This window comes from Paenarthrobacter sp. TYUT067, assembly GCF_023656375.1.
Classification (GTDB): Bacteria; Actinomycetota; Actinomycetes; order Actinomycetales; family Micrococcaceae; genus Arthrobacter.
The window spans coordinates 55,338-113,008 of the sequence record NZ_JAMOIT010000013.1 but is presented as its reverse complement, the minus strand read 5'-3'; the positions used below and the strand labels follow the sequence as shown (position 1 = coordinate 113,008).

The following is a 57,671-nucleotide window of genomic DNA, read 5'->3' as shown; positions in this document are numbered from 1 at the left end:
ACCATCAGTGGTCGGATCCTTTCGCCCCTACGTGGTGCCAGTTATTGCCATTGATGAGTTATTCCCAGCAGTTGGCATCATTTAGTGATATTGATTGCAAGCAATCAAGGACGCCGTTGTGTCGTTTGGCAACGCCGGCCCCGCGCAATAGATGGTCTCTCAGGCTGAAATTCGGCCAGAAGCCACTTTCAGGAGGAGGAGCATCACCATGAACACAGGGTCGGCGGCCAGCATCCACGGAAGTACAAGTGGGGTTGATTTGTCGGAAGAACCAGCAAACTTCGCGGGGTCGTACCGACTGAAACTCCGTGTTCTGGGAGCTTCAGTCTCAGTGGTGCTGCAGGCGGGAGTAACTCCGGATCTCCACACGGAACTGCGGCGAGCATGGGAGCGCTGCCTCGATCTGTCTGACGAGCCGTGTTCCGGAAATAGCTCCGTGGCAGAGCCGGTTCACGCAGCCGGACACCCCTTTCGGGCCACAGTCTCATCGCGTGTTGGAACTACCGTGGTCACCGGCCGCACATTCAGGGAATTCGCTGCGGATCTGACAAGCGCCATAACCTTGGCGGGCATCACCGCGGGCCGGGGAGAATTGGTGATGCTGCATGCCGCAGCATTGGCGGATACGGGAACCGGCCGGACAGTTGCCCTTGTAGGGCGTTCGGGCATGGGAAAGACCACCGCAACCAGACGTCTGGGGGCTACCCTGGGCTACGTCACTGATGAAACCGTTGCCGTTGATGGCGCAGGAATGATCGTTCCATATGCGAAGCCACTATCGCTGATAGTCGAAGAACTCCCCGCACCCAAGCACCAGATCGGCCCTGACGACCTCGGACTGCTGGTGGCACCTGCCTCGCCGATGCTGGCGTTGGTTGTCCTACTGGACCGAAAGCCCAATGCGTCCACACCTAAGGTCACTCCGCTTTCTCACGCGGAGGCGATCATCGAGCTCGCACCCCACACCTCGTCCCTGGGTGAAGTCCGCCAGCCAGTGAGTCGCCTCTGTGGGATCCTCGACGCGACCGGTGGCGCGGTCCGTGTGACTTACCGCGAGGCCGGAGACTTGGCGGTGGTTTTGCCCGCCCTCCTTGAACAGCCAGCCATACGTAAAACGTGGAGGTCAGTCCTGCATAGGGGCACAGAACCGTCGTCGGAAGAACATTCGCACCTCCATGGCGCCCACTCCAGGGTCCTCAAGAGGGCTGAACTCCTCGACGCCGTTGAGATTCCCTCACCAAACGGCCAGGACCCTGAACTGATCGTGATGACCGGCCAGGGCGTAGTTCGACTTTCAGGCATTGGGCCCGCCATCTGGCACGCACTGGCTACCCCTTGCGATCTAGTCGGAATCTCCGAGCGCATCGCTCCTCATATTGGACTTCCAGGTGGATATGAATCCCATTTGCTGGAGAGTGTTGAGAAGCTTCGGTCTCACGGAATTCTGCTGGATGCATGATCAGTGAGGCCTTTGAAACTTGCATAGTACATCCCAAGCAGCAAAAAATTTGGGATAAGAGCACAATGATAAGTTCCGTTTGCACCGAAATTTCCACGACAGATTTACTTCAGTCAGCTAGCGCGCTGACTGGCTTGAAGGAGCAAACGATGACCTTGGATAAAGGTAAAGCAAAAAGTTCGACTATTGACCGGCGTAAAGTGGTTATCGGGACGGCGTGGAGCATTCCTGCAATTGCTATAGCTGCGGCAACTCCGGCAGTGGCTGCGTCACTCCCTCCGGTGGTTGTGACGCCCGGAACCGGAACCGTCATCAGCAACTGGAAGGGCGACCACCACTACGGGAGCTTCGAAGAGGATCTGGATCAACGAGCCTACGATTTCCCCGTCACGGTAAAGGACGCCAACGGCAACCCTGTTGTAGGCGCTACGGTCACCGTCACCGTATCCGGCCAAAATGGCGACGGCGACGTCCTGGGTATCTACGCGTACCCGGCGCCGGATAACGGCGGACCAGAGTCGGATCAGAGCCGCAGTGTCACCGTCGTCACGGGTGCAGATGGTGTTGCTCTCTTTGCTGTGAGTACTCAAAACCTGGCATCCAGCGAGAGGCCTTCCACCGCAACCATGACTGTGACCGTGACCTACAACGGCACCACCACTGTGTCCGTCATCAGCGTTGTCTTGACCGAATCTGACTAGTAGCCGAAACGTTGGCTGCCCTGCCTTTGATGGGGAGGGCTCTTGCAGTTCCGCTCGTCCCGGGTGGTGGGTGTGTCCGCCCAGCCCGGGAAGGCGCACCTACGGGTTCGACGCTATTCGTCGGGCCCGTAGGTTGCGTTTCAGGGTCTTTTAGAGAGTCTTCACTTACGTACCTGGACTCTTCCTAGTTGCCCACTGCAACCCCGCGCTACTCCCGTTGTATCGCGGCCAGGATCACTTCGCTGTTGGCGTTGCTGCGGGCAAGGCTCGCTGCTGTCTGGTTTGGCACTTTCAGTGGCTCATGCCCGATGCCCCAATCTCAGTGGTGGAGCATGGAATCCCTCAGTGGCATAGGCCGCCTAAGGCCTGTTCACCATCGCCCGGAGGCATGCCACTGAGCGTCAGTGTGGCTGTATCCAATCTCCTGGAGTGCATTCGCCAGCTCCCCGCGTGTGGCGCATTTGAGGCCTGCAGCAGCAAGTTTCCGGCGGCCGCGGAAGAGATGGCCCCGGACGGTGGTGGTACGGAGTCCGAGCGCTGAGGCCAGCGACGAAGCTGTCAGGGCCCGGCGTTGCGCGAAGAGTTCCAAGACTTGGATTTCACGATCGGTGAGCCTGGTGCCGACTCCCGGCTTTGCCGGAAGCGTGGGGGCAGAACCAACCACCACCTCTTCAATCCGCCGTGGAATTTCCGCAGGTGTTGAGTCATCATCCAGGATGGCAACGGCACCCTCTGCGCCTAGCGCAGAGCGTTGAGCTGAGCTCACCCTTCCCAACACAATGCAGCGTCGGCCGGTCGCAGCAATAGTGCGGACCTTCAGCGGAAGAGGGACTTCGTCATCAAAAAAGGCGTCCAGCGCTATCCAGTGGGCAGCTCTGGGATGATCCCGTGAGAAGGAAGCCCAGGAACTGTAGACCTTCCCCAGCGTTGTGGCTTTTGCACTGCTTTCCCACTCAGACATGACTGCGCTGTTGAGAACTGGATTCCTGTGGATGAAGTCGACGTCAAAGGTGTATGCAACAGCTCCCATTTTGCCCCCTGATCGATGGCTAGGCCCGCGCTTTCAACGCGCCAGCTATGTGTAGATGTCGATCTGACACATGAGTAAGTTAGCCCGCTCTTTTCGCCCTATCAGTGGCCTTTCCTGTGTTGGCTAAGTGTTGTGGGGCGAGGCTCGGCGAGCGTTGTGACCTGCGCGGCACCGGGCCTACACCCCTAGTACTTTGGGAGTAGTCAGAGCACCTCAGGTCACCAGCGCTTCCATAATCAGACAGGCGGAGCAACTCCGCTTTCAGTCGGGAGTGAGTAGATGACCGAACAAGAGAGGCCACGATGCCAACCTTCCTTGCCTGTTCCGGTCATTCATGCGGGATCTCTTGCCTCACTCCTTCCGGAACCATCAGCTAGCCACATGGGATTTTTTGGTGTTGACATTGATGAATAAACCCACCCAAAGTGTGAGCAGTTCACGCCAGGTAAATGACAAGCTGGACATGCTTGAGCATGACGGCCGGGTAAGAGTCCTGCTGGTTGATTTCCTGTGCATTACGTGGGCTGTCGCGATTGCCGAGCTCCTCCGCTTCGGCCTGGAGCGACCCTCATTGGGCATAGGGTCCGTTCAGACGCCGTACCCGCTGGTTAGCGTGGTCCTCGACGTCCTGTGGTTGATTACCTTGGGGGCCCTAGGAACCCGTGGGCACCGAATCCAAGGCTTCGGCACTGAGGAGTACAGGCGGGTGACCACGGCTTCCCTGTGGCTGTTCGGAGGCATAGCCATCTTCTCGTACGTGTTCCAGCTCGACACTGCCAGAGGCTATGTGGCGGTGGCCCTGCCATTGGGCACCATCAGCCTGCTCATCGGCCGGTGGGCACTGCGGAAAGACTTGATCCTCCGGCGGAAGTCCGGCCAGCATCTGCGCCGGGTTCTTGTTGTTGGAGGGGCCCCGAGTGCTGCCCACCTTATTCAGCAACTCCGGGCCCATCCGGCTGCCGGCTACCAGCCTGTGGCCGCATACTTAACCACTCCAGATGCTTTCGACCCTTGGCCGGAAGGGCTCGACCTGCCTGTCATGGGCAAGGGCAAGGACCTGGAAGGAATATTGGCAGCGGTGGAAGCCTCCGCGGCGGACTCCGTGGCCATATCCGGCGCAGACGTTGACCCGCCCATATTGCGGCAACTTGGCTGGGCGCTAACCGCTCGCGACATCGGCATGTTCATGGCTCCTGCGCTGACCGATGTGGCAGGTCCGCGAATTCACATGCAGCCTTTGGCCGGGTTGCCCCTGATCCATGTCACCACGCCTAAGTTGGAGGGCCTGAAAGCTGTAGCCAAACGCGGGCTGGATGTCTCTGCGTCGTTGGTCATACTCACTATCCTTGCCGTCCCCATGTGCGTCGTTGCCCTTTTGGTCAAACTCGACAGCTCTGGCCCGGCAATGTTTCGGCAGACGCGTATCGGTCGGTCCGGTGAAGTCTTCAGTATGCTGAAGTTTCGATCCATGGTGACCGACGCCGAGCAACAACTGTCCCGGCTCGCCGATCTCAACGAGGGCAACGGAGTCCTTTTCAAGTTGAAAGACGATCCTCGCGTCACAAGGGTCGGCCGATTCATCCGTCGGTATTCCATTGACGAGTTGCCCCAACTCTTCAATGTCCTCATGGGCGACATGAGTTTGGTGGGTCCGCGTCCGCCGCTTCCGGTGGAAGTAGAAACCTACGACGACTTTGCCCACCGCCGGCTCTTGGTCAAACCCGGCCTTACGGGTCCATGGCAGGTTAGCGGGCGCAGCGATCTGTCCTGGGATGACTCGATTCGCCTTGACCTCTACTACGTAGAGAACTGGTCCATGTTTCAAGACATGATCTATCTCCTGCGAACCGTGAGAGCCGTCTTTGCCAAAGACGGCGCCTACTAGAAGGTTCCTCGTCGGGGGCTCGCTGCTGCGGGAGAGCATCCAGGACCGATCCCCGAGTCCGGCTCAAAAGCGATCCATTGTGTCTGTAGTGGGGATGTCACGTGGCACCTAGCGCAGTGCGTCGCTCAACGGTTTGCCATTGGCAAGAATCCAGGTGCTGGAAATCGCACCCTGGGGTGTTGTGGCTGGCATAGTCGCCTTCGGGAAGATACCGAAATCCGATGCATAGTAAACCCGTCTGGCGCTCTTCGTCACAGCGATTGCAGCTGCCTCTGGCACCGTCTCGGCGAAAGCTGCCCCGGCCGCCAGGGCAAACCCTCCGGTGGCGATCAATGCTCGCCGGCGAAAGCTGAGGGCATTCGTTCATGCCGGAGAAATCGCAAGTTTGGTCCTCACGGTTCAACCGACCCCTCGAGGCAGTACATCTAGCCCGGAGGGGCCGAACGCCGGCCTCTGGAGCCATCCTGAGATGCACGCCATCGGCTGAGGGGATCCGACGCGGTTTGTCCCTCCTGGCTTCCAGGCAAAGAATTCACCGGGTGAGCCTCAAGAGCCCTACCGGGAGCAGACGGTGGATTGTTTTCGGGCGTCAGTGGATTGTGGCCCTGCAAGTCTTCGGCGCTTCCGTATGCTCCGTAGTAGCCATAATTGAGATCTCCGGGACCCTTGGTGGATACGCAGTTAAGAATGACGCCCAGGACGCGCCCGCGCACACGAGTAAGGTTGCCGAGGGCGCGGTACAGGGTGTCACGGGTTGTCTTACGTGCCCTTGCTACCACAAGCGTGCCGTCTGCGACTCGGGAAAGTACAGCGGCGTCAGTGACGGGGAGCAGCGGCGGCGCATCGATGAGGACCATAGCTCTCAGCGACAGTTCCCTGAGCAGATGTTCCATGGCCCGTGAGCCAAGGAGTTCGGAGGGATTCGGGGGGATGCGACCAGCTGTGAGGATCCGGAGGTGGGAATTCGGACCCCATTCCTGAAGTACGTCATCGATGGCCGCCCGGCCCGAGAGGATGTCCGTCACACCAACGTCCGGCAAGACACCAAAAACCTGATGAACTGTGGGACGGCGAAGATCCGCGTCCACAACAATGACGTCCCTGCCGGCAGCGGCTATGGTCGCCGCCAGGTTGCTGGTGACTGTGCTCTTGCCTTCGGAGGGCAAGGAACTGGTAATCAGCAGGATTCGGGGAGGGTTGTCTACATCAATGAAGTCCAGATTTGTGCGTAGTTCCCTCAAGGCTTCAGCCATGGCATGGCCGCCGGGAACCCGATGAGTTCCCGCAGTATTTTCAAGTACGCTCGACTTTTCGCTGAGCCGTTTGTCCAGAGGCAAAGTACCCACGACGGCCAGGCCAAATAGTCGCTCAATCTCGCTGGCTCCGCGAATCCTCCGGTCCAGGTGGTTTCGTGCCAGCGCGTAGCCAAGACCAATGAGCAATCCCGCGGCCAGTCCAATGCCCAGCGTTGCCGTCAAGAGCGGTGAAACGGGGGCCGATGGAAGGCTCGCCTTCGCCAAAGGGACGATCTTGGTGACGGGTTCTGTCCCGGGGCTGGCATTTCCTTTGTCCAAGTCGTAGACCTGCGCGGCCAAGGCGGTCACCCACGCATCAGCTACGTTCTGGGCTGTCTGGGGGTCGGATGACCGTGCAGTGATCCGGATTTCCACCGAATCGAGGGGGACACTCACGCTGATCGATCTAGTGATGTCCGGGGCCGATTCCTTCAAGCCCAATGACTTGATGACGCTTTCAGCTACCAGGATGGACTCGCCCACCGACTGATAGCCCTTGGCTTTGGACTTGGCGAGGCTGTCTCCCGCCAGGGACATGCCAAGGTTTTCGGCCCCCGCTGCCACCACTATTCCGCTTGACTCCGCTGAGTAGATCTTGGGCTGAAGCGCATACCACCCCAGGGATCCTCCCACCATCAACACTGTGATGAGCAGGATCCCGAGCCAGTGTGAGCGGACTACGGAAAGGAGGTCATTGCCCGACATCCCTTGAGGTTTATCGTCCTGCAGCAATTGTGTGGTCCTCTCCATGCATGCCGGGTGCGTACTATTTCAAGACTTGTAGTGTCAGTCTCGGTACTGCTGTGGAGCACTGAGTACCTGATAGGCCGCGCGCCTCAGTACCGTGATCCGCCGTCGTTACCGGGGGTGTCGCAACTCGCGGCGAGGCCATGGAAAGCCAGCCCGGCCAGAAAGTTCCTGACTTGCTGGGCCACGGAAGGTTCATCTGCTCCCGAGTAGGCGCTTGCCAGCTCCATGAGAATGTCGGTTTCAGTACGTGTTCCGTCAATGAGTTCCCAAATCGCGGCCGCCGACCCCTGAAGGACGAGGGGGAAACCGAGTTCCACATTCAGCACCACCACGCGCTCTTCACCCAAGGCCGGAACTTCAGCCACGGCTTCTGCCCTGTGCCAGAACTGATTTACGTCATGGCATCCGTGGTGCTGCTGGGATTGTTCTCCGTATTCACCCCCCAATTTGTCCGTAGTTGGTGAGGGCCCCCCGCGGCCTTTGAGCATTTGCTGTACGGGCGAAGGCGCCTGACCTGCGGTAGGGCTGGCCAGGCTCTGATAAACGTCCTCAAGCTGACTGGTGACCGCGTACATGGAGAATCGTTCCCTGGCCAGTCCGACGGCGGCTGCGGCCGCCGATGCTCTTAGCCCCGGCTCTTCGACAAAGCGGCGCATGGCTGCGGAGAGTGCCTCGACGCTTGAGTCCGAGACGATCCCCGCCCCTGACTCAGCAATGAACGGGGCGAGCCCGCAGCTGTCTGTCACGATGACGGGGACACCCACGGACATGGCTTCAAGGACGCTCATGGGAAACGGCTCGTTGACGGAGGGCAGCACATACACGGATGCTTTCCGCATACGGTCAAGCGTGCTGCCGGGCTGCAGCGGCCCTTCTATCCGGATCCAGTCTGAGGTCCCGGTATCCAGAATTTGTTGCCGCACTTTGGACTCTTCGCCTTCGTCCGGCCCCACGAAAGCCACTTCTATTTGCTTGTCAATGGTCTTGGCCAGCATGGCGGCCGCATCGACCAGCACCGTGGGCCGTTTTCGACTATGCAGCCGGGCCAGGTAGAGAAATTGAAAGGAATTATTCGCCGTATTCACTACGACCCACCGTTCATAGCGACGTCGGCCTGAGGCACTCCGTTGACGAGCCGTTCGAGGGTTTGGTGACCGTCACCTAGAAGTTCTCCCAAGGATTTCTGTTCCTCGGGCGTCAGCCAAAAGCACCGTTGGCTGGCGCGCAGCACACGAAGGGTAAGCAGCCGGTCCAGGATCTTCGCCAGCTTCTTGTCGGATTCGTCGATCATGCCGTGTGTTTGGACCACGAAGGGTGTTCGCCGGATCAGGCAGAGGAGGGCAGCCGGAAGCATCACCAAGTCACGTGCCAGGTGAAGATGGACAACATCTGCACCTTTGAGTGCCCACCATAGGGACGGCAGCATTGTCGGTGCGCAGAGCCCGGCGAACCCGGTGCGGGGGACAATCTGGAGGGCCTTGAAAAGTCGGGTCCTTACGCCTGGACCAAAGTACGAAGGGTCCACATGCCCGCGTGCACCAGCGAATACCTGCACCTGATGTCCCCGTTTGGAAAGCTCTGCCGACTGGTTTTGAGCCACCCGAACGGGCCCGCCGTATGCTCCGTCCGGACTGACCAGCGTTACTACCTGCACAATTTTCATGGGGTGTGACTCCTGCCCCTACCGGACACCAACAACGTTCGCTTGATCGCCGCGAAGTACCGGTCAACCATGACGCTCTCCCGATGTCGGTCCGCATGGGATATGGCGTCTCGCCGCCGCGCGGCAACGTCCTCCGGATTGCTGAGCAGTGCCCTCAGGTGACCGCTTAACGACGTCGGGTCCAAGGGCGTGAAGCCTATGGCTTGCTGACCGGCGGCATCAGGCAGTCCGCCATGATCCGCATAAACCACCACGCACCCGGCGGCGGCCGCCTCCAGAGCCACGGTTCCGAAAGGCTCGGGCATCCGACTCGGTATAACGACGATGGAATTCTGGTTCAGAATCCGGTTGGCCTCCTCCGGACCCTTGGAGCCAAGGAACTTTACTGCCTTGCCCAAACCGCTCTCTTCGGCGAGGGTCTCCAGTCGTTCACGTTCGGTACCATCACCCACGATTGTCAGTGTGAAGCCGTCGTTCTCGCCTACCAGATCAGCTGCTGCCTGGATGAGGAGGTCCACGCCTTTGTCTTGGCTGAGCCGGCCTAAATACACAATGCCCAACGGAGCGCGCACTTCGCCGTCGAGGACGTTGAAGAACTCATCCCGGTAGCTGTTAGGGATCACTTCAACATCACCTTTGATGTGATCCGCCAAAACCTTACTGTTTGCCACAAGGACATCGGCCCGCTCAATAATTTTGTACTTAGCTGAATACTTCAGCCGCTGAAGGCGGGACAGTTCCTGCCCCGGCATGGTCACCCACATCCTGAGGGTGACCATCCAGGGCTTGCGGATGAGTACCAGAGGCCACCACAGCGATATTGCCGGGTTGTTATGGAATACGACGTCGGCCCTGTTCACCAGCGCTAACAGTCGCCATGGTTTTGGCTTCCGGATGACTTCGTAAGGGAATGTCTTCGTCGGGTGCGCTTCTGGTGTGTTGGTGATGACTGTTACGTCGGCACCATGACGCATGAATCCACGGGCCAGAATGTCGGAAGTAATTTCAACTCCGCCGACACTCGGGTGGAACACGTGGGCCACCACTGCGATTTTCAGTGCTCGTTCGGTCTTGAGCTTAGTGACCACGAACACCACTTCCAATCTGTTGAAAGAATTGCGCTGTCCCGTCGCGAAAAGGCCCCCATCCGGAGGCTCTGGCTATCTCCAGGGCTTTGGCACTCCGCGCTTCAACCAGCCCGGGATCGTCCAGAAAACGGTGAAGTTCAGTAGCAATCTGTTCAGGTGCGAAGCGATCCACTATGGCGCCCGCTCCTAGGGCCACGAGGTCGTCAACACCGCTGCCGGCCGTGACCACCGCGGGCAGACCCTGACTGAGTCCTTCCAAAGCGGCAAGCGAACGACCCTCAACAAGACTCGGTAGCAACAGCACGTGGTGCTTGCGCATTTCCAGGAGAATTTCGCTCCTTGGCATCGTCCCGCGGTAATCCACCGTGCGGAGCATGTCTTCAAGGGCTGGAAAAGTCTCGCCGGGAAGTTGGCCAATGGCCGTGACGTGGACGGCGGAAGAGAGGGCCTTGGCCGCTGACACAACGTCAGCGATCCCTTTCATGCCTACGATGCGGCCCACAAACAAGACCTTTAGCGGACCGCGCCCGTCCCACCTCAAGGGCTTTTGCCCGGGATGGACATCAGGACAGCCATAGGGAATCTCAGTGATGTGGCTGTCAATGCCGGCCGCGCGAAGGCTCTCAGTGACCTGTGCCGACGGTGAGATCAGCCGGGTTGCCAACGCTAGCTCAAGGTCTTCCATGGCATGGACCTTGCTTCTGGATAAGTCCTGACGCGCCGTAACGGCCCATCCCGGTGCGCGGCTTTGAAGCTGACCTGCCCAGCTTCTGGTGGTAGCCCAGTGAACGTGAGGAACTTCCAGAATCGTTTCCATGCCGCGTTCCCTGGCCGCCCCGAACACTCTTGAAGCGAAGGTCGAGTATCCGTAGACGGCCCCAGGCTGATTCAGCCGGCTGAGGGCCTTGATCGCCTTGTTCTCCACCTGCCGTGCGACCCAGTGCGCGGAGAGCGGACCTGATCCTGAGCCAAGCCGTCTCAACGCCGCGGGCTGTGCGCGCAGGAGAAGGTTGCGAACAAGTTCACTGGCCGGTGTGACGTGCAGCTGCTGGCTTCCGATCATGGGAAAAAGCCGGCGTTCAACCAATGACTTTGCGGGCCGGAGCCATGACAAGGCCTCCGACTCTGTCCAGCCGATGGAGGTGATGAAGGCAGATAGTTGACGGTGCTCGCTGAGCGCGGTCAGGGTTTGACGGACATTCTCGTTACCGAAGGGGTGCACAAGGACCGTTTCCACATCGGTGGCGGAAGCGTGCTGCGTGGACTCACTCATGGCGCGTTGACGATGTCGGCGGCGATGGTGGCTATGTCATGGGGCCTGAAGACAGCAGCAATTTGCAGGTCGTTGCGGCCGCCTTCTACGTTCTCGCTGTGCAAGGCCTCTCTTTGCGAACGAGGATACATGGTGAGGTGTTGCCCCGCGGCGGCCACCACCCGCCGTCGATATCCATTGCGGATGGCCAGGGCGTTGAGCCAGATATCGTCGGCACGTGGAGCCACTTCCCGGAAAGCAGTCCCAGCCTCACGTATGGCTGACTGAAGCCTGGGAGGCAAGAGCGCGCCGGCCCCGCCCGTCAGGAAATTGGCGTGGCTGGTTGACCCGGTGGGTGCCGGGGCCCATGAGTTGTAGTCCTCCAGGGCGCATCGCGCCGCATCAGTCCTCATGCGGTGCGCACGATAGGCAGGAATTTCATGGGCATGCCCGGCGGCTCCAAGGAGGCCCTCAAGCCAACGCCGTGGGTACATTAGGTCATCGTCGGCTAAGACGAGGTCCATGCGGTCAGTGGTGAAATCACGACAATAGGGAAAGTACTTCTTGTGAGGTCCGAGGTCCTCGCAGGGAAGAATTTCCAACCCGCGGCGCTGAAGACTCCTGAGCATGGGGTACGTGGCTACCTCGAAATCCGGCTTGTCGACCCACAGAATCATCCGTGCCGGACGTACTGAACCCGCTGCGATGGACTCCAGGGCATGGGCAACGATCCCCAACCGGCGGCCATAGGAGGTCATGCTCACCACAACGTCCGCTGAACCCGTTATCTTGTGCCGGCTGAAACGGTTGCGAAGCCTGAGCATACTGATGAGCCCGGCCTTGTACGCAAGCCGGGGAACTCTCGGCAGGAGACTGTCCAAGGCAAGCTGTGGCCCTGGATTATGAGGAGACGGCATGTACGTTCTTCTTTCCTGTCAGGTGTTTGATCGTGGTGCGGACCAGTTGGAAATCCATCCGCCTGAGTCCGTAGAAGCCCCGCATTGCCATGCCGAAATGCGTCCGTAGCCAGACGATGTTCATGGTGCCGGCGACGACACTGCCGGCCAAAGTGGCCAACGCAGCTCCCATCGCACCGAGGGCGGGTACTGCCGCCAAGAGAGTGGCGGTGTTGAGCAGCGCCCCAATGACCATTCCGAAGCTGCGCAGCCCGGGCCGGCCACGAGCGCTCAGACCGGCGCCCGCGACGGAACCGGTGGTGCCCAAGGACACTGCCGCAAGAATTACCCAACACACCGGTACGGCGTCATTGAAAGCCGTACCGAAAAACGTGGGGATGGCCCAAGGAAGGACCAGGCCGATTGCGACGGCCGCCAACCCAGTGGCTGCCGCCGTCAAGCGTGAAGTCTGTTGCAGACGCTCTCCGTCGTCGCGCTGGTGGGAGTCCTCCGCGTCGGAGGAAAAGACGACGTTTCGCACCGCTCCGGAGAGCAGGGCGGGGATCTCACCCAAACTGACCGCCACCGAGTAAAGTCCGAGCTGTGCAGCGTTCCCGAACGGAACCATCAGAAGCTGGTCGAGGCGCAAAAGAACCACACCTGCCAGGGAGCCCACCCACAGACGACTTCCATAGTTGAACAGCCGCACCCTTGCAGCGGTGGCATTTCTCCACCCGCGCCGATACATGATGAGGAACGGCAGAGTCACCAGGCCCTTCAATAGGGGGAAGCCCAGCATCACTATCGTCGCTGCCTGCGGGGTCAAAAGATGTGCTGCTGCCAGGGCGGACAGCGCAACAAGCCGGAGGACCGACAGGGCCAGATCAATCCTTGCCGATAGCCTCCATGCGTGGTTCCCGGCCAGGACACTGTTCGGTATTGAGGCCCAGAAGGTGGGAACGGTCAGGATCGCCGTAAGGAAGATGAGCTGCTCAATCTCCAGGTTTCCATCGGAGAGGAGAGATGCGCTTAGCGCCACAAGGGCCGCTGCTGCCAGCCCTAAGAGTGTGAGAATCCAAAAGGCCCGTCTAACTGCCCTTCGGGCGCCCCGCGCCTGCTTGGCAACAAAGAAAGTGAGCGCCTCTGGAATGCCAAGTGCGCCGATTGCCACCGCGAACAGCATGGGAGCCATTCCGGCAGCTAGCTCTCCCCGGCCGGCAACACCGAGGGATTGGGCCAGAATTGGAGCCGTAGCCAGTGACATCAGTGGGGTAATTGCCGAGCCGGCTACCGCATGGAATATCCGGCTTCCATGGCTATCCGTTTGGGTAGCATCCACACTCGACAGAGGGCGTATTCGAATCCTCATCAAGCGGGTACCCGCGTTACTGGAAAACCCGATGATCCACCCGTTGGCCGCAACTCATGAGATGAAGCCCGATGGATGCCGTCCACTGCCGGCAAGGTGCGGGTGGAACGGTAGCTCGCCATGGCGAGCACGAACCAGAAAAGGTGAATGTCGATCGAGTTGCCACCGATTGAGATGTAGCCGTTGATGGCCACGATGATCAAGGCTGCCGCCGCGGCGCCCGGCCAACTCCCACGGTCCTTGATGTCGATCTGAGCAAAAAGTAGGCAAATCATGAAAATGAAGAACGCTACTGCAGCAAGAGTTCCGAACATGAGAGCCATGATGAAGTAGCCGTTCTCAAGGCTGGAGCCCAGGGTGCCCACGCCCTTGAGGTCCCTAGCTCCCGGGTAACCGCCAGCAAAAAAGTCCGCCGTATGGTCCCAAAACCAGTCGAACGCGGCCACTCTTAGGGCGGCCGAGCCGTTGTCGTCCTCGAACTTTCGCAGGAGCTTCTCGCCGGCCACCCCCTGGACGCTGACCAGAAGGGCTATGAGGACCACAGCGGCGAAGAGAATGCTTCGGATGACTTTTCGTCCTCCGATGATCACCAGGAAGACGAATCCGGCCACCGTAAGAATGAGGCCCATGCGACCGTAGGCTAGCGGCACAGTCACGAGGAGGACCGCCGCCAACGCAAAGCGCAGCAGCATTGACTTGATCAAGGCAAGGAGCGGCATAGTGGCAGCAAAAAGGACACCAACCTGGATGCCGTGGCCAAAGGTTCCAATAGCGGCGCCAAGCTCGGAGGTCGTCCCGCTCAGCCAGATCCTGGAGAAGTCGCTTTCCCACACCACGGGCCTGCCTGTGGCCACTTGGGCCTGCGAGAGCACGGCCTCCGCCAGTGCCAGTAGCGCAAACGTCAGAAGAAAGGCCTTGCCTGCCCTTGGCAATGAGCGGATCGAATATCGCATAAACACGAAGACGTAATACGGTGCCACCACGATGCCAAGGACGAACATCGCTGTATCCAGCAATCCCGCGCTTCCGGGGTTTCCGACGTCGGTCATCATGACCGCCGCCATGCCACCGATGGTTGCTTGGGGCAAAACCCCTGCAGAACGGATCACCCGCCCAAAGACGCTTGGGGTGAATGCCAACTGGACGAGGATAAAGCAGAGGAAGAGGTACGTCGAAGGGTGCAACCCGGGCATGACTTCGTTTTGAACCACCCCCGGAACCAGGATTCTCGCCACGATCACGGCAACCAGCACGATGTGCATGCGACGCACAAAAACGACGCTGAAAACCAGACCGAAACCCAACCAGACGATCAGCGCAGTCAATGCGGCGCTCCGTCTGCCTTGGCTTTCACGGCGGGCCATGCAGTGCCCGTCGGTGCCAGCAGGCGTGTCCCGGGCTGTAGGTTCTTCACTACCAATGCGCCGGCTCCCACCAGGCACGAAGCGCCGATTTCCACGCCGCGCAGCACTGTTGCGCGGGCTCCTATCCAGCTGCCGTCACCAACCACAATCGGAGCGTTATCGAACTCAAAAGTTGGGGAGTCGTACGAATGGCTGCCGGTGCAAATGAAGACATTTTGCGAGATGCAGCAATCGGAACCAATGGTGACAGGCTCAAGATTGAGGATCCAGGCATCGACTCCGATCCACACGTTGTCACCGATTTTCAGCTTCCACGGCCAATGGATTTTGACTCCATGGCGGACTTTTACACCTTGCCCGACGGAGGCACCAAAAGCCCTGAGGATTCGAACCCGCAATGATGACGGGCACCACCAGGTGCTGAAGACAAGATTTTGAACGGCGAACCAGGCCGCTTGCCAGAGTAGTCCGCGGCCTTTGTGGTAGCCGGCCCCGGTGAACCCGGCCAGATCCATGCGGCTCATCCTTGGTGGAGTTCCAAGGCATAGGCGTGGCCTGCGGTTGATACTGAACATGCCAGCGGCCTCGTCGTGGTGTCCATTTGTCCTCGGCATTCTGTCATTCGGATACCCCTTGATTCTTGCCAGAACGCACACCCCCTAGAGCCGGATGGCCTCACTTTCTCAGTAGTGCGGCGTGCCGCTTATCCACGGTGCAGGGGCAACCAGTCACAGGATGCTGCGCTGTCACCATCCGGTTCCGCTCTCTTGCTTTCCGGGTCCTCCGTGGTGGTGTGTGGCTATTCCGTGTTGGCGCAAAGTCCATCTGCGTATCGGGCAAGGACAGGTCAAAGCGGAGCGAAAACCAGCGTCTTCTTCCTCTACACGCAGATGCTTTCCACTGCCACACCTAATACGGGGAGGACCTCCACGGAGGGTTCGGGTTCTCTAGCGTTCTGCTATCCCCGCGGCGGGCCCCGCCACTGAGAATGGGCTCCCATTGGGGTCTAAGGGGCGCAAACCCCCTTCCACAATCGAGGGGTACCCGATTGAAAGAATGCTGAGGACAAATGGACACCACGACGAGGGCGCCGGCATGTTCACCATCGCTTATTAGCCACGTCCATGCCGTGCAACACCAACCGGTGACTCAAAGCCCGGTTATTCACACTGGCCTGGATATCCCGGCTGAGCCCCAACCCAAGGCCTACGGAAAGGGACGACGCATCGCTTTGATTGCGGGCATCGTCATGGGGCATCTTGTGACCATCTTCGGGCCGTTGCTGCTTGGCCGATGGCCCGTGGCACCCCTGTGACGCGCACATTTTCTCGGCAATGGACATCCGTTCCGGCAATGACTTTCTGCCCGAGCGGGGAGGGCTCATGAAAGCGCTGATTGTGGGTCTGAACTATGCCCCGGAACCCAGCGGAAACGCTCCGTACACCACCAAACTCTCCCAAGGGCTGGCGAGGCGCGGGGTGTCCGTCAAAGTGCTGACAGGCTACCCCCACTACCCCGAATGGAAGATCGCCGACGGCTATACCGGCCTCTCCATGGAAGAGAATTTGGCCGGCGTGCCTGTTAAGCGACTACGGTCCAGCGTCCCTAGACGACCCAACGGACTGAGCCGCCTCCTCATGGAGATTACGTTCGGAGTCCGCACCGTGCTTGAGCGTTGGGACCGCCCGGATGTGGTCCTCGTAGTCAGCCCTGCCCTTTTCTCCGCGGCTTTCGCTATTGTTCGGGCACGCATTTTTCGTGTCCCGGTTGGCATCTGGGTCCAGGACCTCTACAGCAAGGGCATGGAAGAAACGGGCGATTCGCGTTCCCCGCTGGCTTCCATCATGAAGCGCCTCGAAGCCGCGATCTTCAGCTCCGCGGACGGAGTCAGTGTGATTCACGAACGTTTCCGCGATCACGTCGTCAATGACCTGAGGGTGCCCGCCCACCGTGTCCGCGTCATTCGAAACTGGACGCACGTACAACACCACCATTCTTTTGACAGAACGGCCGCCCGCAAACGATTTGGCTGGGCGGCAACGGATTTCGTAGCACTCCACGCGGGCAATATGGGGGTCAAGCAGGGGTTGGAGAACGTCATTGATACCGCGCGCCTGGCTGGACGTAGCGGAAGCGATGTTCGTTTCGTCTTGCTGGGCAACGGTAACCAGCGGCGAACCCTCGAATCCAAAGGTGTGGGCATCGACAGGCTGCAGTTCCTGGAGCCGCTTCCGGACCGCGACTACTCCGAGGCGCTCCGATCCGCCGACGTCCTGCTGGTCAACGAGCGCCCGGGTGTCAAAGAGATGTCAGTGCCGAGCAAGCTGACGAGTTACTTCGTGACCGGTCTTCCGATTATTGCCGCCACTGAAGCAGGCAGCGCAACAGCCCACGAGTTATTGGCCGCAGGGGCCGGGATCCGGGCTGAGTGCGGATCACCCGGAGACCTGGTGGCAGCCATCGAGCGTCTCCGCAAGGACCCTGAAACCGCCAAAGACTTCGGTGCTGCAGGCCGGCAGTACAGCGACAGGGTTCTTACCGAAGAGGTGGCAGTGGAGAGCTACGTCGAGTGGTTGAGCGATCTGGCGTCGCGAAAGCGACTGCGCTGACACGGGATTTACCTCATTTATCTGTACGAAGAGAAGGAAAGACCTTGGCCAAGAAAGCGCTAATAACAGGAATTACGGGGCAGGACGGCTCTTATCTCGCCGAACTCCTGCTCTCTAAAGGCTATGAGGTGCACGGATTGATCCGCCGCTCTTCAACCTTTAATACGTCCCGGATCGACCACCTTTACGTGGATCCGCATAACAGCAAAGCACGCCTCTTCCTCCATTACGGTGACCTTTCCGATGGCGCCCGGCTGGTGACTTTACTGGCTGATATCCGTCCTGACGAGGTCTATAACCTGGGCGCCCAGTCCCATGTGCGGGTTTCTTTCGACGAACCGGAGCACACCGGCAACACCACTGGAATTGGTACAACCCGGCTTCTGGAGGCCGTGCGCATGGCCGGAATCGAAACCCGCTTCTACCAGGCATCCTCGTCCGAGATGTTCGGCGCTACCCCGCCGCCGCAGGACGAGGCCACTCCTTTTTATCCGCGTTCTCCTTATGGCGCGGCCAAGGTTTACAGCTACTGGATGACGAAGAACTACCGGGAAGCTTATGGGATGTTTGCCGTCAACGGCATCCTGTTCAACCATGAATCACCACGCCGTGGAGAGACATTCGTTACGCGCAAAATTACGCGTGCCGTGGCAGCCATCAAGGCAGGTAAACAGTCCGAGTTGTACATGGGCAACCTTCAAGCTGTTCGCGACTGGGGGTACGCCGCGGAGTACGTCGAGGGCATGTGGCGCATGCTTCAGGTAGACGAGCCCGATGACTATGTGCTGGCCACCAATGAGGGCTATACGGTCAAGGACTTTCTTGAGACCGCGTTTGAACATGCTGGTTTGAAATGGGAAGACTACGTTCGCTTTGATGAGCGTTACCTTCGTCCTACAGAGGTTGAAGCACTCATTGGCGACTACTCCAAAGCCAAGGAAAAGTTGGATTGGGAACCGACTGTCAGGACGCCGGAGCTGGCCCGCCTCATGGTGGACGCCGACATTGAAGCTTTGCAGCACGGAGGAAACCCGTGGATCGATGCCGTGGATCTGCAGTCCTGGAAGGCACTCGCCCGATGACGGCCTTTACCCCCGGACGGCTTGATCGATCCTCCCCTTTCTATGTTGCAGGGCATGGAGGCTTGGTGGGATCCGCCCTGTGGCGGAAACTTTCGGCTGAAGGCTTCACGAAGAGGATCGGGCGGACGTCCAAGGAACTGGACCTCAAGGACCGCACTGCTGTATTCGCGTTCTTTGAGAAGGAGAGGCCACGATACGTGGCCTTAGCGGCAGCCAAAGTTGGCGGCATCCTTGCGAACAAGACGTACCCGGTGGAATTCCTCACTGAGAACATTCGGATTCAAGTAAATGTCATGGATGCAGCCCTGGAATATGGGGTGGAACGGCTGCTGTTCTTGGGGTCATCCTGCATCTACCCCAAGCTGGCACCCCAGCCCCTCAAGGAAGAGTACCTACTAACAGGGCCGTTGGAGGAAACCAACGAAGCCTACGCCATAGCCAAAATCTCCGGAATAATGCACGTCCAAGCTGTACGTCGGCAGTACGGTCTACCGTGGATTTCGGCCATGCCCACCAACCTGTACGGTCCTGGAGACAACTTTTCGCCACATGGTTCCCATGTCTTACCGGCCCTTATTCGTCGGATGGACGAGGCCCGGGCTCGGGGCGATGAGTCGGTGACAAACTGGGGAACGGGCGAACCGCGCCGCGAATTTCTTCACGTCGACGATTTGGCTGCTGCCTGCCTGCACCTGCTGGAAAACTACGACGGTCCGGAACACGTCAACGTCGGTGTCGGGGCGGACCTGACCATTAAGGAGCTCGCCGGCTTGGTTGCCGCCGTCGTCGGTTATGAGGGCGCCCTTGAATGGGACGCGACGAAACCCGACGGCACGCCCCGCAAGCTGATGGACGTGGAGAAGCTGGAGGCGCTCGGATGGACCGCGGGCATTTCCTTGAAGGATGGGCTCGAGTCCACCTACGCCTGGTTCAACGAGAACCGAAACGGCCTCAGGGACTAGCTTGTGAAGCCGCTTCACGTTCTGCTCGCGGCTATGAGCCCGCCAACCTCGGCAGCACCAGCACCGGTGGAAGTTCTCAGGATCACTGAGTCGATCCTGCTCTCTGCCGCAGTGGTTTCCCATGTCGCGGCGGAATGCAACATCCGGGTGCTGCTCATCAAGGGTCCAGCAGCAACCATGGTGGGGGCACGTCCCGTAAGACCATCCCTGGACTTGGACATTCTGCTCCATCGCTCGGACCTGAAGGCTCTGCTAAAGGCACTTGAGCAACAGGGGTGGGCGGCCAGAATCCCTGAAGTCTCCGAGGCGTTCCCTGATCACTCGACGACGCTCATCAACCCAGGGTGGCCCTCCGACATCGACGTCCACTGGAGGTTCCCCGGGTTTTACGAGGATGAGTCTGAGGTTTTCGAACACCTTTGGGCTGCCAGGCAAAGCATCGAGCTGGGTGGTCGTCCCGCTTGGACGCTTTCGCGCAACGATGCCCTCCTGGTAACCCTCCTGCACGCCTTGCGAAGTCCGGCAAAGGGGGTCCTCCACGACGACGTCGCATTCTGCCTCCAGGAGATAAGGCAGTCCCCGCAGGAGCACTATGACAGGGCACTGGAACTCGGGGCAATAGGACCTCTGGGACCGTTGTTTGCGGAGTTGCCGGAAACGCGGGCCTTTGACCTTGGTGAGCCGCCCTTTGATTGGGTACTTCGGACGACGGCGCAAAGGTCTGCCACTCTCCGTCTCTTCCACCTCATGGAGATTCCGTGGTCCAGGAAGCCGGCAGCGCTGTGGCAGGCCTTGGTTCCCTCCCGGGAGTCCATTAGCTGGCATGACCTGGACCTTCGCGACATGAACCATTGGCAGCAAACCTCGTTCAGGTTTCGCCGACTATGGCGGAGTTTGACCGAGGGCGTCCAGACCCTGCGGGAAGTCCGCGAAATCCGCGCCCGCATCCAGAAATAGGCGGGCCCCACCGCGCGGCCGCCCCCACAGTTTTTGATCATCGTTGTCACTCTGAAAAGCGAGAACTCATGCGAATCACCGTCATAGGCACCGGATATCTGGGTGCCACTCATGCCGCCTGTATGGCCGAACTTGGCTTTGAGGTGCTTGGTCTCGATATTGACCCCGCAAGGGTCGGGTCGCTTTCAGAGGGACTGTTGCCGTTCCATGAACCCGGCCTGCCCGAACTTCTTCGGAAGCATGTGAAGAGCGGACGCCTTCGCTTCACCACTTCTTATCAGGAAGTAGGAGCGTGGGGCGATGTTCACTTCATTGGCGTGGGAACTCCCCAGCGCCCCGGAGAAGGTGCTGCCGACATGTCATTCGTGGATGCGGCAACCATCTCCCTCGCCCGAAACATCACCAGGGACGCCCTCATTGTGGGAAAGTCGACAGTTCCGGTGGGAACCACGAGGCGGCTGAAGGCCCTTGTTCGTGACAACAAACGCCACGGCGTCACATTGAACGTTGCGTGGAATCCGGAATTCCTCAGGGAAGGCTTCGCAGTAGTAGATACTTTGACCCCGGACAGGCTGGTTATTGGTGTGGAATCGCCTGAGGACGAGTCAGTGTTGCGGCAGGTTTATGCGACCGCCCTCGGGGAAGGCGTGCCCTTGATCAGCACCGACTTTGAGACTGCAGAGCTGGTCAAGGTAGCTGCAAATGCTTTCCTCGCTACAAAAATATCCTTCATCAATGCCTTCTCTGAGGTAACAGAGGTCATTGGGGGAGATATTCGAACGCTTGCGGATGCCATTGGCCTCGACGCGCGTATCGGGCGGCGTTTCCTCAACGCCGGCATTGGGTTCGGTGGCGGATGCTTGCCTAAGGACATACGCGCACTTCAGGCACGCGCAGCTGAACTCGGCTTGGATCGAAGCATGCGATTCCTCGACGAGATGGACGGCATCAATTTGAGGCGTCGAGAGCGCGCTGTTGAGTTGGCCCGCGTGATGCTCGGTTCGATTCCCCACAGCAGGATCGCCATCCTTGGTGTTGCGTTCAAGCCCAACAGCGACGACGTCCGGGACTCACCGGCCCTGGACATCGCCAATAGGCTCTTCGACGAGGGTGCGGAGGTATCGATCTATGACCCGGCAGGCAACCTCAACGCCTCCCGGCGATCGCCTCAGCATAATTACGTACCCTCCACAGAAGATGCCGTCAGGAACGCAGATCTTATCCTTCTTCTTACCGAGTGGGACGAGTTCAAAGCCCTGACGCCGGAGGTTCTTTCCGCGCAAACGGGGACACGGAAGATCATTGACGGACGGAACATACTCAAGGTCCGGGAATGGGAAGATTCCGGCTGGTCGCTTGGTTCGCTCGGTCGCCGCTACGAGGCGAACATGGCGACAGAAGACCAACCAAAGCCGCAACTCCACATGAGTTCCGGCCCCTCCGCCTAGAGGCGGCTCTCAATCGATTGCCTCGACGGTGCCGCCGGCCGCACGGTAGCGCGGTACCGTCGGGCTACTGCTGCGCGGCTGGCCTGCGGGGGGATTCCGAGTTTTCGTCGAACCGAGGCCAGTTGGTTACGGAGAGTCGAGTCGGCAATTCCCAGTCGCTTCGCTACTTCAATCCGCGGCAGTTCCTCATCAGTGAGGAAGTAAGCATCGGCCGCCACTTCCTCAGCAGTCGTTAGGGGGACGTGATTTCGGCCAGTGGTGGGATCAAACGGCAAATGTGTTCCGTCGGCGGCGATGCTCCTGACCGCGGCAAGCAGGACGGGCAGCGTGGCTGTTTCCGGTACGTAGCCCCGTACGCCGAGATCCATCAGGCGTAGGACGCGCGAGCTGTGGAGCAGACCGCCGTAGACAAGCACCCTGTAGCTGTCATGGACCAGGTCCACCACATCGGCTTCAAGCTCCGGTAACGTCCCATCAACCACGGCCACGCGACCAGAAGAGACGGCGGGCAACGAGTTAGTGGCCCAATGGATCAGCGCCGTGAACTGCCGGTGCGTACTGACAACAAGTATCTGGGGCAACTCCGTGACTCCTGTCTTGTGGGTCAAGTGAAATAGTGGGGCGCTGAGGAAGACTCCGGGCCGAAGCCTCAGGCTTGGGAGGCCTCACTGGAGCCCGATGTCAAGGGCTTGGGTGCATTCCGAATGAGATCTGCCAGTTGTTTTCGAGTGGTGGTATCGGTCTTCCGCAGAGCGTTGGAAATGTGGCTCTCCACAGTCCGGATGCTGATGCCGAATTGCTCCGCGATGTCCTGATTGCTCTGCTGCCCGGCGACGAGGGCAACTTCGATCTCCCTCATGGTCAGGGAAGAGCCGGGAGGCTCGGACCTGAAATCAAACAAGGTCCCCACCACACCGAAACGGGCAACGAAATCCTTTGCTGCCCTTCTGATCTGGCTGGCAATAGCAGGCTCCCCGCTGAGTTGGCACCTCTGCTCTGCTCCGCGAAGAAGCATGGACACTTGAAACGTGTCTCCGTCCAAGACGTAGGTGTCCAGTAAATGGCGTAGTCGTGGTAGATCCATCGCTATGGCGGCATCCGCAATGGTTAGGAGCTGGTGGTGTGCTGTCATGGAGCGGTCCTCCAGAATTTTTTGGAGGAGACCCCGGACTCGCGGGCCCGGGAGCAGTCCCAGCGCGAAAAGCCCCGTGTGCATGGCTTCGTAGACATAACCACGGGCAAGTGACTTTTCGATGATGCGGCTGGCTCGCTCGTCGAAGGCTTTGGCGCTCGCGGGGCGGCTTGCGGCGAGGTCGTGCAAACCCGTGCCGAAACCAGGTAGCGCACCAATATCCACTGCGTTGGATCCCGCCGACATCCCCAAGGAAGTCGCTGGCACCGCGTCCCGAAGTGAGGAGAGGCGCAGCATGGCCACGTGCAACGGCTCCACGATAAACCCAGGCTTGCCCAAGGAAAAGGCGCGCCCCATGAGATATTCGGCTTCGTCAAACAGACCGTGATGAAGAAGGGAAAGCGCTGCGATGTAACTCTGGCTGACGAAGGCTAACTGATCGACATTCTGCAAAGCCCTTTCCCGACACTCGAGAGCCATGACGAGGGCCGATTCTTCGCGGCCGCTGGAGAGCATTGCCATACCGCGGATAAATGACTCGAAAGGCTGGCAGCCATGTGCTCCCTCGGCGGAGTCCATAGCGCTCTGCGCCCTCTGTGGGTTGAGCTCATAGAGCTCCAGCATTCCCTTGATTATGGGGAGAATGTCGCTTTGTGGTCCGCGCCCGGGGGGATCACCTATAACCTCGTCCCGATCGCCGGGGATGCCGCTCTGTGATGCGTGAAGGAGTGCGATGACCCCTTCGGCTTCATGCCGCAGGCCCGGTTCTTTGGAAGACAGAGCCTGCATTGTCCCGATTGCGCCGGGCAGGTTCCTCTCGTGTGAGAACTGCCACCAAGCCAAAGACATACTGAACAAAAAGAGCTCTGGTAATTCACCGCCGTCGGAGTCGGTTTGGAGCAAAACTTCCTGGATTCGATGCGGGTTGGCAGGCGCTCCCCAATAGAATTTGAGGATCGCGACAGCATTGGCCAGGCTGCGATCACGTTGCCAGTTTTGGTAGCACAACTCTTCAAAGGCGTCGCGCCGCTGCTGGAAGTATCGCGTGGCGGCCGCGTGGTTGCTGCCCATTTCTCCGCGCACCTTGGAAATCGAAGCCGACAACAGGTCATCTGTGGCTGCCGGAGTGGGGAGATCGCCTGGCCCTGCAATGACGTGATCAGTGACTGCGCTCTGGAGAATTCTCCGCGAGCTTAGCGTGTGGGCACGAAGGTAGTCATCCACTATCGGCGGAAAGACAGCAGCAAGTAGGGTTTCTTCCGGACCTTGAATCACAGAGATCAACCCGTTGTATTCGAGGTTATCGAGGATGTCCTCACCCACAGTTGCCACCAATCGGTCAACAGGGCTGGGACCCAGAAGCGACAACTTGTTCAGAGCCCGGACTTCCTCCGGCCGCAGACCCTGGAGCAAGGCTTCCACGGTTCCGTTGAGATGTTCGTTCATCAGTTTGGGGCTGTTCATGCACCACTGACCGTCCTTAAGAATGATGCGCCCGCTGAGGGCCGAGGTCTGGAGGATGCGAACCGCCAACCGCAAATTGCCGCCGGATTTGGTCAGAACAGTCGCAACTACATTCACTTCCGCCGGATGCCCAAGGGTTTCGGTGATGAGTTTGCTGATTTGGTCGTATTCCAGAGGTGCCAGGGCGACGGTGGCTTCGGGAATGCTCCCCAAATAGCCGGAGGTTCTGGGCTGAAAGGGTCGATCATTCATGGTGGTAATCAGCGGGACATTGCTCCTTCTTCGCAGCACGTCCACTACTGCCAACGACTCGCGGTCCAGGTTCTCGAGATCGTCGATCGCTATCAGGTGCGCCCCGGACCTGGCCATCTGGACCGAGAGAAGGTCCACGATGCCGAGAATTCCGATTGTCCTGGAACGAAGATCCAAGCCCAGGGAAAGTACGCCGGCAAAAGGCACGGCAGCAAGCGCTGGAGCAGCGAACATGGTGTACACAGTGGCGCCGTCTTCCTCCAGTTTCGCAACGACTCTCTTAAGGAGACTGGTTCGGCCACTGCCGGGTGCCCCGACGATTCTCACACCCAGACCTTTGGCAACGTAGTCCAGGACACATTTCATCTTCCGTGTATGCAACTGCTGACCCCTTATGGAGGCGGCTGTTCGACCACGTGACGCCGCCAAAAAGCCGTGCCTCTACTTGACAACTTCCAAGTGGGCCAAGGACTTGATTCGTGTCGAGGAACGGTTGGGGCCTTAGTACATTTGCACGGCAGTCATAGGCACGACGAAGGCGCCCCGGTACTTAGGCCGTGGCATTGGGGGAGAAGGAATGCCTGCCCTAGCTTCCAGCGCGGTTCTGCAGATGGTCCGGCAGCCGGTTTCCCGGGGCCCGGCCACGGATTTCCAGCAGTTCGCGGGCATGTGCATGCAACTTCTTGTCCTCGTCAGACACTGGTTCCCAGGCGGGGACGGGAACGGCCGTCCCCGTTTCGTCGCGCGCCACCATCACCGTGAGGCAATAGGTGGTGAGGTTCATGACCTTGGTTTTAGGGTCACCCGAGCGGACGTGAACCGCGATGTGCATACCCTTGGCGCCGGTGTAGACCAAGCGCGCCTCCACTTCTACGACGTGTCCGATCAGCAAGGGCCGGTAGAAGCGGACACCGCCGGAGAACACCGCCACGGTGTCCATGCCGCAGTAGCGGGAGGCGCACACGTAGGCGGCTTCGTCGATCCACTTCATCACGATGCCACCGTGGACCTTGCCGCCCCAGTTCACATCAGTGGGGGACGCCATGAACCGTAGGACGACGCGCTCGGCGGTCCCGGCGTCGGTATATTCCTGGGCGTTCATCGCGTTGACGATCTGTTCACGGACCTCAATGCGGGCCAGGGCGTGATCGCGCTGCTCGATCTCCGCAGCCGTTGACGGTTCATATTGCGGAACGGGAATCGGCTTGCCGTCCGGACCGACGGCAACGAAGATGACCATGCACTGGCTGTGCATGGTCTCCGGGCCGCCTTTGGGATCCCGTGAGCTGACAACGGTGTGAATGTGCATGGAGGAGCGCCCGGTGTAAACGATGGTGGAGGTTACTTCCACCATGTCGCCGCTGTTGACCGGATCCGTGAAGTGGATGTTGCCGACGTAGGCGGTGACACAATACGACTTGGACCAGCCAACTGCTGCTGCGTATGCGGCTTTGTCCACCCACTCAAGGACGGTCCCGGCGTCGACGGACCCGCTGTGTCCTACGTCCATGGGGGCCGCGAGGAAGCGGAGGGTCACTGAGTTGGCAGCATCATCGCTCATGGTGGCAGTTTACTGTCGCCAGGTTTCTGTTACGTGACGAAGTCCAAAGGCGGCGGTGTGCCTACCCGCGCTGGATGCCGAGGGTGGCGATGAGATCCTCATGGAGTTCGAACCAGACCCGGTGGAAGGAGTCGCGGTCGGTGGCCGTGAGCCACGCTGTGTCCTGGACAGCGAGCTTGAGTGCGCGCAACAGACGCTGGGAGTAGCCCTCAAAGCGAGGAAGCACGCCGGATAACTGCGCTTCGAGTGGACGCCACGACGCCAAGGCGCCTATCAGGACATCCATGGCCTCTTCACCGGGCGACGTTTGCAGTTGGACGGCGCTGCAGGCCTCCACGACGCCGGTGTTGATGTCCGCGAAATCGGCGTGGACAGCCATCACCGCGTCCCGTGCGCGCGCACGGTCCAGTTCCTCCGCCAGCAACCGCTCGTTTTCGCTTCTCCCGAGATTGGACAACGACCAACCGCTGACCCCAGCGAAAGTACTGTGCGAAACGAAGCCGTTCACCCCGGCGTCGATGAGCTGGAACTCCACCACCGCGGGGTCTTGCGAGAAGCGGGCCGCCACCGACTGTGTGTCAGCGAAACCAAGGAGGCGGACAGCGTGCAAGGTGAGGTGCGTCATTTTCCGTCCATCAGGCTGACTGTCCCCTGGGCTCCGTCGATGGCCAACGGTTCTCCATCGGCAAGCAGGTCCAGCGCATCCCGGACGCCCAGTACGGCAGGTATCCCAAACTCCCGGGCGACGATCGCAGCGTGTGACAACATTCCGCCGGTTTCCGTGACCACCGCTGATGCCATTCCGAAGAGAGGCGTCCAGGCGGGGTCGGTGGTGCGGCACACCAGAACATCGCCGGACTGGAAGCGGCCGAACTCGTCGGGACCGTGGATGAGCCGGGCAGCGCCGAGGGCTCTACCAGTGCTGGCGCCGACTCCGGTAAGAATGGTCATCATTTGGCTATTTCTACCACTGAAAAGCATTTATCGACGATAAGCACTGCCCCGGCACTATGCGGCGCCGGGGCAGTGCTTACCTCAAGAGACGGACTCACTTACCTCCCGTATATGCAATATTCGGCATGGAAGGAGCGTCCATGCCCACACCGATATAGAAGCCCGGGTGGGGCGGCTGGTTGTAGGCGATATTCTCGCGGGCAACCGAGAGCCGGTACACAGGATCGTGCATCAGGGTGCGGAGCCGGACGTCGGTACCGGACGTGGTGGTGTAGATCCGGAGCTCCGTGCTGTCCGCGGAACGCCAGGCAATTTCTTCCCGCCAGTCACCCAGCAGATCGGCCTGGATGGCAGGGTTGCCCTTGGTGCTGTTGTTGGTCAGCGCGCCGGTGGCCGTCAGCAGGCGATCGCTGTTTTGGGTGTTCCAGTTCCACTTGCTGATGCTCGGGGTGCCGCTGTTGCTTGCGACGTCCCAGTCGTGGTCCACGATTTCCCGGAGCAGATCGCCGTCCCACCACGCCAGGAAGTTTGCTGCCGGGATGTTGGTGGAGAGCAGCTCACCCTTGGCTGAGCGCAGTTCGCCTACCGGGGAGTTCCACGCAGCGTCGCCCCCAACGGCCCACCCTTCAGCGCCCAGGTAGCGCGGGTCGATATCTCCGGAGGCTCCACGGCCGGTATCCCTGGCCGCCGGAATGCTCCAGAGCACTTCACCTGTGGCGGAGTCGCGGAAGGTGGCTCCAAGGTTCCCGCTGGATGCCATGTCTTCGTGGACTGCAAAGGTTTCCAGGCCCGGACGGGATGGATCCAGGTCGCTGGTGTGGATGGCATCTCCATGGCCCAGGCCCGTGGTGTAGAGCGGCTGGCCATTGTCATCGATGGTCATGGAGCCGAAGATGAACTCGTCCTTGCCATCGGCATCCACATCAGCCACGGACAGGTTGTGGTTGCCCATACTCCGGTACTGATCGCCGGAAACGTTGGAGTCGAACACCCAGCGCTTCACGATTTTGCCGCCCACCAGGTCGTAGGTGGCCAGGACTGCGCGGGTGTAGTAACCGCGGCTGAACATCATGGACGGGTGCTCGCCGTCGAGGTAGGCGACGGCGCCCAGGAAGCGGTCCACGCGGTTGCCGTACGTGTCACCCCAGGCGCCCACGTCACCGCGCGGCGGGTCATACGCCACGGTGTCCATGATGGTGCCCGTCTGCCCATGGAAGACCGTCAGGAATTCCGGACCGGTAAGGACGTAACCGCTGCTGTTCCGGTGATCTGCGTTGGCATTGCCGATCACGGTACCAGCAGCGTCCCGGGTCCCGTCGGCGGTCTTCATGGCCACTTCAGCCTTGCCGTCGCCGTCGAAGTCGTAGGCCAGGAGTTGGGTGTAGTGCGCGCCGGCACGGATGTTCTGGCCGAGGTTGATGCGCCAGAGCTTGGTGCCATCCATGGTGTAGGCGTCCACGTAAACGGTGCCCGTGTACCCGGCCTGCGAGTTGTCCTTGGAGTTGGACGGAGACCACATTTGGATGATCTCGTACCGGCCGTCGCCGTCGAGGTCGGCAACCGTGGCGTCACCGGCCGAGTAGCTGTAAGGCTGCCCGTCCTTGGTGTAATCGTCGGCTGGCTTATCCAGTTTGATGGCCAGGTAGTCCTGCGCCAAGGGGCTGAACTCCTTGGTCTCCTTCTCGCCGCTGTTTCCACCGCCGGCTACTTTGATCACGTACTTCGAGGCCGCGGTTCCGGTGGTGTCCAGGTAACTGGTGCTGTTGGTGACGGGTGAGGACGTGATCTTCTTGCCGTCACGGAAAACGTCGAAGCCGATCTTGTCTTCATCGAGGCCGAGCATGCGCCAGCCGATCCGGATGCCCTCCGCCGTGGGTATCGCGACAGGTGCCCGGTCCAGCTTCTCCATCTGGCGGTCCAGAACCACCACGTCGTCGGTGCCGACGGTTTCAGACGGAGCCGATTCCCCGCCGGCGTTCAGGGCCGTCACCCGGTAGTAGTACTTGATGGTGGTCAGGACGGTGGTGTCGGTGAACTTCTTGTCGTCGGCTTTACCTACGTAGGTGAATGCCCCGTCAGCTGCCGTCGAGCGATAGACGAGGTACGCCGTCGAGCCCTTAACCTCGCCCCACTGAAGCGAAACGCTGGTCTTTTCCACCTTCTTGGTTTTCAGCTTCCCCGGTGCGGCGGGCGCTGCAGTTCCGGGGTCGATCAGCGGTACGTCCAAAGTGTTGGACGGGACGGACTCCAGGCCTGTGCGGTCTACGGCAGTGACGTAGTACTTATAGGGCAGGCCTGCCGTGGCGGTGGCGTCCGAATATGCCGGTTCGGCAATGTTCTCCGCAATCAGCTGTGCGGATGTCTCGAAGGGTGCCTGGCGGAAGACGCGGTAGCTGGCGGCGTCGCCAACAGCATCCCAGGAAAGTCCGACGACGGGCGGCTGGGCGGCTGCGTCAACGGACGTGGTTTTGAGGTTAGTGGGGCCAACCAGCAGCGGGGTTACTTCGAGCCCGTTGAGGCGCTGGCCGGAACCACTGATGCTCAGGTTGAGTTGACCGTCGGTTACCAGGACCTCGTTGATGACCTTGGTGGCGGACGCGGCTTTGCCGGAGGTGACGGTGCCGAAGCCCTTGCCTTCCACGGCGATGTCAGTCCGCGTGGAGCCGATCCAGTCGCTGTGGTACGTCTTCAGGGCGTACGTGCCGTTGGGGACGTCCAGCTGAAATTCGAAGCTGGCGCCGCTGAGGACGAAGTCCCGGAGCAGGTTGGTGGTGGTTGCGCCGCGGTCGCGATCGCTGAGGACCGTGATGTCCTTGAAGCCATAACCGCGCTCGGCAGAGTACGCCATGGTGCGGTTGACCTCGGTGTAACCGGCCTCCACCGGCGCGCCGACTGGTCCGAAGTCGAACTTGTACGTGGCCTGCTTGGTGGTCAAGGCCAACGCATCGCTGTACTCGGACAGGCCTTTGCCGTTCATTGCTGCCACGCGGACGGTGTAGGCGGTGCCTTCGGCGAGGCCGTTCAGGTTGGTGGTGGGAATGGTGGAGGTGGTGGCCAGCTTGTAGGCGCTGTCCGGTTCAGTGGACAGTTTGCGGTAGATCTTGTAAATGTCCGCTCCCTCTACCTGCTGCCATTTGAGCAGGGCGCCGGCGTTGGAGACGCTGCCGGCAACCAGGCCTTGCGGCTTGGCAGGAACGTTCGACGGCGGCGTGACCTCCTGGACGCGCGACGCCAGCGGAACGTTGAGCTGCTTCATGCCGCCGGCGAGCAGGCGGGCAATCTGGATGGCGCCGTATTCCTGGAAGTGGGTGTCGTCAGCGGTGCCGCTCGGACGCCCGGGGTACACGCCGGCGTCGACATGGAGGAAGACCGACTTGGCTTCTTCCGATCCGATTTGGTCGTAGTAGCCGCGGCTGAGGGCGGACAGATCCACCAGTGCCACGTTCTCTTCTGCCGCGAGTTCCTTCATCTTGTCCACGTACTCCGGGAAGCTGATACGGAACTTGCCGGTGGCGGCGTCGAAGTCCCGGCGCCCCACTGGGGTCACCAGGATGGGGGTGGCGCCACGTTGGCGGGCACCGTTGACGTAAGTGCGCAGGTATTCCTTGTAGTCTGCCGGGGACGCGTAGCGGTCGTCGACGCCGATGGTTGCGTCATTGTGGCCGAACTGGACCATGAGGTAATCGCCGGGGTTGATGACGCGGAGGATCTCGTCAAGGCGGCCCTGGCTGATGAAGTTCTTGGAGCTACGGCCGCCGATCGCGTGGTTGTATACGGGGACTTTGTCGTCCAGGTAGCGGTCGATCATTTGGCCCCACCCCGCCTGGGGTGCGTAGCCGGGGTCGTACGTCTGCACGGTGGAGTCGCCGGCCAAATAAACACCCGGGTCCGTTGTTGCCGTGCGGGGAGCGCGGGCTGCGATGACCAGCGAGTTGATCTTGGCGGCGGTTCCGGTGATGTCCAGATTGAGTTGACCGTCCACCAAGGAGATGGGGAATTCCATTTCCAGGAACTGGCCGGCCGGCTTGTCGGTGGCCTGCACTTTGGCCATCTTCTCGGCAGTGATAGCGATGTTGGTGGCTTCCGTTGCGTCGCCGGCGATGAGCTTCACGGTGTAGTCGCCATTGGGAAGGTCCACTTGAAAGGAGCTGCCCTGAGCTTGGACGAAGTCGCTGCGCAGGGAGTCCGTGGTGCCCCTGTCAGTCCCGGAGGTGACGGCGGTGTCCGTGAAACCGAACTTCGCGGTGGGGCTATAGGCGCTGCCTGCGTTCACTTGCGTGTATCCGTCGGCCACGGCGCCGGGGCCAAAGTCGAACTTGAACCCGCTTCCGGCTGGGGGGAGCGGCGTTTGGGCATGCGCTGCAGGGAGCCCTGTAAAGGCGAGGGCAGCCGAGGCGACGGCGGCAGTCAGGGCGGTTGCGCCTGTTCTGACCGCGCGTTGAGGGGGGTGTTTCACCGAACATCTCCTTTGATGACGCGTGGGGGTGAGTACCGGCCACACTGTCGGACTTTGTATCGTTTCATCAACCCGGGAGGCGCATCCATGGTGGTGTGGCGGAGGGAGGCCGCCGGCTGAGGGATGAGAGTGGAGCAGCTGGAAAACGCTTGCCCGGTGGGACATGTTTACCAGTGTTTGAAATCACGAGTCAAGGAATTGACGGGAGTATTTGTTGTTTTGTGTTCATTGTCGTGAAGTGTGACAGCGTCACCCCAGCATCGATTTGCTCTATAAATGAGAATCAATATCATTAACTCATGCCTCATCACCCCACCTTCATGTCCCCTGTCCTAGCCCCGCGCAACCGCCGCCTCCGCGCCCTGCCGATCGCCGCCGTCGGACTTTCTGCTCTGTTGCTGGCGTCCTGCGCCACTCCCGGCGGCTCGGTGGGCAACGCGGTCGATGCAACGCCCTCGGCCGCCTCAACTCCCAGTGCGAAGGAGGCCGGCGCCCCCACTCCGCGGCTCGTCTATACCCACGACGCCGGCATTGCGGTACTGGACGCGGCCTCGCTTGAGCAGGTGGGAAGTGCGGAAATGTCCGGTTTCAATCGCCTGAATCCGGCCGGCGACGGCCGACACGTCTTCGTGTCCACAGGCGACTCCTTCCGCCTCTTCGACGCCGGCGCCTGGACCGAGCCGCATGGAGATCACAGCCACCACTACGTAGCTGAGCCCACGTTGACTGAGTTGGCTTTTGCGGCGGACAAGGCCGGTCACGTGGTACTGCATGGCGGCAAGACCGTGCTGTTCAACGATGGTTCCGGAAAGGTGGAGAGCTTCGAGACCTCTGCTCTGGCCGCCGCCGTGGAGGATGGAAAGCTTCCTTCGACCGACGTCTACACCACGCCCGAGGCGCATCACGGCGTGGCCGTGGAACTTGAAGATGGCAAGCTGCTGGTGACCTTGGGCAACGAGGAGAGCCGTTCCGGAATCGCCGTCCTCTCCGAAGGCAAAGGCCAGGACCGCAAGGAAGTACTGCGCAACGAAGAATGCCCCGGCGTTCACGGCGAGGCAGTAGCCGCAGGCGAGGCCGTAGTGGTCGGATGCGAAAACGGAATGCTGATTTACAAGGACGGCGCCATCACCAAGGTGGCCAGCCCTGACGCCTACGGGCGGATGGGGAACCAGGCGGGTTCAGAAAAGTCGCCCGTCATTCTCGGTGACTACAAAGTGGATAAGGCCGCCGAGCTCGAGCGGCCTACCCGGATCTCGCTGGTCAACACCGAAGCCGCCACGTTGAAGCTGGTGGACACCGGGGCCAGCTACTCCTTCCGTTCGTTGGGTCGCGGACCTTCGGGTGAAGCGCTGGTGCTCGGTACTGACGGTGGATTGCGCGTTATTGATCCAATCTCCGGCGAGATCACGTCCACCATTCCCGTTGTCGGCGCGTGGGAAGAGTCCACCACGTGGCAGGACCCGCGGCCCACGCTCTTCGTTCAAGGCTCGACGGCGTTCGTCACCGAACCGGCCACCAGCACCATTCACGCGGTGGACCTGAAGGCGGGCAAAGTGAAGAAGTCGGCCCAGCTGGAGCATGTGCCGAACGAGCTGACGGGCGTCAAGGGCTAGAACCTTCTCTCACATCCCGGCCCCTTAATCCAGACGCTCTCTCACATTCCACTGCTTAAACGCCGACGGTCTCTCACTTTCCTGAAGGAAGTGAGAGAGCGTCGGTGTTTTGGGGCTGTTATGTGAGAGAGCGTCGGGGGTGGGGTGGCTAGGCCAGGACGCGGAGCTTGGAGCCGGAGCGGCCAAAGAGAGCGGCGTCGGCGGAGATCCTGCCGGCACCTGCCAGAGCGAGGGCCAAGGCAGCGCCCGCGAAGAGCAGAACCAGTTCGTATCCGCCGTTACCAACAAAGACGCCGGCCGGGGCGTGCACCAGGAACAGTGCTCCGAGCATGTTGACGGCCAGGAGCGCGGCGAACACGCGGGTCAGGAAGCCAATGATCAGCGCGATGCCGCCCACCAACTCAAGGGTTGCCACGACTGGGGCTACTGCGGAAGCGCCTGGCACGCCCATCTGGGCGAACGATGCCTGTGTGCCGGCGATGGTGAATTCGTTGAACTTCTGCCAACCGTGCGCGGCGAAGAGAAATCCTGCAATGACGCGCAGGATGGTCAGGGCTGTGGTGGTCAAGCTGGTCTTGTTCATACCGTCAACCCTTCCGGAAATAGGTTGAAGTGTCAACTAATTGAGGCTTTCTATGACCAAAGCCTCAGCTGCCCGACGTGAACCCCCGCCTCCGGCGCGGTTTCGCCTGAAGCCACGGCTGCAGCAGCCGGGTGGTGATCGGCAGGAAGATGTACGTCATCAGCGGCGTGAGGATCACGATGTTAAGGAGCACCGCGAACACCAGCGGCCAATCCTGCGTCAAGGGGTGCAGCAGGAAATTGGCCAACAGGCTGAGCGGGAAAAACGGCAGAAAGATGCTGATGGCCTGCTTCCAACGCGGAGGAACCACAGTTTCGGGCACAACCACGGAGACGTCGCCGGGACGAGAGAACCAGCCCTCAATCCCCGTGTGCCGCTCCACGCGGGTGGTCTCCATCATGTCCCTGGCGCTGTCGATCCACCAGCGGCGTTCCTCGGAGTCCTCCCACCCCTGCAACGAATCGGCATCGGCGAAACGGTAGAGCATGTGCCATTCCGTGGAATCCACCCCATTGCGCACCCAGCCTGACCCCAAGTATCCCGGCCACTCGCGGGCAAGTTCCTGGCCGGCGTGGGCCCACGCGTTGGCTTGGCGGGTGTAGCCCGGAAGGATAGTGCGGGCGACGGAAACGGTAACGGGATGCTCGTGTGACACGGCCCAAATGTACCCGGCCAGCGGCGGACTAGGCTTGTTTAGTGCCTCAAACCACAACCGCTCCCACCCGCTCCAACGCCCGCGAGATCCTGCGCCTGGCCGTCCCCGCCTTCGGTGCGCTCATTGCCGAGCCGCTGTTCCTGCTGGCTGACTCCGCCATAGTGGGGCACCTGGGCGTCGACCAGCTGGCAGGTGTCGGCCTCGCATCCACCATCCTGCACACCGCCGTAGGGCTCATGGTCTTCCTGGCGTATTCAACGACGCCGGCGGTGGCCCGGGCGATCGGCGACGGCAAATTGGGGAAGGCATTGGCAGCAGGGCGCGACGGCGTGTGGCTGGCACTGCTGCTGGGGCTGGCGCTCGCCGTGGCTGGTTTTGTTGCGGCCGAGCCGCTGGTTGGCTCCATGGGAGCCACTGGAGAGGTTCGCCAGTTCGCCGTCGATTACCTGCGATGGTCCATGCCTGGCCTGGCCGCGATGCTCCTCATCTTCGCCGGTACCGGCGTGCTCCGTGGATTGCAGGACACCCGGACACCGCTGGTGGTGGCTACCGCAGGCTTCGCCGTGAACATCGTCCTCAACGTGTTCTTCGTGTACGGACTGAATATGTCCGTGGCTGGCTCCGCGATCGGCACGAGCATCGCACAATGGGCCATGGCCGCCGTCTACTTGGTGATGGTCAGCCGGAACGCGCGGCAACACGGGGTGACCCTTAAGCCCAACTGGCATGGCATCCGGGCCATGACCAAAGTTGGTTCGTGGCTCATGCTGCGTACGCTGAGTCTCCGCCTGGCCATCCTCGCAACTGTCCTGGTGGTGACGGCCCAGGGCGCAGTGAACCTGGCGGCACACCAGTTGGCCATGACCATTTTCTCCTTCCTCGCCTTTGCCCTGGACGCCCTGGCGATCGCCGCACAGGCCCTGATCGGCAAGGAACTGGGCGCCCGGAACGCCCAACGCGTCCGTGAACTCACCCGCACCATGATCCGCTGGGGCCTCGGGTTCGGTGTGATCACCGGCGCACTCCTGGCCATTGCGGCTCCGTGGGCCGGATACCTCTTCACGTCCGACGCCGGCGTTCGCTCCGCCCTCACAGTCGCCCTGTGGGTCCTAGCGGTGGGACAACCGCTGGCAGGTTACGTCTTCGTCCTTGACGGAGTGCTCATCGGTGCTGGCGACGCGCGCTATTTGGCGATTGCCGGCGTCGTAAATCTGGTGGTCTATTTGCCGTTGCTGGTGGCGATTCACCAGATAAAGCCCGACGGCGAGGCGGGGCTCCTTTGGTTGTGGGCCGCGTTTGCGCTGGGCTACATGCTGGCCCGCGGCGTGACTTTGGGGCTGCGCGCGCGGACCGATCGGTGGATGGTGCTGGGTTCGCACTAAACTGGACGCGTGACTCTCCCTGCGACTCCTGCCCAGACTCCATCTGCCAACGAGGCCGGACTCTGGAAACCCGTGCTCATCCGCGCGACGGTTGCCCTGGTGTTCGGCGCAGTGACCATCTTCTGGGCTGCTCCATCGGTGCACGTCCTGGCCTGGGCCGTGGGGCTGTATTTGTTGGCGACCGCAGCGGCAGTGTGGATGTCCCGCGCTTTGCCCGTTGCCGTTCCGTTGGTAGTTGCGCTGGGAGGTGTTGGCGCTTTGGTCACACAATCTGACGCGGGCGTGGCGCTGTCGGCCATGCTGGCGCTGCTGGTGCTGGGACTCCTGGAGTTCGTCCATGGCCTCCGGAAGCGGGATGCGTTGGCGCGCGACTGGGTTGTGTCCGGTGTCATTGCCGTGGGCACTGCGGTGCTGCTCCCGTTCTTCACGTCACTGGGCGCCCATGCGCTGTTGGGCGTAGCTGGCGGCGGTTCCATCATTGCCGGTGTGTTGTGGATTCTCTCCGGGCTGACGCTGCGGCACGAAGCCAAGACCGCTGCGGGCGGATCGGCCCGGGCTGCTGCTCCCGGCGCTTCGCCCGAGGCCGTAAACTAGTAGCTGGACGTTCTACTCGTTGTAGAACTTTTGCTGACCGGCGGGGACTAACCGCCATCATTGGAGGAATGACCGTGGCAGACCAGACGCAGGGAGAACCGCGCAAGATGCGGACCTCGGTCAAGGGACCCCTCATGTTCTCCGCATTCTTTGCAGTGCTGGCCTTCGTTGCCGTGCTGATCTTCGCGTCCGGCGGCAGCGCAAAGGCCCCGCGGTTCGACCTCGCCTTCACAGGCGCAGGCATCGCGTTCATCGTGAGCCTCGTCGTGGCAGCCATGCTCTCCATGAGCCACAAAGAGAACGCCGACCACCTCGGCAAGGGTTCCGGCGTCAACCTCAGCTCCAAGCGTCCCGGCCACCGCGGCGCGGCTGCTCCGGGCGACGGACCTGAAACGCCCGACGCCGGCCGCTAACCTTCCGCCGCTTCCTCACCACGGGTGGGCCGCGCCTTACGGGGCTGGGTGACCACCACTATGAGCACCGCTGTGCCCACCAGTGCCAGTGCCCACCAAGGGAATCCCGGGTCCATAGCTTGACTGGGAAGTGCGTGGGCGGATCCGGCGGCTGGGGCGTCAACGCGCTCGCCACGCACCAGGAGTCTGTGGCTGTTGACCCCTGTGGGCGTGCATGTCACCAGAGTGACGTAATCCTTGTCCTGGACTTTGCGGAGATCGTCCGTTTCCTCCGGCAGTACGGTCTTGATCTGATCGACCTTGTAATAGAACGATTCGCCAAGCACCGTTACGGAGAAGACATCGCCTTGGCGTACTTGGTCCAGGTCATCGAAGAGCGTCGCGTTAACGAAGCCTGAGTGGGCAGTCAGCACGCTGTGGGTCCCCGTTCCGCCAACCGGCAGGCCGGAACCGAAAAGATGCCCGGCACCTTTGGACAGCGTTTCATCATCGGTGCCGTGAAAGATGGGCAGGTCCGAGTGGATGGAGGGGATGCTGATGCGTCCCATCATTCCGCCGGGTCCGACGTCGAGTATTTTTTTGTAAGCGTCCGAGCCGGCCCCGACGACGGTTTTCTCGCCTCGGTTGTTCAACGAGTACGGGTCGCGAAGCGGCCCGGATGGCAGCTCCTTGTTGAACTGCCGGGCCTCGTCCAGAAGTGTTTTTTGGGCCGACGGAGAGAGATTCTCCACGGTGTCCACATAGCCACTGATCTCTGTGGCATGAACCCGGTCGGAGAACCATGCGGCGGCGGTGGGGTACAGCATCACTCCAACGCCCAGGATGGCGACGACGACGATGATGATGCGTTGGACGCTCCATCCGGCGCGGATGTTTCGCTGGGGCCGCAGCTTGGAGTCTTGGTGCTTTGACATGAGAGTCCTGGGGGATTTGTGCTCTGGGGGAGCAAAGCGGGGAAGAGCGCGTGTTCGGCGATCTTCCCCGCTTTGGTGTTCAGGTTGCGAACCCTTGCAGGTTGGCGGTGACTAGCTGTTGGTGCTGCGGCGTGAACGGACCAACAGGAGTCCGGCGCCGGTTACCAGGAGTGCGCCTGCTGCGTACAACAGGCCGGTTCCCACACCACCGGTGAGCGGCAATTCGAAGCCACCGTTGGAGGGGATGTTCTTGACCTCCAGGTCAACACCCACCGTGGTGCTGGCCGAGTTGATCAGGAAGGAGATCGGCTCTGCGAGCAGCTCGTAGCCTTCCGGAGCGGTGGTTTCCACCAGGTAGTACGTGCGGTAATCGGCGGAGCCGGGCAGTACTGCAGCGCCGTTCGCCCAGTCGGAGTAGCGCAGGCCGGAGATGGTGAGGGTGCCATCGGCAGCAACGGTGAAGGTGCTCTGACCGTTGATGACAATAGCGTTGGTTCCGGCCAGGGCATCAGCCTGGTTGGTGTAGACCGAGAAGGAAGCGCCGGCAAGGGCAGCGCCGTTCTCGTTGGTCTTCAGGAGCGTCATCTCGCCCCACTTGGTGACAACCGGGGGAGTGATGATGGGGCCGCCGGGCTGGCCGGGAACGGTGGTGAAGCTGCCCAGGTTCGGGTAAACCATGGCGTCGTTCTCGATTTCGCCGATGGTGTTTACAACAACCTGTACCTTGGTGTCGTTGTTGGCAGCCAGCACTGCGAGGCCTGCGGGGGTGAAGACGATGGAGACCGTGTTGGTGGCAGCATCGAAGGCAACCGTGTAGTGGGTGCCTTCGGTGATGACCGTGCCATTAACTAGTGTGGCGCTGGCATCAAGGTAGGTCAGCTTGTCGTCCAGCTGGTCCACGATCTTGTAGCCGTCAATGACTGCTTCGTTCGGGATGTCACCGGTGATGGTGAAGTCGATCTGATCGCCGAGCTTGACGTCGGGAGCATCCGTGACGGTCTTCTCTGCACCCGTGATGGAGTTCTTGGGGTACACATGGACGTTGTAGAGCCAGTTGTCCTTGTTATCCGGGTCAGTCAACGGCACTGAAACCAGGAACGGAGCTGACGGGGTCACGCCGGCCGGGTAGTTGGTTTCCGTTACCAGGTACAGGCCGACGGGGAGGTTGCCGAACGCTGCGGTGCCCGCGGCGTCGGTGACCTGGGCAGTGCCGGATCCCAGAGTGAACCCTGCACCTGTTATGGATCCTGCGGGATCGGCGGGGGAGAAGACGCTGCTCAGGTTGTGGGCAGCGTCCCAACCGGCATTCGTGGACAGGTCGATGGCGTTGACCTGCTGAATGGTGAATTCGATGCCGGCCAAAGCGGTCAGTCCCGTGGTGTCCACGGCCGTGCCATTGTTGGGCAGTCCGGTGGGGGTGTCCGGGCGTTCGAACTTGTGGACCGTGATGGAACCGATCTGGTCCGCGTCCACCAGCGGGGCTGCCGAGGCCGGGGCGGCGGAGAAGGACATTGCCAGTACCGCACCGGCAATGGTGGTGGCGGCGGCCTTCCAAAGGCGCCGGGAGCTTTGATTACTCACTTTTTCCTCTTTCATGGGTGATGATGCGATGGTCGGGAGCGAACATTTTCTGGGGTTGGACCTGCCGCTTTTGCTGCAGGCGGGGAATGACGTTTTATGGGTGGTTTCGGGTGCGTCGTCCATTGCCTGACGCGAGGACCATGGCAATGAGAAGCAATGACGTTCCAGCGGCTGCAAACGGCCACCAGCCGATGCCGCCGGATTCAGGCATCTTCAGCGCAGGGACGTCGCGGACGGTGACCAGGAAGATACCGTTTCCATCGGCGTCGCTCGTTGTCACGACTCCGCCGCCGCTTCCTTGGCCGATGGTCACGGCACCGTTGGCGGCAACGGTGAATTGCACGGCTTCGGCCAGCAGGTTGAAGCCATCCGGAGCTGTGGTCTCTTCGAGCCAGTACACGCCCGGCTGAATGCCCTCGAGTTGGAACTGTCCGGTCTGGGACGGAACGGGAGCCACGGTGAAGCTGGTGTTGACTGCGCCCGGCGCTCCGGCTGCGTCATTGTGGATGGCCCAAGTGGATCCCGCCATGGGAACCCATTCGTCGTCGGACGATTCGCCGAGTTTTTCGATGAGGATCTTGGCCGGTGTTAGGTGGGTGGTAGAGCATTCCGGTGCCAGCGGTGTGGTGCTGGTTGCGCAGCGGACGGGTGTGACGCTGCCGGCGCCAGTGGCGACGTTGACCAGTTGAGCACTCCAAGCGTCCGCCTTGACGGTGACTTTGTAGCTGAGCACTGCGGTTTGTCCGGCCGGAAGAGTGAACTGCTGGGTAGTCAGCGTGGTGGACGGTGCCACGGGATTCGCGACGGCGACCGGCGCTGCGGAGCCGATGGTGAGGACTGCGGATCCGGGGACGAACGTGGCCTGATCCAGGACGTCTGCGAGGTTGTCCGTGAGGACGACGTTATTGATCTGGCCGCGGTTGCTAGTGGCGGTAACGGTGTACGTGATGGTGTCGCCGGGTTTCACCCATTGGCCGTTTGACGGCTGGGTGCCCACTGAGGCCGACTTGGCGATGGTCCATTGGGGCTCCACGGGCGTATTTACCGTTGCGGAACATCCAACCCCGGGCAAGGGCGGGCAGGCAGGATCGACGGTGGGAACCATGGTGGTTGATCCGGGAACCGGAACGGGCCCACCGCCTGGCATGTTGGGAACAGCTGTTTGGGCTGGAGGCGTGACTTTGGCCGTGTTGGTAATGATTCCGGTGGTGCCCGGTGCCACCGTGCCCTTGATGGTGTACGTCAGGGTTCCGCCCACGTTGATTCTTACGGTGCCGGAAATGCTGCCGGTGCCGGTGGGAGCGTTACAGGCGGTGGGTCCGGCCGGGGGCAGATTTGAGGTTCCCGCAACCGTAACCGCACAGGTCCAGGTTGCACCTGTGATGGATGAGGGCAGGGGGTCGGTGAATACGGCGTTGACAGCATCGCTGGGTCCGTTGTTGTGGACCATAACTGTGTACGTGATCGGCTGGCCCGGGACGTAAGCGGCAATGTTGGCACTCTTGGTGATGGACAGGTCCACCACCGGACGGACGGTCAAAGGCGCCGTTCCGGGAGAGTAAAGCCCCGTGATGGTGGGGAAGTTGTTGGTGCAGTTGGGAATGGCCGTGCCGTCGTTGGCCAAGCACCCTGAGTTGTTGTAAATACCGGGGGTGTTGCTGGTGACGGTTACCGTGATGGTGCACGAGGCACTGCCCTGCGCGAGGTTCCCGGTGACGTCCACCGTACGGCCTGAGACAGTGCCCGCTGTACGGACGCATGTGCCACCGAGTGGGCCGACCGCAGTAAGGCCAGTGGGCAGGGTGTCAACGAAGTGCCAGCCATTCTTGGCCATCAGGTCGCTGGTGTTGGTGACGGTGTAGGTCAAGGTGGTGTTCTGACCCTGGAAGATGCTGGTGGGGCTGAATGCCTTATCCAGCTGTGGCGTAACGTCAACCAGCTGGGGAAGGTCGAATCCGACGTCGTTGCCGGTGCCGGTGGCCTGCAAATTCCTTACCCGGATACCCAGCGTAGGGGTGGTGCCGGTCAGCGGGACCTGGATGGCTCCCGACTGGAGCTTTGCCACGCTGTAGTCGGTATTGCCGTAATTGAAGACTTGCCGGCTGGGATCAGCGCAGGGGTCCAGGTTTGAACCGACCACCGTTGCTACGCCATTAATGAGGATGGAGAATTCCTGGCGGGCGTGGTTGGAGAAGCAGTTGGTTTCCCCGAAGATGCCCGAAATCGCGTAGTAATGGCCAGCGATGGTGGGAATCGTGTTCTTGGTGGTTTGGAGCTGAAGCCCCGCCGGTTGGACTCCGTTGGAAGTGTTGGTGTACTCGCTGAGGATCTGGTTTTGAGCGGCCTGAGCGTCGGTCATACCCTGGTATTTGCCCATGACATAGGCCATGTCGCGCAGAAAATTGATGGCGTTGTTGCGGCCGCATTGATCGTTATTGGTGATATTGCCGCCATTGACGGGCAGGGGAGTGCTCTGCCGTACGATCCAGCCGTTGCAGGCGCCGTAACCGGGAAGCCAGGCTGCATCTGCCGTGTACTGCTCGTTCTGTGCAGCCGCGCCGCCCGTGTATGAAGTCAATGGGATGGGAGCAGTGGCAGCGCTGATGTTGGAGAAGTCTTCGCTGTAGACCAAGGTGCCAGGCTGGGTGACTCCTGGGGAGCCGGGCAGTGCGCTCACGGGCGTGGGAGCGTTGACTACTCCATAAGCTGACATTCCTACTACTACGAGAAGAACGCTCGCAATGAGCGCGAGCAGAGTCCGGCCCTTGCCTTCACCCCGCCCGTCTTGATCGTGGGCACGTTTGTGCTCAAACTTCTGCCGCATGGAGTCCCTTTTCCTAATGCCATGGCCAATCAACCCTCTGGAGGGCCGCCCCTTTATTTCTTACTGAGGAGTAAGTACGGCATGACGGAAAATCATGATGCGGAAATGAATGTGACCCTGGTCACATTTGAAAAAAGGGATGCGAAAGTACCATTGCCGCGCAATAGCGGGGTCAATAGCCGGACTGTCACGTCCAGCGCTGCGGCTGGGAAGTGGCGCCCACTCCCATGAAAAGCCGGGTGCGACCATCAGGTGGATGACCGTATAGACGCGCGGCCGCAGTTATGCCGGCATCACACGCCCTCGGCGGCTTTTCTTGCCCGGTATGCCGCGACGTGGGCGCGGTTGGCGCAGTTGCCGGTGTCGCAGTAGAGCTTGGAGCGGTTGCGGCTGAGATCCAGGACGACGGCATCGCAGTCCTCCGCAGCGCATACGCGCATGCGATCCATTTCCTTGCTTCGGACGACGTCGATGATGGCCATAGCAGCTTCGGTGCCCATCCGATCTGCCAGCGGCGCTTCCGGGGTTGTGGCGTGGAGGTGCCAGTCCCAGTGGTCATGTTTGACGAGCTGGGGGAGTGCTTTTGCGTCGGCGAGCAGCTTGTTGACGGACTTTGCCGCCGTGTCCTCATCGGCGCTCCACAGGGCTGCCAGTTCGCGACGCAAGTGCTTGATGCTATCCAACTCCGCCGGCGTATGGACCCGCGAGCCTGTGAACTCTTCGGCGTCCAGGAAGGCGTTGAGGTCCTGCACGGTGACCAGCGCTTCCTCTCCGTTGGCGGCGGTGTTGATGAGATTGACGACGCTACGGAGGGCTACCTCGGTGTCAGGCGCAAAAAGCACTTTGACTCCTTACATGTTTCGGGAGTACTGTCATGACCATAAGCCCACTTTACTCCTGACAGGAGGCTGCTGTGTCAGCTCCAACGACGAAGGCTGATGCAAAGAGTTTCCTGGCATCAGGACTCGGCATCGCACTCTTTTCCTCGGCTGTTTTCGGCACGTCCGGCTCGTTTGCCAAATCAATGCTGGAAACCGGCTGGTCACCCGGCGCCGCAGTTGCCGTGCGCCTCACCGGTGCCGCGCTCATCCTGGTGATTCCCGCCGTCGTGGTTCTACGTGGCCGTTGGCACCAACTCAAGGACAACTGGCTGACCATCCTGCTGTTCGGTCTCATCGGCGTAGCAGGTTGCCAGCTCTTCTACTTCAACGCCGTTGCCCGCCTCTCCGTAGGCGTAGCCCTGCTGCTTGAGTACCTGGCTCCGGTGATGATTGTGCTGTGGCTCTGGATTGCCAGCCGACGCCGGCCCCGCGCGCTCACCGCTGCCGGCGCGCTGTTGTCCCTGGGCGGCCTGGTTCTGGTGCTTGATCTGACAGGTGCCGTGAAGGTGGACTTGGTTGGCGTTCTGTGGGGCATGGCCGCAGCCGTGTGCCTGGTCATCTACTTCTTCATCACCGCGAAAGAGAACGACACCCTCCCGCCACTGGTGCTCGCTTCAGGGGGCCTCCTCGTGGGAGCGCTGGTGATGTGGCTCGTAGGCCTGGTGGGATTGCTGCCCATGACGTTCAGCACCGCCGACACAACGCTGGGGCCGTGGACCACCCCCTGGTGGGTTTCCGCCGTGGGGCTCATCATTCTGGCCACGGTACTCGCGTACGTTACCGGCATCATGGCTGCCCGCAGCCTGGGGTCCAAGGTGGCCTCGTTCGTGTCCCTGACCGAGGTGCTTTTTGCCGTGATCTGGGCCTGGCTGCTTTTGGGCGAACTCCCGGGGACGATCCAGCTGCTGGGAGGGCTCCTCATTGTGGGTGGTGTGGTTCTGGTACGCGTCGATGAGCTGCGTGGAGATCGGCGGGCAGCTCAGGAAGTAGCCCGGGTCCTGGATCACCCGAACGATGTTGAACCGGTCCCCTCCGTGAACGTCACCGGGAAATAGGCTTTAACAAGAGAATGCCCGGACGCTGTGCGTCCGGGCATTCTTCCCAACTGTCTTAGTTGGAGGCCTGCTGCTGCTGCTCAGCGTTCTTCTGAGCGCGATCGCCGGCTTCGCGAAGTGCGTCGGCAACCTTCTTCAGGTTCGAAGCGTGCTGGCTGTCCCACTCGCCGCGGAACTTGTCAGCGTCCGGGCCCTTCCAGTCGGTGCCGTCAAGTGCGCCCTTGAGCTGTGAACGCTGCTGCTCGATGTTCTCAGCACCAGCCTTCAGCTTGTTACCGAGCTGACGAAGCTGATCAACATCTGCACCCCAAATAGCCATGAGATTCTCCTTCATTTTTCGGACCCGAGCTCTTCGGCATCCCCAGCGGCCTCCGGCTCATCCGGAAGATCCAATAACTAAAACCTATCCCGGGAATGCAAAAACCGTCGATGGGCACCCCTCCCCATGTAGCACTGCCCATAGTTAGCATGGGGTTATGTGCCGCAATATCAGGACCCTGCATAACTTCGAACCGCACGCCACGAGCGCCGAAGTGGAGGCCGCTGCCCTGCAATACGTGCGCAAAATCAGCGGATCCACCAAGCCCTCCAAGGCCAACGAGGAAGCCTTCGCGGAGGCCGTCCACGAGATCGCGCATATTACGCAGCATCTCCTTGACTCCCTGGTGAGCCATGCGCCGGCGAAGAATCGCGACGAGGAAGCCGCCAAGGCGAAGGCCCGGGCCGCCGTCCGGTTTGGGGCTGCCTAGCCGCAGTTCGCGCCGCAAGGCAGTGGTGGGTGACCAGACGTTCCTGAACACCCACAACTGCCCAGTTGGTTGGGTCTACTTCCCGAACGAGCGCAGCCTTAGCGAGTTGGCAACCACCAGCACAGAGCTGGCCGCCATTGCCGCGCCGGCGATCATCGGATTCAGGAATCCAAGTGCTGCCACCGGGATGCCAATCGCGTTGTAGAAGAATGCCCAGAACAAGTTGGTCTTGATGGTGGACAGGGTCTTGCGCGATAGTTCAATCGCCTGCACCAGCTGACCAAGATCACTGCCCATGACCGTCAAGTCCGAGGCTTCGATGGCAACATCGGTCCCCGATCCCATTGCTATACCAAGGTCCGATTGGGCCAGGGCTGCGGCATCGTTCACGCCGTCACCGGCCATGGCAACAGTGGCCCCGGAAGCCTGCAGCTTCCGAACCGCCTCAACTTTGCCCTCCGGAAGTACGCCGGCGAAGACATCTTCCGGTGAAATTCCGACGGCGGCAGCCACTTGGGCGGCCACTGCGGCATTGTCGCCGGTCAGCAGGATGGGACGGATTCCAAGGTCCTTCAACTTCCGGATTGCTGCTGCAGAGCCGGGTTTGATGGTGTCGCTCAGGCTCACGATCCCTGCAGCCTCACCGTTCACAGCTACCCAGATGGCTGTGGCGCCACCGTTTTCCTCTGCCGCCAGGGCCTCGCGTTGGCTTGAATCGAGCGGAATGCCGTTCTCCTCCAACCAGCCGGAACGTCCGACAACTACGGTCTTGGAGACTCCGTCAAGTGAGACGGTGCCCCTCACACCGCCGCCCGGAGCGGAACTGAAGCCTTCGACACCAGGGAGGGTCCCGGCGTCGGGCATCGCATCCTCGGCGGCGGCCGCAATGGCGTGCGCGATCGGATGCTCGGAGGCCGATTCGACAGCCCCAGCCAGGGTTAGAACGGTTGCCGGGGCGTAGCCGTTCAGGCCAACCGTGTGGTCCACGGCGAGCTTCCCGCTGGTGACAGTACCCGTCTTGTCCAGCAAGATGGTGTCCACGTGGCGGGTGTCCTCAAGAACCTGTGGGCCCTTGATGAGGATGCCCAGTTGAGCTCCGCGTCCCGTCCCCGTCAGCAGCCCCACCGGAGTTGCCAGGCCCAGGGCACAGGGGCACGCGATCACCAGAACCGCAACGGCTGCGGTGAATGCTGCGTTGAGGTCGCCCGAGAAGAACAGCCATACAAGGAACGTGATCAGGGCGATGATCAGCACAATTGGAACGAAGACAGAGCTGATCCTGTCAGCGAGCCGTGCAATGGGCGCCTTTCCTGTCTGCGCTTGGCTGACCAGCCGGCCCATCTGAGCGAGGGTCGTGTCCGATCCCACGCGGGTGGCGCGGACCAAGAGCCGACCGGAAGTGTTGATGGTAGCGCCCGTCACCAGGCTGCCCGGCCCAACCTCCACCGGCACCGATTCCCCGGTAACCAGTGAGGCGTCGACGGCGGACGCGCCGTCCGTGACCACGCCATCCGTGGCGATCTTCTCACCAGGGCGGACGACGATGACGTCCCCCACAAGGAGTTGATCCGCCGGGATCTTCTCCTCAACGCCGTCCACAAGGATGGTTGCGTCCTTGGCGCCAAGGTTCAGCAGCGCTTTGAGCGCGTTACCGGCCTTGGCCTTGGCGTTCGCTTCAAGGTAGCGGCCCAGAAGCAGGAAAGTTGTGACTACGGCAGCCACCTCAAAGTAGAGGCCTCCGCCGGACATGCTTTCCATGCCGGGGTGTTCCGTCATGCGGGGATCGGCGAACAGTTGCCACGCCGAGTAAAGGTACGCGGCAATCACACCGATGGAGACGAGGGTATCCATAGTGGAAGCGAAATGCCGGGCATTGACGGCCGCCGCCCGGTGGAAAGGCCAGGCAGCCCAGCTCACCACAGGCAAGGCGAGTACTGCGGCAACCCATCCCCAGTTGGCGAACTGGAGGGCGGGAATCATGGAGATCGCGAAGACCGGCACAGTCAGAATGGCGGCGGCGATCAAGCGTGGGCGGAGCGTGGAGGCGGCGGGGCCGTGAGCCATGTGGTTCTCGTGATCCATATGCGCGGCGCCGCTGGCGCCATGCTCTGCATGCTCGATGAGCGCGGCAATGCCGGTGCCATGCTCTGCATGCTCGGTCGTGCCTCCCTTAGACGCATGGTGCCGCATCCCTCCGGCGTCGCCGCCATGGTCGCGTTCAGGTCCGGCAGGCTCAAGCACATCATCGCCGTGTTCGTGGGTGTGATGAGGGGGAGTGTGTCCGGGGATTTCTCGGGTGTTTGGAGCTGGGGTGTGGCGGATGGTGGCTTTGTAACCCGTCGCGTTGACGGTGTCCACGATTTGCTGGTCTGTCACGGTTGCCGGGACTGTGACGTGGGCTGATTCGAGGGGCAGGTTGACGCTGGCCTCCACACCCTCGAGTTTGCCCAGTTTTCGTTCCACTCGATTGACGCACGAGGCGCAGGTCATGCCCTCGATGTCCAGTTCGATGACCCTTTGTGCGGGTTGGTTGAAAGTCTCCTGGCTACTCAAGAGGACTCCTAAGCTTCGTTGGCTACCACCAGGTAGCCGGCTTCTGCCACGGCCTCGCCGATTTCGGACGGCGAAAGCTCCTTGGTTGATGTGATGGTCACGGTTGACAGGCCGCCGGGATTTAGGTCCACTGCAACGTTTTCGACACCGTTGAGTGACTCGAGTTCTTCGCTCACGCTGGAGACGCAGTGACCGCACGTCATGCCGGAAACGTTGACGTTGGTGTAAATGCTCTGGCTCATGGGGGTCTCCTTGGTGATGAGTTGAATAGTGTGGTGCTTAGTGGCTGAATTACCGCAGCAGGCGCCCGATGGCATCGGTGGCCTCCTTCACTTTGGCGTCGATCTGTTCGGCGCGGGTTTCGGGGTTGGGCTCGGAGGCGGCCCCCACGACGCAGTGGCCGATGTGCTCCTCAACGAGTCCCAGGCTGACGGCGTGAAGGGCCTTGGTGGCGGCGGCTATCTGGGTCAGGATGTCGATGCAGTATTTGTCATCCTCCACCATGCGGGCAATCCCGCGGACCTGGCCCTCAATCCGTTTCAGGCGTTTGAGGTAGGCGTCCTTATTGCTGGTGTACCCGTGGGGAGCGGCGTGCTCCAGGTCCACCTCGATGATGGGTGCATTGGGGTGGCTAATGCTCAGGTCTGGCGTGCTCATGCCTTGAAAGTATACCCATAGGGGGTATGGCGTCAAGTACCCCCTGGGGGTATTGCCCGGAAATATCAGCTACTCCCCCGCCGAGCCGCGACGATACCAGCTTTCTGAGCGCACCAAGGCTGGCATGGCGGCTGCAGCTGCTAACGGACGCAAAGCAGGACGCCGGGAAATCACGACAGACCACGAGAAGGTCAAGAGAGCACATGAACTGAAAGCCCGGGGCCTCAAGCCATCGGACATCGGAAAGGTCATCGGAGCCAGCCGCGCCACCGTCTACCGATACCTCGGTATGGATTCCTGAGCCACAGAGGTAACTGTCCCGGAAGTTGTCTTTGTGACTGCTGTCCACGGCAGATGATTTGGAACAACATCTGGGACGGAAATATTACGCGAAGGCCGACTGCTGGTTGTCAGTTTTAGAAGTCCTCTGCACGAATGATCAAAGTGCCGTGCACAGGCCTCCTTCCGTCCGGCGGGATGCTTCATCGGACCGCCGTGAGGCTCGGCTCCTATGGGCCGAAGCTGACCACAACTTTGCCACGGCAGTCGCTAGTGGGTCAGTAGGAGTTTGCGGATGCAGTCACGTAGATCTGTGAGCAGTTCGTTATCGGGATTGCTGCGGGCGAGAGCTGCCAGGCCGCGGCAGGCCAGACCTGCGTCGGTGAGTTCACCGCTGACCAGAAAATCCATGAGTTCCGAGATGGGAAGAAGGCGGACCTCTCCGGATTCAGACTCGTCCCAGGCCGCGTCAAATCTTTCCGATGCGTTGGCGGCTATTACAAGATGTTTGCGTCGTGACGAGTTCGCAGCCCACCACTCTGAGCCAGCGTAGAAGGTTGATTCTGAGTGGTAGCCGGTTTCTTCTCGTAGCTCTCGAAGAGCTGCATCCGCGGGTTGCTCGTCGGCGTTGAGGTATCCGCCGGGGAGTTCCAGTAGTGCTTTCTCGGGCCCCACACGGAACTGTTCGAAAAGGACGACGTGACTTGCTGCAGGAGTGAAGGCAAGGGTCGCCGCAGAGTCGCGACTGGCAATGACATCCCAGTCGGTCACCGCTCCATTTGGTTCTTCATAGGTTTCACGGTTGATCGTCACGAAGCCTTTGTAGGCGGTGGTCGTTCGGACCTTCTTCCAAGTGTCGATGACAGACACAGTTCTCCTTCTCTGTGGAGGACCAATCCAAGTACCAGCCCACGATAAGCGGCCTCAACACGTCGCTGACACTTCCGGCCCGACAGTGTCCCGTAGCGTGATTTCTAGCGAGCGGGAAGGCGCGAGTACATGTACATGTCCTTGCGCTGGCCGCCAATCTCCAGCCAGCTCCTCATCGTCCCTTCCCGTACGAACCCGCTGCGCTCGGCTGCGCGCCAGGAGCCCTCATTCCAAAGCTCGACGTAGAGTTCCAATCGATGAATCCCGGGTTGCGCAAGACCCCAGGCGGCGAGGGCACCTAAAGCAGAGGAAGCAGCTCCATTCCCCCGATGACTTGGCGCCACCCAATAGCCAATGCTCGCCCGGCCTTGGCTGAGGTTCTTCAGCCACAGCCCGATTTGGCCAACCGCCTGATCAGAGGAGGCATCAGCAATAGCGAAGGAGTACCCGGTGCCATCAACTAAGCGTTGGTGCTGTCTTTCGATGAAGGCCAGAGCTGACTGGCGAGAACCGCTGGCGGGAACTGTCGTGATGGCAGGAATGAGTGGATCGCTCGAGGCTTCCTGGATCACAGGAACATCGGCTGCCGTAAATGGGCGGAGCCTGTAAGGGGGCGTAACGAGTACAGGCTGCTCCAGGGGCGAACTGCGTCGGCGTGTAGCAGTACACGGGCCCGAGCTCATTGAACCAGCTTAGTGGGGAACCGGCATGGTTAGGACGACCTCGTTGCAGCCAGGGCCTACGTACTCAGGGCATCGCCGGAGGGTCGATGTCAGCTCGTGCGGCCCGGACAATATCCTGGGCGTCGGTGATGTCGGACGGCTCCGGAGCAGGTGCGAACAGGGCCACGGGTGGCTTCGCTGCACTGCAGTCCTGTTGGGGAAGTGTCACCACGCTGCTGATCCGCAGTTGCCCTGCCTCGAGGTGTTCCATTCGGAACATCACGCCGGTGGCATTCAGTTCATCCGGCACGTCGCCTGTTTCGGACGCCCAACGCACCACGCAACCGCGGACCTCGGCAGTGCCGGCAGTCGGGCCCGGTTTGACCTCCATGGGGAGGAAGGGATCGGGCCCTGGGCGGATGTCCGGGCGTCGTTTCTGCTCAACATCGTTCAAGGGGTGCCTGGAAAGGCGAATTCGGAGATCCAGGCCTGTGGTCTCCACCAGTTGGGGCAATGTGAAATCCGTAAAATTCTGTGCGACGGCCTGGGCCTCGAGTGACTTGCGGGCTGCCATGACCCAGGGATCGGCTTCTATGGCCGCGTTGGGCGCAGTTCCTTGCCATTCGACTGCCGGATAAGGGGGCGTGGGCTTCTTTTCGTCGCGGCACGCAGCGAGCCCGCCAGTGACGGTGACCAGCAGCAGCGAGGTAGCAACGGCATTCAAATACCGCGCCCGGGATGTCCTTGCGTCGCTCATGATCAACCCCTTTTTGCGCGTTTTCGCCTATCGAATCTACCACGGGCCCTGAGGGTGAGGACCAGCTCGACGGCGGGTGGCAGCCCGCGGGGGTGGAACGCCGTCCCGGACCGTAATCGGTCCGGGCCGGCGGCTCGGTGTCAACGGGGTCAGTGCCTTTCCGCTGGGGTGTGGACCACGCAGATGGTGCCGGCCGGAACGTGTGCGGTTCCGCTGACATCCTCTCCGGAGAGCAGGTTTAGTCCGCTCGCCGTGTACTCGGCGTCGGCGTCGGTGTGGTTGATGAGGAAGGTGAAGGTGCCTTCTTCTGAATGGCGCGAAGCTACCTCCAATCCGGCGGGCGGTTGAACTCCGGGCTCAATTCCTGCAGCATTCACGGCGTCAAGTACGACGTCAGCGAGGTGGCCGCCGTCGAGCTTTGTGGAGATGTACCAGGCGGTGCCGCTGCCGAACGTGTTGCGCGTGATGGCGGGGCCGGAAGCCGCCGGGCCGCTGGTGTAACGGCTGAGTACGCTGGCGGTGCTGGCGTGGATTTCTTCGGACCACACCGTTCCGGTGGCGCCGCTGCCCAGCGTGACGATCTCGTGCTCACGCAGAGGCAGGAATTCGTGAATCTCCAGGCCGAGAACATCACGGAGCCCACCCGGGGAGGCGCCGGCCGGGACGGTGTCGTTGGCGTTCACGATTCCGGAGAAATAGGACACCATCAGGTGTCCGCCGTCGCGGACGTAGCGGCTGATGTTCGCAGCCGCCTCGTCACCCACCAGGTAAAGCGCCGGGGCGAGAACCAGGTCATAGCCGGAGAGGTCCGCTTCGGGGTGGGCAAAGTCCACGCTGATGCCGCGGTTCCACAGGACGGTGTAAAACGACTCGATCCGCTCGCGGTGATCAAGGTCGCTGCTGGGGCGCCATTCCAAATCCTGAGCCCAGAAGGATTCCACGTCCCAGAGGATGGCCACCCGCGAATCCACGGTGGAGCCCTTCACGGGGGCGAGTTTCCTGAGGTCGTCGCCCAGGTCAAGGACCTCCCGCCAGATCCGGGTGCCGGTACCGGCATGCGGGAGCATGGCGGAGTGGAACTTTTCAGCGCCATAGCGGGAGGCCCGGAACTGGAAGAACATGATGGCGTCTGCCCCGCGTGCCAGGTGGGACACGCTGTTGCGGGCCAATTCCCCGGGCCGCTTGGCAATATTCCGGCCCTGCCAGTTCACGGCTCCGGTGGAGTGTTCCATCAGCATCCAGGGACGGTTGCCTGCCAAGGAACGGGTGAGGTCGGCATCCATGGCGAGTAGAACGTGGTTGTCTGCGCGCTGCGCAACCAAGTAGTGGTCGTTCGCAACGATGTCCACCTCCTTGGCCCAGGCCCAATAGTCGGCTGAAAGGCAGTTGGTGGCCATGAAGTTGGTGGTCACAGGGAGATCAGGCGTGTACTTCTTGATGACATCGCGCTCGGCAGTGAAGCACTGCAGCATGGCGTCCGAGGTGAACCGGCGGAAGTCGAGCCGCTGTGCCTGGTTACTGACGCTGGCCGAAAGCCTGGGTGCGTCAATCTCATCCCACTCGCCGTACTTCTGCCCCCAGAAAAGGGTGCCCCAAGCCTGGTTCAGAGCGTCCAAAGTGCCATAACGGTTGCGGAGCCAGTCGCGGAACGCCAGGACGGACTGCTCGTCGTAGGACTCACTGACCGGTGCGCCGTATTCATTGTGGACGTGCCAAAGAACAAGCGCGGGATGGGCTGCGTAGCGGCGTGCCAGTTGCTCGGTGATATTGGTGGCCGCACGGCGGTATTCCGGCGAGCTGGGGCTGGCCATGCCACGCGATCCGTTGCCCAAGGTGACGCCCTCACGGGTCACGGGGCGCGCATGCGGGTACTTCTTCCAGAACCAGGCAGGCGGTGCCGCCGTAGGTGTTCCAAGGTCAACGCTTATGCCTGCCTGCGCGAGCAGGTCCATCAAGTCGTCCAGCCATTCGAAGTCGTATTCACCTTCGCGGGGTTCCAGCAACACCCAGGAGAAGATGCCGATGCTCACCAGGTTGATCCCGGCCTCCTGCATCAGCGCGATGTCTTCCACCCAGACCTCACGGGGCCATTGCTCGGGGTTGTAGTCCCCGCCGTAGCAAAGGCCGGCCGGTCGCTGTACCCAAGGCGCGGGTGCGCGTTGGGCGGCGGGGGCCTGCAGGACGTCTGTCATCGAATAGTCTCCTTAGAACTGTGTGCGCTCCCAGTATTATCACAGCCCTATAGGCGCTGACTAGATGAAGTTTAGTGTTGACATAGATCACAGAGCTGTGACTAACTGGAACCGCTCACAGTCACACACCGAACTTCCGCTCGGATGAGCGACGAATCCACACAGCACAATTCAGCTTTTCGACAAGGAGGACGAAATGCGCAAGTCATTTCGTGCAGGCGCCGTAGCCATGCTCGCAGCGGCCACAATGCTCGCCGCAGGTTGTTCAGGAGGTTCCACGGCAGGCAGCCAAAGCGCGGCCACCAGCGATCCCAACCAGAAAGTGGAACTGACCTACTGGGCTTGGGCCCCCAACCTGGACAAGGTGGTGGAACTCTGGAATGAGAAGAACCCCACCATCCACGTCACCGTGAACAAGCAGGACGGCGGAGACCCGGCTGTCACCAAGCTGCTCACCGCCGTCAAAGCCGGCAGCGGCGCCCCGGACCTGATCCAGGCCGAGTACCAGAAAATCCCTACCCTGGTAGCAGCCGATGCGCTCGCAGACCTATCCGGCACCGTGGCAAACGACACCAAGAGCCACTTCCCTGATGGCGTCTGGAACGATGTGACGCTGGGCGGCGATGCGCTGTACTCCGTTCCGCAGGACACCGGCCCCATGGTCTTCTACTACCGCGCTGACATCTTTGAGAAGCTGGGCATCGCTGTTCCCAAAACCTGGGATGAGTACGCGGCCGCTGCAAAGACTGTTCATGCAGCTGACCCCGAGGCCTACTTGGGAACGTTCTCCTCCAACGACGCCGGATGGTTTACCGGCATGGCACAACAGGCCGGAGCCTCCTGGTGGGGTGTTGATGGTGACGCCTGGAACGTGAAGATCGCCGAAGAGCCTACAGAAAAGGTGGCCGGATACTGGGGCGGCCTCGTGGAAGAGGGCGTCATCGACAACAAGCCCATGTACACACCGGAGTGGAACACCGCGCTCAACACCGGCAAGCAGGTTGGCTGGCTCAGCGCAGCTTGGGGCCCGGGTGTTCTGGAGGGCAACGCCGGTGCTACGGCGGGCTTGTGGAAGGCCGCACCTATGCCGCAGTGGGATGCTTCCAAGCCGTCCACCGGCAACTGGGGTGGATCTTCTACTGCCGTCACCTCCCAGTCCAAGAACCTCGACGCCGCGGCCAAGTTCGCCACGTGGCTGAACACCGACCCGGAGGCAATCAAAGCCTTGGTCAAGGAAGCGGGCATCTACCCCGCTGACACCGCAGGCGCGGAATCATCACTAACTGAGGCTCCTGCGTTCTTCTCCAACCAGCCCGATTTCTACAAGGTTGTTGGCGAGGCTGCGCAGAACGTGGGCTCGTTCACTTACGGCCCTAACGTCAACGTGGCGTACAACGCCTACAACGACCAGTTCGCTAAAGCTGCACAGTCCAAGGAGAAGAGTGCCTTCCTGGACGCAGTCAGCACCATGCAGCAGGTCACCGTGGATGACCTGAAGAAGACCGGCTTCACGGTCAAGTAACCGCTCCAAGCAACGGTTGTCAGCAACCGTTCCAGCGCGGGAGGGCGTCCGCAAGCGAGACGCCAGGCGCCCTCCCACACGCTGATCCCACCTCGAACCACAACTCGTCGATCCACCACAAGGAAGTGCACCCGTGGCAATGACCGTAACCAGGCCCGGTCCGGCGGCCGATACTGCAGCCGGAACCCCGAGGAAGTCGCAGAACTTCAAATCCCGGGTGCTCATCCCTTACGCAATGCTCGCCCCGGGCATCATCCTGTTCCTCGTCTTCATGGCAGCGCCCATCATTTACACCCTGGTGCTGAGCTTCCAGAAGAAGAAGGTCAGCGGGCTGGGCCTGGGCAAAGGTTCACAAAGCACGGCGTTCGCCGGTTTGGACAACTACGTCAGCGCGCTATCAGACCCGGAGTTCCCGGGCAGCGTCCTGCGCGTCCTCACCTATGGGCTCATTCTCATCCCACTGATGCTTGGCTTTGCCCTGCTCTTTGCGCTCCTGCTGGATTCGCGGCGGACAAGGGCCGGCAGTTTCTCCCGAACGGCCATCTTCCTGCCGTACGCGGTACCTGCGGTGATCAGCTCGCTGTTGTGGGGCTTCCTGTACCTTCCCGGCGTCAGTCCGTTCCACTTCCTGGCCAGGCAGTTCGGCATGGAATTGCCGTCGCTCCTGGATCCCAACCTGGTCACGTTCGCCATCTGCAACATCGCCCTGTGGGGTGGTGTCGGCTTCAACATGATCGTCATGTACACCTCGCTGAAGGCCGTGCCCAGCGAAATCTACGAGGCCGCAAAGCTGGATGGCTGCTCCGAGATCCAGACGGCCATCAGGATCAAGATCCCCATCATCGCCCCTTCACTGGTGATGACAGCGTTGTTCTCGATGATCGCCACGCTGCAGGTCTTCGCCGAACCCACAACGCTGCGCCCCCTGGCTAACAGCCTTTCCACTAGCTGGTCTCCGCTCATGCTGGTGTACCGGGATGCTTTCACCCGCAATGACGTCTTCTCTGCTGCTGCCACCAGCATCGTGATCGCCTTGGCAACCTTCATCATTTCGTTCCTGTTCCTGCGCATCGTGCAGAAGCGGGCCTTCGGACAGGAGAACTGACCGTGACTGCCCTCGCCACGCCTCCCACAAACCGCCGCGCCAACCCCAAGCGAAGCAAGGCCACCAAACCGGACTTCATCAAGGAAAAGCCCAGCTATCTCTCCACCGGAATCCTGATCCTCGGCGCGCTCTATTGCCTGTTTCCCGTGATTTGGGTTGTGGCTGCCGCGAGCAAGGACGGCACTGAGCTGTTCTCCACCTTCACCTTGGCCCCAAGTACGCACCTTTGGGACAACATTGTGGAGCTCACCGAATACCGCGACGGCCTGTTTTGGCGCTGGATGCTCAACACGGCCCTATACGCGGGCGTCGGCGCGATAGTGTCCACCTGGGTTTCAGCTCTTTCCGGCTACGTGCTGGCGAAGTTCGATTTCCCGGGCAAGTCGGGTGTTTTCAAGGTCCTGCTGATGGGGGTGCTGGTTCCCGGCGTTATTCTGGCCATCCCGCAGTACCTGATGCTGGCCCACGCCGGACTCACCAACACCTACTGGTCGGTGCTCTTGCCGCAGATCATCAGCCCGTACGGCATTTACCTGGCGCGGATCTACGCCGCGGCCTCCGTTCCCGGTGATGTCATTGAGGCCGCCCGAACCGAGGGCGCCAAGGAAATGTATATCTTCAACCGCATTGCTGCACCCATGATGCTCCCGGGCCTGGTGACCATTTTCCTGTTCCAGTTCGTGGCCATTTGGAACAACTTCATGCTGCCGTACATCATGCTCGGCGACGACCAATTGTTCCCGATCACTGTGGGACTTAACGGTCTGCTGAACCAAGGCGCTTCAGCGCCCGCCCTGTACACGCTGGTGCTCGCCGGCGCGCTGCTGTCCATCGTGCCGTTGGTGATCATGTTCCTTCTCCTGCAGCGCTATTGGAAGGTGGATCTTGCCGCTGGCGCCGTGAAGGCCTAGCGGTAGGTAGGCTTTGGGTCATGACGCAATCCGCCCCCAGGCCCCGGCCCAAAATCGACGATGTGGCCGCAGAAGCCGGCGTATCGCGAGGTACCGTTTCCCGGGTTCTTAACGGTGGCCATTGGGTCAGTCCGTCAGCCTTGGCAGCCGTCAACGCCGCGATCAAGAAGACGGGCTACCGAGTCAACCCTCATGCAAGGAATCTCGCCACCAATCGTGCCAATTCCGTGGCTTTCCTGCTCACTGAGACCCAGGAACGTCTCTTCGAGGACCCCAACTTCGCTGTCCTCATGCGCGGCGCAGCGGACGCCCTGGCTGTGCATGACATTCCGCTGGTCCTGATCATGGCCGGCACCGATGATGAACAACGGCGTGCCACCGATTTCCTTACTGCGGGCCATGTTGATGGTGTCCTTCTCATTTCCTCCCATGGAAGCCGGAAGGGCATCATCGCGGACATCATTGCCGCGGGTGTCCCGGCGATCGCTTGTGGCGCCCCCTTGGGCTTCGAAAAGAAGATGGGTTACGTCGCTGCCGACGATTACGAGGGCGCCCGCGACGTTTTGCGGTACTTGCGCGACGGCGGTCGGCAGCGGATTGCCACCATCGCCGGCCCTGCGGACACCTCCGGCGGTACGCGGCGACTCGAAGCGTACCGGGACGATCAAGGTGCGGATATCGATGAGGAGCTCATCGCCCAGGGTGACTACAGCCGCGACAGCGGCGCCAAAGCGATGCGCGAACTTCTCGGCCGCACCAAGAACATCGATGCTGTTTTCGCTGCGAACGACCTCATGGCGCTTGGTGCCTTGGACGCTTTGCGGGAGGCGGGCCTGACAACTCCAGGTGACGTCGCCGTCGTCGGCTTTGATGACATTAAGCTCTCGCAGGAGGCGACGCCGCCGCTCACCACGGTCAGGCAGCCGTTTGATCGGATCAGCGAGGAAATGGTGCGGCTGCTGCTGGACGTCATCAGCGGCAAGCGTCCGGCTGCTGTCACCATCCCCACCGAGCTGGTCATTCGCGAATCGGCCTGACTGGTACCGCATAGGCTTGGATCATGCTGAACCTGGTCCTTGGGCTCCTCTTCTCGGGGCTCTTCCTCGCCTCTTTCCAGTCGGATCGGCGGCGGCTTCGCAACGGCGTGTTCCTGCTGGTGGCGGCGTGGTTCCTCCTGCAGGCTGTGCTGGAATTCCTCATTGACCTGAACCCGTGGTTCGAGTGGCTGAACCTGGTGGTCCTGGTGGTCCCGGTGGTGAGCATCTTTGTGTTCGCGGGCTTCCTGATCGC

The 57,671-nt window shown here is 61.0% G+C and carries 50 protein-coding genes and 2 pseudogenes (1 of these 52 only partly in view); 21 read left to right on the top strand and 31 right to left on the bottom strand.

Going from position 1 to position 57,671, the window contains the following annotated elements; translation table 11 throughout:
• Positions 1–208 precede the first annotated feature (208 nt).
• On the top strand, positions 209–1,459 hold the full coding sequence (locus MOD31_RS13340; protein WP_250820888.1) for a hypothetical protein: 1,251 nt from the start codon (positions 209–211) through the stop codon (positions 1,457–1,459).
• 149 nt (positions 1,460–1,608) lie between these two features.
• Positions 1,609–2,160: a transcriptional initiation protein Tat gene (locus MOD31_RS13335; protein ID WP_142937358.1), complete on the top strand. Its 552-nt coding sequence runs from the start codon at positions 1,609–1,611 to the stop codon at positions 2,158–2,160.
• 370 nt (positions 2,161–2,530) lie between these two features.
• Here MOD31_RS13335 and MOD31_RS13330 read toward each other — a convergent pair whose 3' ends face one another.
• Positions 2,531–3,190, bottom strand: a complete 660-nt coding sequence (locus MOD31_RS13330; RefSeq protein WP_238703295.1) for a hypothetical protein — start codon at positions 3,188–3,190, stop codon at positions 2,531–2,533.
• A 427-nt stretch (positions 3,191–3,617) separates the two neighbouring features.
• Between MOD31_RS13330 and MOD31_RS13325 the strand changes: the two genes are divergently transcribed.
• Positions 3,618–5,075: a sugar transferase gene (locus MOD31_RS13325; protein ID WP_308196372.1), complete on the top strand. Its 1,458-nt coding sequence runs from the start codon at positions 3,618–3,620 to the stop codon at positions 5,073–5,075.
• A 425-nt stretch (positions 5,076–5,500) separates the two neighbouring features.
• Here the strand turns inward: MOD31_RS13325 and MOD31_RS13320 are convergent, their stop codons facing one another.
• From MOD31_RS13320 to MOD31_RS13280, 9 genes are all read right to left on the bottom strand, one after another.
• A complete protein-coding gene (locus MOD31_RS13320; protein ID WP_142937360.1) occupies positions 5,501–7,075 on the bottom strand; it encodes a polysaccharide biosynthesis tyrosine autokinase in 1,575 nt (524 codons plus the stop codon).
• 131 nt (positions 7,076–7,206) lie between these two features.
• Positions 7,207–8,205: a PqqD family peptide modification chaperone gene (locus MOD31_RS22070; RefSeq protein ID WP_250820886.1), complete on the bottom strand. Its 999-nt coding sequence runs from the start codon at positions 8,203–8,205 to the stop codon at positions 7,207–7,209.
• Positions 8,205–8,783 carry a glycosyltransferase gene (locus MOD31_RS13310; protein ID WP_166841954.1) on the bottom strand — a complete coding sequence of 193 codons (579 nt, stop codon included), beginning with the start codon at positions 8,781–8,783 and terminating at the stop codon, positions 8,205–8,207. The genes MOD31_RS22070 and MOD31_RS13310 overlap by 1 nt, the downstream gene beginning before the upstream one ends.
• The gene (locus MOD31_RS13305; protein ID WP_142937363.1) at positions 8,780–9,877 is read right to left on the bottom strand and encodes a glycosyltransferase family 4 protein; all 1,098 of its coding nucleotides are present in this window, start codon (positions 9,875–9,877) and stop codon (positions 8,780–8,782) included. Before MOD31_RS13305 ends, MOD31_RS13310 begins: the two co-directional genes overlap by 4 nt.
• Positions 9,861–11,144 carry a glycosyltransferase family 4 protein gene (locus tag MOD31_RS13300; RefSeq protein WP_250820885.1) on the bottom strand — a complete coding sequence of 428 codons (1,284 nt, stop codon included), beginning with the start codon at positions 11,142–11,144 and terminating at the stop codon, positions 9,861–9,863. Before MOD31_RS13300 ends, MOD31_RS13305 begins: the two co-directional genes overlap by 17 nt.
• Entirely contained in the window at positions 11,141–12,040 is a 900-nt protein-coding gene (locus MOD31_RS13295; RefSeq protein ID WP_142937365.1) for a hypothetical protein, read from the bottom strand. The genes MOD31_RS13300 and MOD31_RS13295 overlap by 4 nt, the downstream gene beginning before the upstream one ends.
• Positions 12,024–13,388: a lipopolysaccharide biosynthesis protein gene (locus MOD31_RS13290; protein WP_284705405.1), complete on the bottom strand. Its 1,365-nt coding sequence runs from the start codon at positions 13,386–13,388 to the stop codon at positions 12,024–12,026. Before MOD31_RS13290 ends, MOD31_RS13295 begins: the two co-directional genes overlap by 17 nt.
• A complete protein-coding gene (locus MOD31_RS13285) occupies positions 13,388–14,713 on the bottom strand; it encodes a hypothetical protein (RefSeq protein ID WP_250820883.1) in 1,326 nt (441 codons plus the stop codon). The genes MOD31_RS13290 and MOD31_RS13285 overlap by 1 nt, the downstream gene beginning before the upstream one ends.
• Positions 14,710–15,267 carry a DapH/DapD/GlmU-related protein gene (locus MOD31_RS13280; protein WP_223941280.1) on the bottom strand — a complete coding sequence of 186 codons (558 nt, stop codon included), beginning with the start codon at positions 15,265–15,267 and terminating at the stop codon, positions 14,710–14,712. Before MOD31_RS13280 ends, MOD31_RS13285 begins: the two co-directional genes overlap by 4 nt.
• A gap of 629 nt (positions 15,268–15,896) precedes the next feature.
• Between MOD31_RS13280 and MOD31_RS13275 the strand changes: the two genes are divergently transcribed.
• The 6 genes from MOD31_RS13275 to MOD31_RS13250 all read left to right on the top strand — a co-directional run bounded on the left by MOD31_RS13275 (position 15,897) and on the right by MOD31_RS13250 (position 21,810).
• Positions 15,897–16,067 (top strand): hypothetical protein, encoded by a 171-nt coding sequence (locus MOD31_RS13275; RefSeq protein ID WP_160147622.1) that lies wholly within the window; start codon positions 15,897–15,899, stop codon positions 16,065–16,067.
• Between the two features lie 67 nt (positions 16,068–16,134).
• The gene (locus tag MOD31_RS13270) at positions 16,135–17,361 is read left to right on the top strand and encodes a glycosyltransferase family 4 protein (RefSeq protein WP_142937369.1); all 1,227 of its coding nucleotides are present in this window, start codon (positions 16,135–16,137) and stop codon (positions 17,359–17,361) included.
• 44 nt (positions 17,362–17,405) lie between these two features.
• A complete protein-coding gene (gene gmd / locus MOD31_RS13265; RefSeq protein ID WP_142937370.1) occupies positions 17,406–18,443 on the top strand; it encodes a GDP-mannose 4,6-dehydratase in 1,038 nt (345 codons plus the stop codon).
• Positions 18,440–19,405, top strand: a complete 966-nt coding sequence (locus MOD31_RS13260; protein ID WP_250820882.1) for a GDP-L-fucose synthase — start codon at positions 18,440–18,442, stop codon at positions 19,403–19,405. Before gmd ends, MOD31_RS13260 begins: the two co-directional genes overlap by 4 nt.
• Before the next feature lie 33 nt (positions 19,406–19,438).
• Positions 19,439–20,362: a nucleotidyltransferase family protein gene (locus tag MOD31_RS13255; protein ID WP_142937372.1), complete on the top strand. Its 924-nt coding sequence runs from the start codon at positions 19,439–19,441 to the stop codon at positions 20,360–20,362.
• A gap of 68 nt (positions 20,363–20,430) precedes the next feature.
• A complete protein-coding gene (locus MOD31_RS13250) occupies positions 20,431–21,810 on the top strand; it encodes a UDP-glucose/GDP-mannose dehydrogenase family protein (protein ID WP_250820881.1) in 1,380 nt (459 codons plus the stop codon).
• Here the strand turns inward: MOD31_RS13250 and MOD31_RS13245 are convergent.
• The 7 genes and pseudogenes from MOD31_RS13245 to MOD31_RS22175 form a co-directional block, all read right to left on the bottom strand.
• Complete coding sequence (locus tag MOD31_RS13245) at positions 21,807–22,418, bottom strand: response regulator transcription factor (RefSeq protein WP_166841946.1); 612 nt, start codon at positions 22,416–22,418, stop codon at positions 21,807–21,809. The genes MOD31_RS13250 and MOD31_RS13245 overlap by 4 nt on opposite strands.
• Positions 22,419–22,459: 41 nt before the next feature.
• Positions 22,460–25,024, bottom strand: a complete 2,565-nt coding sequence (locus MOD31_RS13240; RefSeq protein WP_250820880.1) for a LuxR C-terminal-related transcriptional regulator — start codon at positions 25,022–25,024, stop codon at positions 22,460–22,462.
• A 220-nt stretch (positions 25,025–25,244) separates the two neighbouring features.
• The gene (locus tag MOD31_RS13235; RefSeq protein WP_250820879.1) at positions 25,245–26,219 is read right to left on the bottom strand and encodes an acyl-CoA thioesterase; all 975 of its coding nucleotides are present in this window, start codon (positions 26,217–26,219) and stop codon (positions 25,245–25,247) included.
• A 61-nt stretch (positions 26,220–26,280) separates the two neighbouring features.
• On the bottom strand, positions 26,281–26,844 hold the full coding sequence (locus MOD31_RS13230; RefSeq protein ID WP_142937377.1) for a hypothetical protein: 564 nt from the start codon (positions 26,842–26,844) through the stop codon (positions 26,281–26,283).
• Positions 26,841–27,173: a PEP-utilizing enzyme gene (locus tag MOD31_RS13225; protein WP_142937378.1), complete on the bottom strand. Its 333-nt coding sequence runs from the start codon at positions 27,171–27,173 to the stop codon at positions 26,841–26,843. The genes MOD31_RS13230 and MOD31_RS13225 overlap by 4 nt, the downstream gene beginning before the upstream one ends.
• Positions 27,174–27,267: 94 nt before the next feature.
• A pseudogene (locus MOD31_RS22180) lies at positions 27,268–29,094 on the bottom strand (rhamnogalacturonan lyase); the annotation flags it as partial.
• 624 nt (positions 29,095–29,718) lie between these two features.
• Positions 29,719–31,794 (bottom strand): annotated as a pseudogene (locus tag MOD31_RS22175) (SGNH/GDSL hydrolase family protein); the annotation flags it as partial.
• Between the two features lie 134 nt (positions 31,795–31,928).
• Between MOD31_RS22175 and aztD the strand changes: the two are divergent.
• Positions 31,929–33,242: a zinc metallochaperone AztD gene (aztD, locus tag MOD31_RS13210; RefSeq protein ID WP_250820878.1), complete on the top strand. Its 1,314-nt coding sequence runs from the start codon at positions 31,929–31,931 to the stop codon at positions 33,240–33,242.
• A 148-nt stretch (positions 33,243–33,390) separates the two neighbouring features.
• Here aztD and MOD31_RS13205 read toward each other — a convergent pair whose 3' ends face one another.
• Both MOD31_RS13205 and MOD31_RS13200 read right to left on the bottom strand, forming a co-directional pair.
• Complete coding sequence (locus MOD31_RS13205) at positions 33,391–33,825, bottom strand: DoxX family protein (protein WP_250820877.1); 435 nt, start codon at positions 33,823–33,825, stop codon at positions 33,391–33,393.
• A gap of 64 nt (positions 33,826–33,889) precedes the next feature.
• Positions 33,890–34,480 (bottom strand): antibiotic biosynthesis monooxygenase, encoded by a 591-nt coding sequence (locus tag MOD31_RS13200; RefSeq protein ID WP_250820876.1) that lies wholly within the window; start codon positions 34,478–34,480, stop codon positions 33,890–33,892.
• A 41-nt stretch (positions 34,481–34,521) separates the two neighbouring features.
• Between MOD31_RS13200 and MOD31_RS13195 the strand changes: the two genes are divergently transcribed.
• The 3 genes from MOD31_RS13195 to MOD31_RS13185 all read left to right on the top strand — a co-directional run bounded on the left by MOD31_RS13195 (position 34,522) and on the right by MOD31_RS13185 (position 36,869).
• The gene (locus MOD31_RS13195) at positions 34,522–35,862 is read left to right on the top strand and encodes an MATE family efflux transporter (protein WP_250820875.1); all 1,341 of its coding nucleotides are present in this window, start codon (positions 34,522–34,524) and stop codon (positions 35,860–35,862) included.
• A gap of 9 nt (positions 35,863–35,871) precedes the next feature.
• Positions 35,872–36,456 (top strand): hypothetical protein, encoded by a 585-nt coding sequence (locus MOD31_RS13190; RefSeq protein ID WP_250820874.1) that lies wholly within the window; start codon positions 35,872–35,874, stop codon positions 36,454–36,456.
• 68 nt (positions 36,457–36,524) lie between these two features.
• Entirely contained in the window at positions 36,525–36,869 is a 345-nt protein-coding gene (locus MOD31_RS13185; protein ID WP_250820873.1) for a hypothetical protein, read from the top strand.
• Here MOD31_RS13185 and MOD31_RS13180 read toward each other — a convergent pair.
• The 4 genes from MOD31_RS13180 to MOD31_RS13165 all read right to left on the bottom strand — a co-directional run bounded on the left by MOD31_RS13180 (position 36,866) and on the right by MOD31_RS13165 (position 43,030).
• Complete coding sequence (locus tag MOD31_RS13180) at positions 36,866–37,783, bottom strand: class C sortase (protein ID WP_142937389.1); 918 nt, start codon at positions 37,781–37,783, stop codon at positions 36,866–36,868. The two genes, MOD31_RS13185 and MOD31_RS13180, sit on opposite strands and share 4 nt — an antisense overlap.
• Positions 37,784–37,894: 111 nt before the next feature.
• On the bottom strand, positions 37,895–39,364 hold the full coding sequence (locus MOD31_RS13175; RefSeq protein WP_250820872.1) for a SpaH/EbpB family LPXTG-anchored major pilin: 1,470 nt from the start codon (positions 39,362–39,364) through the stop codon (positions 37,895–37,897).
• 94 nt (positions 39,365–39,458) lie between these two features.
• Entirely contained in the window at positions 39,459–42,188 is a 2,730-nt protein-coding gene (locus MOD31_RS13170) for a SpaA isopeptide-forming pilin-related protein (protein ID WP_250820871.1), read from the bottom strand.
• Between the two features lie 293 nt (positions 42,189–42,481).
• Positions 42,482–43,030, bottom strand: a complete 549-nt coding sequence (locus MOD31_RS13165) for a CGNR zinc finger domain-containing protein (RefSeq protein ID WP_142937392.1) — start codon at positions 43,028–43,030, stop codon at positions 42,482–42,484.
• Positions 43,031–43,101: 71 nt separating this feature from the next.
• On the opposite strand from MOD31_RS13165, the gene MOD31_RS13160 reads away from it, so the two are divergent.
• Positions 43,102–44,124, top strand: a complete 1,023-nt coding sequence (locus tag MOD31_RS13160) for a DMT family transporter (protein WP_166841937.1) — start codon at positions 43,102–43,104, stop codon at positions 44,122–44,124.
• A 55-nt stretch (positions 44,125–44,179) separates the two neighbouring features.
• On the opposite strand, the gene MOD31_RS13155 is transcribed toward MOD31_RS13160, so the two are convergent.
• Entirely contained in the window at positions 44,180–44,443 is a 264-nt protein-coding gene (locus MOD31_RS13155; protein WP_011776688.1) for a WXG100 family type VII secretion target, read from the bottom strand.
• A 157-nt stretch (positions 44,444–44,600) separates the two neighbouring features.
• Here MOD31_RS13155 and MOD31_RS13150 point away from each other — a divergent pair, with 157 nt between their 5' ends.
• Positions 44,601–44,873 carry a DUF2277 domain-containing protein gene (locus tag MOD31_RS13150; RefSeq protein ID WP_024818746.1) on the top strand — a complete coding sequence of 91 codons (273 nt, stop codon included), beginning with the start codon at positions 44,601–44,603 and terminating at the stop codon, positions 44,871–44,873.
• A gap of 75 nt (positions 44,874–44,948) precedes the next feature.
• On the opposite strand, the gene MOD31_RS13145 is transcribed toward MOD31_RS13150, so the two are convergent.
• Genes MOD31_RS13145 through MOD31_RS13135 form a run of 3 tightly spaced genes read right to left on the bottom strand, consistent with a single transcriptional unit; the run spans position 44,949 to position 48,083 of the window.
• On the bottom strand, positions 44,949–47,426 hold the full coding sequence (locus MOD31_RS13145; protein WP_250820870.1) for a heavy metal translocating P-type ATPase: 2,478 nt from the start codon (positions 47,424–47,426) through the stop codon (positions 44,949–44,951).
• A gap of 8 nt (positions 47,427–47,434) precedes the next feature.
• Entirely contained in the window at positions 47,435–47,668 is a 234-nt protein-coding gene (locus MOD31_RS13140) for a heavy-metal-associated domain-containing protein (RefSeq protein WP_165450154.1), read from the bottom strand.
• A gap of 49 nt (positions 47,669–47,717) precedes the next feature.
• Positions 47,718–48,083, bottom strand: a complete 366-nt coding sequence (locus MOD31_RS13135; protein ID WP_250820869.1) for a metal-sensitive transcriptional regulator — start codon at positions 48,081–48,083, stop codon at positions 47,718–47,720.
• Between the two features lie 52 nt (positions 48,084–48,135).
• Here MOD31_RS13135 and MOD31_RS13130 point away from each other — a divergent pair, with 52 nt between their 5' ends.
• A complete protein-coding gene (locus MOD31_RS13130; protein WP_250820868.1) occupies positions 48,136–48,384 on the top strand; it encodes a hypothetical protein in 249 nt (82 codons plus the stop codon).
• A gap of 248 nt (positions 48,385–48,632) precedes the next feature.
• On the opposite strand, the gene MOD31_RS13125 is transcribed toward MOD31_RS13130, so the two are convergent.
• From MOD31_RS13125 to MOD31_RS13110, 4 genes are all read right to left on the bottom strand, one after another.
• Positions 48,633–49,232: an NUDIX hydrolase gene (locus tag MOD31_RS13125; protein WP_160147624.1), complete on the bottom strand. Its 600-nt coding sequence runs from the start codon at positions 49,230–49,232 to the stop codon at positions 48,633–48,635.
• Between the two features lie 104 nt (positions 49,233–49,336).
• Positions 49,337–49,915 carry a GNAT family N-acetyltransferase gene (locus MOD31_RS13120; protein WP_250820867.1) on the bottom strand — a complete coding sequence of 193 codons (579 nt, stop codon included), beginning with the start codon at positions 49,913–49,915 and terminating at the stop codon, positions 49,337–49,339.
• A 64-nt stretch (positions 49,916–49,979) separates the two neighbouring features.
• On the bottom strand, positions 49,980–50,651 hold the full coding sequence (locus MOD31_RS13115) for a hypothetical protein (protein WP_250820866.1): 672 nt from the start codon (positions 50,649–50,651) through the stop codon (positions 49,980–49,982).
• A gap of 149 nt (positions 50,652–50,800) precedes the next feature.
• Positions 50,801–52,843: a beta-galactosidase gene (locus tag MOD31_RS13110; protein WP_250820865.1), complete on the bottom strand. Its 2,043-nt coding sequence runs from the start codon at positions 52,841–52,843 to the stop codon at positions 50,801–50,803.
• Positions 52,844–53,039: 196 nt separating this feature from the next.
• On the opposite strand from MOD31_RS13110, the gene MOD31_RS13105 reads away from it, so the two are divergent.
• The 5 genes from MOD31_RS13105 to MOD31_RS13085 form a co-directional block, all read left to right on the top strand.
• Complete coding sequence (locus MOD31_RS13105; protein WP_250820864.1) at positions 53,040–54,365, top strand: ABC transporter substrate-binding protein; 1,326 nt, start codon at positions 53,040–53,042, stop codon at positions 54,363–54,365.
• A 139-nt stretch (positions 54,366–54,504) separates the two neighbouring features.
• Positions 54,505–55,470, top strand: a complete 966-nt coding sequence (locus MOD31_RS13100) for a carbohydrate ABC transporter permease (RefSeq protein ID WP_250820912.1) — start codon at positions 54,505–54,507, stop codon at positions 55,468–55,470.
• 2 nt (positions 55,471–55,472) lie between these two features.
• Positions 55,473–56,381, top strand: a complete 909-nt coding sequence (locus MOD31_RS13095) for a carbohydrate ABC transporter permease (protein ID WP_250820863.1) — start codon at positions 55,473–55,475, stop codon at positions 56,379–56,381.
• 20 nt (positions 56,382–56,401) lie between these two features.
• Positions 56,402–57,418, top strand: coding sequence for a LacI family DNA-binding transcriptional regulator (locus tag MOD31_RS13090; RefSeq protein WP_142937403.1), 1,017 nt, complete (start codon positions 56,402–56,404; stop codon positions 57,416–57,418).
• Between the two features lie 23 nt (positions 57,419–57,441).
• Positions 57,442–57,671, top strand: the 5' end (the start) of a protein-coding gene (locus tag MOD31_RS13085; RefSeq protein WP_142937404.1) for a YdcF family protein. It continues 781 nt past the right edge of the window; the window shows 230 of its 1,011 coding nt (coding positions 1–230); it begins with the start codon at positions 57,442–57,444; its stop codon lies off the right edge, out of view.

Bases quoted from the DNA above. Each gene is read 5' to 3' on its own strand.
- MOD31_RS13340 (WP_250820888.1), top strand. From the start codon at position 209: ATGAACACAGGGTCGGCGGCCAGCATCCACGGAAGTACAAGTGGGGTT.
- MOD31_RS13335 (WP_142937358.1), top strand. From the start codon at position 1,609: ATGACCTTGGATAAAGGTAAAGCAAAAAGTTCGACTATTGACCGGCGT.
- MOD31_RS13330 (WP_238703295.1), bottom strand. From the start codon at position 3,190: ATGGGAGCTGTTGCATACACCTTTGACGTCGACTTCATCCACAGGAAT.
- MOD31_RS13320 (WP_142937360.1), bottom strand. From the start codon at position 7,075: ATGTCGGGCAATGACCTCCTTTCCGTAGTCCGCTCACACTGGCTCGGG.
- MOD31_RS13310 (WP_166841954.1), bottom strand. From the start codon at position 8,783: ATGAAAATTGTGCAGGTAGTAACGCTGGTCAGTCCGGACGGAGCATAC.
- MOD31_RS13300 (WP_250820885.1), bottom strand. From the start codon at position 11,144: ATGAGTGAGTCCACGCAGCACGCTTCCGCCACCGATGTGGAAACGGTC.
- MOD31_RS13295 (WP_142937365.1), bottom strand. From the start codon at position 12,040: ATGCCGTCTCCTCATAATCCAGGGCCACAGCTTGCCTTGGACAGTCTC.
- MOD31_RS13290 (WP_284705405.1), bottom strand. From the start codon at position 13,388: ATGAGGATTCGAATACGCCCTCTGTCGAGTGTGGATGCTACCCAAACG.
- MOD31_RS13280 (WP_223941280.1), bottom strand. From the start codon at position 15,267: ATGGATCTGGCCGGGTTCACCGGGGCCGGCTACCACAAAGGCCGCGGA.
- MOD31_RS13270 (WP_142937369.1), top strand. From the start codon at position 16,135: ATGAAAGCGCTGATTGTGGGTCTGAACTATGCCCCGGAACCCAGCGGA.
- MOD31_RS13260 (WP_250820882.1), top strand. From the start codon at position 18,440: ATGACGGCCTTTACCCCCGGACGGCTTGATCGATCCTCCCCTTTCTAT.
- MOD31_RS13255 (WP_142937372.1), top strand. From the start codon at position 19,439: ATGAGCCCGCCAACCTCGGCAGCACCAGCACCGGTGGAAGTTCTCAGG.
- MOD31_RS13250 (WP_250820881.1), top strand. From the start codon at position 20,431: ATGCGAATCACCGTCATAGGCACCGGATATCTGGGTGCCACTCATGCC.
- MOD31_RS13240 (WP_250820880.1), bottom strand. From the start codon at position 25,024: ATGAAATGTGTCCTGGACTACGTTGCCAAAGGTCTGGGTGTGAGAATC.
- MOD31_RS13235 (WP_250820879.1), bottom strand. From the start codon at position 26,219: ATGAGCGATGATGCTGCCAACTCAGTGACCCTCCGCTTCCTCGCGGCC.
- MOD31_RS13230 (WP_142937377.1), bottom strand. From the start codon at position 26,844: ATGACGCACCTCACCTTGCACGCTGTCCGCCTCCTTGGTTTCGCTGAC.
- MOD31_RS13225 (WP_142937378.1), bottom strand. From the start codon at position 27,173: ATGATGACCATTCTTACCGGAGTCGGCGCCAGCACTGGTAGAGCCCTC.
- aztD (WP_250820878.1), top strand. From the start codon at position 31,929: ATGCCTCATCACCCCACCTTCATGTCCCCTGTCCTAGCCCCGCGCAAC.
- MOD31_RS13205 (WP_250820877.1), bottom strand. From the start codon at position 33,825: ATGAACAAGACCAGCTTGACCACCACAGCCCTGACCATCCTGCGCGTC.
- MOD31_RS13185 (WP_250820873.1), top strand. From the start codon at position 36,525: ATGACCGTGGCAGACCAGACGCAGGGAGAACCGCGCAAGATGCGGACC.
- MOD31_RS13180 (WP_142937389.1), bottom strand. From the start codon at position 37,783: ATGTCAAAGCACCAAGACTCCAAGCTGCGGCCCCAGCGAAACATCCGC.
- MOD31_RS13170 (WP_250820871.1), bottom strand. From the start codon at position 42,188: ATGCGGCAGAAGTTTGAGCACAAACGTGCCCACGATCAAGACGGGCGG.
- MOD31_RS13155 (WP_011776688.1), bottom strand. From the start codon at position 44,443: ATGGCTATTTGGGGTGCAGATGTTGATCAGCTTCGTCAGCTCGGTAAC.
- MOD31_RS13150 (WP_024818746.1), top strand. From the start codon at position 44,601: ATGTGCCGCAATATCAGGACCCTGCATAACTTCGAACCGCACGCCACG.
- MOD31_RS13140 (WP_165450154.1), bottom strand. From the start codon at position 47,668: ATGAGCCAGAGCATTTACACCAACGTCAACGTTTCCGGCATGACGTGC.
- MOD31_RS13135 (WP_250820869.1), bottom strand. From the start codon at position 48,083: ATGAGCACGCCAGACCTGAGCATTAGCCACCCCAATGCACCCATCATC.
- MOD31_RS13120 (WP_250820867.1), bottom strand. From the start codon at position 49,915: ATGAGCTCGGGCCCGTGTACTGCTACACGCCGACGCAGTTCGCCCCTG.
- MOD31_RS13115 (WP_250820866.1), bottom strand. From the start codon at position 50,651: ATGAGCGACGCAAGGACATCCCGGGCGCGGTATTTGAATGCCGTTGCT.
- MOD31_RS13110 (WP_250820865.1), bottom strand. From the start codon at position 52,843: ATGACAGACGTCCTGCAGGCCCCCGCCGCCCAACGCGCACCCGCGCCT.
- MOD31_RS13105 (WP_250820864.1), top strand. From the start codon at position 53,040: ATGCGCAAGTCATTTCGTGCAGGCGCCGTAGCCATGCTCGCAGCGGCC.
- MOD31_RS13100 (WP_250820912.1), top strand. From the start codon at position 54,505: ATGACCGTAACCAGGCCCGGTCCGGCGGCCGATACTGCAGCCGGAACC.
- MOD31_RS13090 (WP_142937403.1), top strand. From the start codon at position 56,402: ATGACGCAATCCGCCCCCAGGCCCCGGCCCAAAATCGACGATGTGGCC.